We start from the raw sequence: 57461 nt of genomic DNA on the forward strand, positions 1-57461 counted from the left end.
CCGCCACAGCGCACTCGGAGGGCTCCCGCCCGTCAGCCGCCTGTCACCAACGTGATGGCCGGGTACAGCTAGAGCGCGACGGGCACCGCGTCGAGCACCCGGGCGCCGGAGCGGTCGCCGGCCTCGCCGACCCCGGCGGGACGGCCTGGACCGCGGCCGTCGGGCAGCACGAACCGGGCGGTCGTCCCCCCGCCCGGCGAGGCGTCCAGCCAGATCCGGCCGCCGTGCCGCTCGACGATGCGCCGGCACGTCGCCAGCCCGAGCCCGTGGCCGGCGCCGCTCGCGGGGTCGAGCCGCGTGAAGACGTCGAAGACGCCCTCGCGCTGCTCGGGCGGCACACCCGTCCCGTTGTCGGCCACCGCGACCTCCCAGCCGTCCGCCGCGCGCGCGGCGGACACGACGACCTCGCAGGTGCGGTCGGCGCGGCGGTACCGGACGGCGTTCCCGAGGAGGTTCTGCAGCAGCTGGCGGACCAGCGTGGGATCGCACGACGTCGTGGGCAGCGGCCCCGCCGTGATCCGCGCCCCGCTCTCCCCCACCGCGGTGGCGAGGTCGCCGACCGCCTGGTCGAGGAGCTCGCGCAGGTCGGTCGGCTCCGGCCGGCAGCTGGCGCTGCCCGCCCGGGCGTGGTCCAGCAGGGCCGTGATGAGCGCCTGCATGCGTCCGGCCCCCCGCAGGCACGTCTGCACCCAGCCCCGCCCCTGCTCGCCGAGCTGGTCGGCGTAGACGTCGCCGAGCAGCTCCACGTAGCCGGCGACGACGCCGAGCGGCGACGCGAGGTCGTGGCCCGCGACCGCCGCGAAGTGCTCGAGGTCGGCGTTCGAGCGCTCGAGCTCGGCCACCAGCACCACCAGCTCCTGCTCGCGGCGCACGAGCTCGCCGTGCGCGTCCTGCAGCGCCAGCCGCTGCGCCCGCTCGGCGGTGACGTCGGACATCGCGACGACGGCCCCGGAGCGCGCGCCGTCCGCCCGCACCAGCGCCCGGCCGGTCGAGACCACGTGGCGGGCGGGGAGCCCGGGGGGCGCGATCACCATCTCCGCACCCGACACCTCTCCGTGCTCGAGCGCCCGGTGGAGCGGGATGTCCTCGCGCCGGAGCGGGGTGGCGCCGTCGGGGCAGAAGAGGTCGTACCGCTCCGGGTGGTCGACCTGCTCCAGCGCCGGGTCGGCGTCCAGCCCGTGCCAGCCGAGGGCGGTGCGGTTGAAGAGGGTCACGCGGCCGTCGGGGTCCGCGGCGACGATGCCCACCTCGACGCTGTCGAGCACCGCCTGGATGAGCTCGGAGCGCTCCTCGGCCTCCCGGAGCGTCAGCTCGGCCAGGAGGCGCTGCTCCTCGGCGTGGGCGACCAGGTCCTCCTGGAGGCGGGCGCGCCGACGACCCTCGAGGAGCTGGACGACGAGCCGGGCGAGGTCCTCGAGCCGCGCGGCGACGTCGGACCGCACCCCGTCCTCCCCGGCGGCGAGGGGCTCTTCGCCGAAGGCGCAGACGGTCCCGACCACCGCGCCGTCGTCGGCGACGACCGGCACCGACACGTAGGCCCGCACGCGGCCGCGGGCGCCGGTGACCCACGGGCTCGACCGGAAGCGCGCGTCCTCGCGGGCGTCCGCCACCACCGCCGCCTCGCCGGACTCCACGACCGACGCGCACATCGACGACTCCCGCGGGGAGGACCCGAGCGGGCAGCCCACCGCGGCCACGCGGTGCTGGTGCGAGGGGTCCAGCAGGTGCACGGCCGCGGCCGGCAGCCCGGTCAGCGCGACGGCGAGCCGCGCGACGGCCGCCAGCTCCTCCTCCTGCGCGCCGCTCTCGAGCCCGTGGCGCCGCAGGACCGGCGGACGGCCGACGGCCGTCACGCGGCGCCTCCCCCGGCGGCCCGGGCGAGCCCCGGTCCGGGTCGGGCGGGCGCCGGCGCCGACCGGGCCCGCTGCCGCGGGAGGCGGACCGTGACGACGGTGCCGACGCCCTCCCGCGAGCGCAGGCGCAGGTCGCCGTCGTGGTGCTCCACGATGCTCCGGACGATGAGCAGGCCCAGCCCCGTGCCGGGGACGGCCGCGTCGACCGCGTTGGTCGCGCGGAAGAAGCGCCTGAAGAGGCGCTCCTGGTCGCGCTCGGGGATGCCCATCCCCGTGTCCTCGACCTCCACGACGACGTCGGCCGCGCGGGGGCGCACCGCGAGGCGGACGACGCCGCCGCGCGGGGTGAACTTCACGCCGTTGGTGAGCAGGTTGAGCAGCACCCGGTCCAGCTGCACCGGGTCGCCGGCCACGACGAGGCCCTCACCGGCGGCCGGCGGCGCGTCCACGACCAGCTCCACCCCCGCGGCGTCGGCGGCGGGCTGCACCGACGCCACGGCCGCGCCGACGACCTCGTGCAGCAGGACGTCCCGGTAGGTCGCCCGGAAGGCGCCGGACTCGATCCGGGAGAGGGTCAGCAGGTCCTCGATGAGCGAGCGCAGGCGCTGGGTGTTGCGCTCGACCACGGCGAGCATCCGGTCCGCCTCGAGCGGGATCTCCCCGCCGTCGCCGTCGCGCAGGAGCTCGAGGTAGCCGGAGATGCTCGTGAGCGGGGTGCGCAGCTCGTGGGACACCGCGGACAGGAAGTCGGTCTTCGTCCGGTCCAGCTCGCGCAGCTGCTCGACCAGCTCCTCCTGCTGCCGGTACAGCCGCGCCAGCACGAGCGCGCGCCCGAGGTCGGCGGCGACCGACCGGGTGAGGGCGACCTCCCCGTCGGTCCACCGGCGGGGACCGGAGTGCACGGCCACCGCCAGGGAGCCGAGAGCCGTCTCGCCGGCACCGACGGGGAGCACGAGCAGCGCCGTGGCGCCCGTCCCCGCGGCGAAGGCCCGCAGGTGGTCGGCGACGTCCTCCCCGCCGACGTCGCCCCGCCCGGCCGCGCCCTCGCGCAGGTCGGCCTCCAGGTCGTCGACGCGCACCGCGCCGCCGAGGTCGTGGAGCGACTGCAGCCAGCTGGCGACCCCCTGGCCCCGGAGCGCGGGGAGGACGGGCGCCTCGAGCCCGGGCGTCGCCCACCGAGCCGTCGACGGGCCGAGGCCGGCGTCGTCCAGCAGCCGCACCCACGCCCGGTCGGCGGCGACTCCCCGGCCGAGGAGCGTCACCGCCCGGGTGAGCGACTCCTCGGCGTCCAGCTGGTCGCGGATGCGGCGACCGATCCCGGCGCCGAGCTCGGCCAGGCGCGCGGCCTCGGCGCGCTCGGCGCGCAGCCGGTCGGACTCGTCGGCGAGGTGGTTGACCGACCGCGCGACGGCGCGCACCTCGCACGGGCCCCGCCGGTCGTCGGACCGCGCGGCGTGGTCCCCGGCGGCGAGGCCGCCCAGGACGGTGACGACGTCGTCCAGGGGGCCGACGAGGCTGCCGCGGAGCCGTCGGGCGGCGACGAGCGAGACCCCCAGCGCGACGGCCAGCGCGAGCGCGCTGCCCACGAGCGCGGCGGTCCGGACGGCGGACGCGCGGGCCCGGGCGGCCGCGTCCCGGTCGGCCAGCAGGTCGTCCAGGCGCCCGCCGACCGCCCGGAAGCTGTCGAAGATCTCCTTGTTCCGCTGCGTGAGCTCGTCGGAGACCTCGACCTCGCCGGGCGCCATCGCCGCGACCGGATCCCCGTAGACGGCGAACCACCGGTCGGCGATGGCGACCTGCTCCTCCACGAGGGCGCGCTCGTCCGGCCGCGCGAGCGCCAGGGCCCGCTCCACGTGCTGCGGGAACGCGGCGCGCCCCTCCTCGTAGGGCTCGAGGAACGACCGCTGCTGCGCGAGCCGGTACCCGCGGACGCCGGTCTCCGCGTTCGCCATCTCGAGGAGCATCGCGGTGCTGGACGCCTCCATCAGCTGCAGGCGCTCCTCCTGGTCGTGGGCGCGCCCCGTCGCGACCAGCCCGCCGACGCCGGCGCCGCCGACGAGCACGAGGACGGCGACGAGGACCAGGAAGGTCCGGGCCAGGCGTCGGGAGAGGGACGGCTCCTCCACGGCGGTCACGCCGCGCCGCCCGCGCGCCGGGCGCCGGCCGGCAGCACCGCCGCGGCGTCCCCGAACCCGGTGCGGGTCATGACGCCCCACACCTGCTCGGTGCCCCGCAGCGCCGCCAGGAGCCCCTGGAGCCGCCACAGCGCCGTGAGCTGGCGGTACCCGACGTTCTCCAGGACGCAGACGACGAGGGCGGTGGCGAGGTCGCGCCACCGGCCGTAGCGGTGGAAGGAGAACTCCTCCACGGCCAGGGCCGCCACGGAGACGAAGATCCCGTAGCCGTAGGCGACGAGCGTGAAGCGCAGCACCTCGTCGCCGCCCACGGCCCCCAGCGCCAGACCGAGGGCGACGACGACGAGGCCGCCCAGCTCGAGCACCGGCGCGGCCAGCTCGAAGACGACGAACCAGGGCAGCGCCACGAGGCCGATCCGCCCGTAGCGCGGGTTGCCGATCATGTCGCGGTGCCGGTGCAGCACCTCCCACAGGCCGCGGTGCCAGCGACGGCGCTGGCTCGCGAGCACGGACCGCGTGGACGGCACCTCGGTCCAGGAGACGGGCTCGGCGACCTGCACGACCCGGTAGTCCCGGCCGGCGTCGCGCATCGCCCGGTGGACCTTCACGCAGAGCTCGAAGTCCTCGCCGATGCAGTCGGGGTCGAGGCCGCCGACCGAGACCACGACGTCGCGCCGGAAGACGCCGAAGGCCCCCGAGATGAGGACGAGCGCCCCCGCCCGCGACCACCCGGCGCGCCCGAGCAGGAACGCGCGCAGGTACTCCACCACCTGGGTGCGGGCGAGCCAGCCGGGCGGCATCCGCGTCTCCACGACGCGGCCGGCGACGACGCGGCAGCCGTTCACGGCGCGGACGACCCCGCCCGAGGCGACGACCCGCTCGGGGTCGTCGGCGAAGGGCTTGGTCACGGTCAGCAGGGCGTCGGGGTCCAGGATCGAGTCGGCGTCGACGAAGCAGACGATCCCGTGGCGGGCGACGTTCACGCCGACGTTGAGGGCGTCCGAGCGCCCGGCGTTCTCCTTGCGCACGACGACGAGCGAGGTGCGGCCGTCGCGCGGCACGTGCACCGACAGGACCCGCCCCCGGGTCGGGAGGTCCTGCGGGACGACGCGGGGCACCTCGACGAGGTCGTGCGCCTCCTCGAGGCGCGCGAACGTGGCGTCCCGGGACCCGTCGTCGACGACGACGACCTCGTGCGCGGGGTAGCGCAGGCCGAGCATCGCGTCGACCGCGGTCACGATCCCCGCCTCCTCGTCGTGCGCGGGCACGAGCACGGACACGGCCGGCGTCAGGGGGGACGCGCAGGCCTCGTCGTGGCCGGCGAAGGGGACGCGGCGCAGGTGGCGGGTGAGCTCCACGGCGGCCAGGGCGATGAGCAGGAGGTAGCTGGTGTTGACGAGCAGGAAGTACGCCAGCACGGGCCACTGCGTGACCTCGAAGAAGACCTCGAGGGCCTCGCGCGGCAGCTCGGGCGCGACGGGGGTCATGCGCCGTCCCCGACCAGGCGCGCCGGCGCGACGGCGCGCGCCCGGGACGGCCTGCGCTGCGCGGGCACGACCTCCCGCAGCTGCGCCATCACGAGGGCCTCGCGCGCCCGGGCGCGGACGAGCGGGCCGCCGGGGGCGGCGTCCTCCGGGGCGTCGGCGGCGGCGGCGTCCGGGACGGCGTCGACGGCGTCGTCCGGGGCGGCCGCGGCCTCCGGGGCGCCCGGGTCGGCCGCCTCGTGCAGGGCCGTGCGCCCCGGTCCGCCGAGGCCCACGAGGGCCGGCCCGGCGAGCGCGGCCACCCGGCCGTCGTCGTCGGCGAGCAGGCCCGCGAGGACCGGGACGGCGCGCGGGTCGCCGAGCTCCCCGAGCGCCCGGACGGCGCAGGTCCGCACCGCGCCGGGCGCGGGCGGGGCGCTCGCGGCGACGAGGTCCGGCAGCGCGGAGGGCATGCCCAGGCGCCCCAGCGCGGTCGCGGCGCGGGCGCGGACCTCGGGCGACGCGTCGCCGCGCAGGCGCTCGCGCAGCGCGGCGACGGAGCCGACCGCGCCCACCCGGCCGAGGATCTCGCAGGCCGTGGCGCGCACCGCCGCCGAGTCGTCGACGAGGGCGGCGGTGAGGTGGCCCGCCGCGGCGGGCCCGAGGCGCAGGAGCGCGTGGGCGAGGACCTGCGGGGGCACGCCGCCCCGTCCCCGCGGCTCGCGCAGCGCGGAGAGCAGCGGCGCGGCCGCTTCGGCGGCGCCGATCCGGCCCAGGGCCCGGGCCGCCACGAGGCGCACCTCGCCGGCGCGGTCGGCCGTGAGCAGCTCGACGAGCGCGGGGACCGAGGTCGCGTCGCCCGCGGCGCCGACCAGCTCTGCGGCCCGCGCGCGCTCGACCGCGCCGCGGCGGTGCAGGTCGGCGCGCGCGCGGGCCAGGACGCCGCGGTCCTCCAGCAGGCCCACGACCTCGGCGCGCGAGTCGCCGCGGACCTTGGACAGCAGCGCGACGACGGCGGGCTCGACCGAGCGCCACACCGGCGGGGCCAGCGCGGTCAGCCGCGAGGCGGCGTCCGCCTGCTCGTCGGGCTCGCCCGCCACCAGCTCCAGGAGCAGGGGACGCAGCGGCTCCGTCGCCCGCCGGACCCGCTCGGCCCGTCGGCGGCGCGCCGCGCGCCGGGCGGCGATCCCGCCGACGAGCAGGAGGACCACCGCGGCGAGGACCAGGAGCGCCCAGGGCAGGGCGGACGGGAGGGACGCGGGGAGGGCGGTCGGGAGGGCGGTCGGCAGCGCCGCGAGGACGAGCGCGCGCGCCACCACCCCGGCGGCGGAGGTCACGAGGCGGTGCGCGCGAGCACGGCCTGGACGCGGCTCACCAGCTCGCGCGGGCTGAACGGCTTGACGACGTAGTCGTCCGCCCCCGTCGCGAAGCCCGTGGCGACGTCCTGCTCCTGGGCCTTCGCCGTCAGCATGATGACCGGCAGGGCCGCCGTCGCCTCGTCCCGGCGCAGCTGCGAGCAGACGTCGAGGCCGGACAGGCCCGGCATCATCAGGTCGAGGATGGCGAGGTCGGGCTCCTGCGCGCGGGCCGTCTCCAGCGCCGCGGCGCCGTCGCCGACCGCGAGCACGTCGTACCCCGCCTGGCCGAGCTTGAAGGCGACGAGCTCGCGGATGTCGCTGTCGTCGTCGGCGACGAGGACGGTGGTCACGGGCGGGCTCCTGGGGTCACGGGGCGGGCTCCGGGGGTCACGGGCGGGCGGCGGGGGGCGTGGACGAGCGCGGCAGCGGGACGGGCGCCCCGGTGGCGGAGACGGGGTCGGGGCGGCGGGAGCGCCGCGGGACGCCCGCGAGCAGGCGCTCGACGTCGCGGCGGGAGAACGGCTTGGGCAGGAGGTCGTCGAAGTCGACGTCCTGGAGGTCCTCGCCCTCGAGCACCGTGGTGACGACGACGACGCACCCGCTCGTCTCCGCGCGGCGGCGCAGCTGGCGGACGACCTCGCGCCCGTCCATCCCGGGCAGGCAGATGTCGACGAGCGCGAGCTGCGGGCCGAGGACGAGCGCCAGCGCGACGCCGTCCTCCCCGGTCGCGGCGCGGTGGCAGACCCACTCCAGGCGCCGCAGGTGCGAGGCGAGCAGCGCCGCCACGTCGTCGTCGTCCTCCACGACCAGCGCCACCGGGCGGGAGCCGGCGGCGTCGAGGTCGCCGGGGGCGACGGGGGCGGGGGTGGTCACGCGGTGTGCATCGGCACGGGGGCGCCGGGCTTGACCGTCTTCGTCGCTCCTCGGTTCGCGGCGCCCCCCGCGCGCCACCACGATCGCTGCATGACGGGAACCCACGCATGAAGGCCGTGACCTGGCACGGGAAGCGCGACGTCCGGGTGGAGGAGGTCCCGGACCCGACGATCCAGGAGCCGACGGACGCCGTCATCCGCGTGACGACGACGAACATCTGCGGCTCGGACCTGCACCTCTACGAGCCGCTGGGCGCCTTCATGGGCTCGGGGGACGTGCTGGGGCACGAGGCCATGGGCGTCGTCGAGGCGGTGGGCTCGCAGACCGGGGACCTGCGCGTCGGGGACCGGGTCTCCATCCCCTTCCAGATCTCCTGCGGGCGCTGCTGGATGTGCGACCGCGGGCTCTACACCCAGTGCGAGACGACGCAGGTGCGCGAGCAGGGCACCGGCGCGGCGCTGTTCGGCTTCTCCAAGCTCTACGGCGAGGTGCCCGGCGGCCAGGCGGAGTACCTGCGCGTGCCGCAGGCCCAGTTCACGCACATCAAGCTGCCCGAGGGGCCGGCGGACGACCGCTTCGCCTACCTCTCGGACATCCTGCCCACCGCGTGGCAGGGCGTGGAGTACGCCTCGGTGCCCGACGGCGGCACCCTCGTGGTGCTCGGCCTCGGCCCGGTCGGCGACTTCGCCGCCCGCATCGGCGCGCACAAGGGCTACCGGGTCATCGGCGTCGACGTCGTCCCCGAGCGCCTCGAGCGCCTGCGCGCCCGGGGCGTCGAGGTCGTGGACCTCGGCGAGCACGAGGACGACCTCGGGGACGTGCTGCGCGAGATGACCGACGGCCGCGGCCCCGACTCGGTGGTCGACGCCGTGGGCATGGAGGCGCACGCCTCCCCCGCCACGACCGGCGTCCAGAAGGTCGCCGGGCTGCTGCCGAGGGCCGTGGCGGCGCCGATCATGAAGACCGCCGGCGTGGACCGGCTGAAGGCGCTGCACACCGCGATCGACGTCGTCCGCCGCGGCGGCACCGTCTCGGTCTCCGGCGTCTACAGCGGCGCCGCCGACCCGATGCCGCTGGTCACGATGTTCGACAAGCAGATCCAGCTGCGCATGGGCCAGTGCAACGTCAAGCGGTGGGTCGACGACCTCATGCCGCTGCTGACCGACGAGGACCCGCTCGGCGTGGACACCTTCGCCACGCACCGGGTCCCGCTCGACCAGGCGCCGGAGATGTACCGCACCTTCGCCGAGAAGGCGGACGGCTGCGTCAAGGTCCAGCTCAAGCCCTGAGGCCGGTGGGGGTGAGGGGCGGGGCCGTGGCGGCCCCGCCCCTCACTGCTGCGCGCAGTCCCTCACCCCTGCGCGACGCCCCTCACCGCTGCGCGACGGGCGCGTCGGTGGACAGCCGGTAGCCCTGGCCGCGGACGGTGAGCACGACGGTCGGGCGCGAGGGGTCCGCCTCGACCTTGACCCGCAGGCGGTGGACGTGGACGTCGACGACCCGCACGTCCCCGTACCAGCTGCGCCCCCACACCCGCTCGAGGAGCTCCTCGCGCGCGAGGACCCGCCCGGGCTCGGCGGCCAGCTCGGCCAGCAGCCGCTGCTCGGTGCGCGTCAGCGGCACCGGCTCGCCCCGCACGAGGACGTCGCCGCTGCTGGCGCGCACCACCACGTCGCCGACGGCCAGGTCCTGCGGCGGGGGGACGGCGTTCGCGCGGCGCAGGACCGCGCGCACCCGCGCCGTCAGCTCCTTCGCCACGAAGGGCTTGGTCACGTAGTCGTCGGCCCCGGCCTCGAGCCCCGCCACCACGTCGTGGCTGTCGGCCATGGCGGACACGACCACGACCGGGACGAGGCTGGTGCGCCGGATCTCCCGGCACACGTCCAGCCCGGCCACGTCGGGGAGCCGGAGGTCGAGCAGCACGACGTCGACGTCGACGTCGCGGGCGGACAGGACCTCCAGCGCCTCGGCGCCGGTGGCCGCCCCCACGACCTCGAAGCCCTCGCCCTGGAGCACGAGCTGGACGACGCGCCGCAGCCGCGGGTCGTCCTCGACGACGAGCGCGAGACGGGGCACCTCGGCAGTCTGGCCGAGGCGCCCGGCCGGGGCGAGCGCTCGGGCGCCCGCGGCGCCGGTCAGCCCCCCTCGACGCCCACGTCGACCGCGCTGGCGACGAGGTAGTTCTCGCCCTCCCACTCGGCGTAGAGCTCGTCCTCGAGGTCGACGCCCAGCTCCTCCTCGACGCCGGCGAGCGCGAAGGACAGCTGCACGGTCCCCGTGACGTCGACCTCGGCGTCCGGCTCCACCGCTGCCGACGAGCCGGCGTCGACGACCAGGAGCGGGTCGACGCCGCTGTCGTCGCCGGCGACGGTGAAGGAGGTGTCGTCCAGGACCGTCTCCACCGCGGCGGAGACGGTGACCTGCTCGCCGACGAGGCTGTCCTGCTGGTCGGCGAAGCCGGCGTCGTACGGCCCGTCGTAGGCGTACTGCGCGCCCTCGTCGTCGGTCCCGGCCTGGGCGTCCACCTCGGCCTCCTGGACGTCCTCGACGCTGGCGCCGTCCTCGTCGCCGGCCGTGCCGCCGCAGGCGCCCAGGCCCAGAGCCAGCACGGCGGCGCCGCCGGCGGCCACGAGCCCGCGGGCCAGGGGGCGAGGACCTGCGGCCGGCAGGGCGGTGGTGCGGGTGCGGGTGCTCATCAGGTCCTCCGTCGGTCGTGGCGGGCCGGCTCCGGACCGGTCCTGCCGCCGCGTCTGGTCGGGCTCGTGCGGTCGGGCCCTCCTGGCCCGGGCCGGGGTGCGCGAGGACCCCGGTTGCGCGGCGCCCGGCCGTCACGCACCCAGGTGGTGCGGACGTCCGGGCGGCCCCCTCCGCTCAGGTCAGGAGGTGCCCTCCTCGACGCCGATGTCGACGGCGTTCGCGGAGATGTAGGTCTGGCCCTCCCACTCGAGGTAGAGCTCGTCGTCGAGGTCGAGGCCCAGCTCCTCCTCGACCTCGGTGAGCACGAAGGCCTCCATCACCGTGCCGGAGACGTCGACCTCCTGGTCGGCCTCGACCATGGAGGCCGTCTCGGAGTCGGCGCCGACGACCAGCAGCGGCTCGATCCCGCTGCCGTCCCCGGCGATGGTGAAGGAGGTGTCGTCGAGGATCGTGTTCACGGCGGCGGAGACGGTGACGTCCTGGCCGATGAGGTCGTCCTGCTGGTCGGTGAAGGCGCTGTCGTAGGCGCCCTCGAAGCCGAGGGGGCCCTGGTCGACGTCGACGTCGGTGTTCCCGTCCTCGTCGACCTCGGCCTCGACGTCGCTCTCGGCCTCGTTGACGTCCTCGACGCTGACGCCGTCCTCGTCGCCCGCCGTGGTGCCGCAGGCGCCGAGGCCCAGGGTCAGGACAGCGGCGCCGCCGGCGGCCACCAGGCCCCGGGTCAGGGCGCGGGGGCCGGTGGCGGACAGGGTGCGGGTGCGGGTGGTCATGGGGTCCTCCGTCGGTTCGTGGTGGCGGGCCGGCCTGCACGACCGGCTGCCGCCGCTGCTCCTCGACCGGGCTCCTCTGGTAGGCGAGCCCGGCCGGAGCCGTCCGGGGCTGCTCGCCCCTCCGGCACCCCTCGACCATGGGTGCTGCGGCGGCGCGCCTCCCGCTGGGACGGCCCTCCGGCGGGTTCTGTCACGCGGCCGTCACACGGGGGCGCCGCATGTGACGACATGACGGCGGCCGCGACCTGCGGGGCGGGGGAGACCGGGTCCGCGACGACGACGCGGCGTTCGGCGCGCGCCGAGCGCGGAGGGCTCCCTCGGCGCCCGGGGCGCCCGCGTCCCCTCCGGAGCCGGTGCGCGACCCCGCTGCGGAGGTCGACGCCGCGGTGCGCGACTACCGTCGCCGGGTGGACGCAGGCGGGGAGGACCGTCCGGGAGCGGAGCGACCCCGCGCAGGGGTCGCCTCCGAGCCGCGCCCGCTGGTGCGGCGGTGACCTCCTCCTCGCGCCGGCGGCGGAGCCCCGCCCGCGCCGCCGCCCTCGCCGCCGCCCTCGTCCTCGCGGTCCTCGGCGCGCCCGCCGCGATCGGGTTCCGCGCCCTGCTGGCGCAGGACGAGGCGACGCTGCGGGCCACGGCGCAGGACCGGGCGCGCCTGGTGCTGTCGGTGGTCCCCGAGGCGAGCGCCGGGGCGGGCGTCGAGGAGCTGGTGCGCACGGCCCGCACGCCCGGCGTCGTCGAGGTCGTCGTCGTGGTCGGCGGGGAGGAGGTCGCCTCCACGACGGCGGTGAGCAGCGCCTCCGCCCCGGACTCGGTGCTCCTCGCCCTGGACCGGGGGGAGGAGAGCCTGGGCACGACAGCGGTCGCGGGCCGCCGGGCCGTGGTGGCCGGCGCGGCGGAGGGGGACGCCGGCGTGCTCGTCTTCGCCTCCGCCGCGCCGCTGGAGGACCGCGCGGCCGGCCTCGGCGTCCGGGCCACGGCGGTGCTGCTGCTGGTCGCGCTGCTGGCGGCGGTCGCCGAGGCCGTGCGCGCCCGGGCCGCGCTGCGCGAGGAGCAGGTCGCCCGCGACCGGGAGCGCGAGCTCACCGCCGACATGGCCCACGAGCTGCGCGGGCCCGTCTCCACGCTCGTCACCGCGGCCTCGCTCGTCGAGCCCGGCCTCGACGACCTGCCGGCGACCGCGCGCGAGCCGATGGTGCTCGTGCTCAGCGAGGCCCAGCGCCTGCGGCAGCTCGTGGAGGACATGCTGCAGCTCTCCCGCCTCGAGGAGGGCGACGGCGACGTGGACCTGGACGACGTCGACCTCTCCCGCCTCGTCCGGTCGGTGCTCGCCGTCCGCGGCTGGGAGGGCGCGGTGGCGCACGACCCGGTCGACGACGTCGTCGTGACCGCCGACCGCCGGGTGCTCGCGCGGATCGTCGTCAACCTCGTCGAGAACGCCCTGCGCCACGGCGGGGGCGCCCCCGTCCGGGTCGACGCCCGGGTGGGCGCGGGCGCAGCCCGCGGGCGGGCCGTGCTCGCCGTCGAGGACGAGGGGCCCGGCGTGCCGCCGGAGCGCCGCGAGCGCGTGTTCGACCGGTTCTCCAGCACGGCGGGCGGCAGCAGCGGTCTCGGCCTGGCCCTGGTGCGGGCGGGGGCCGAGGCGATGGGCGGCGGCGCCCGCATGGAGGAGGGGCGGGACGGCGGCGCGCGCGTCGTCGTCGAGCTGCCCCTGGCGCCGCGGGGGCCCAGGGGACCCGCTCCGGACCCGGCTGCCCGGAGGGCGCCCGCAGGCCCCGCGGCCTAGCGTCGTCGCATGCGGATGAGGAACCTCGGCAGCAGCGGCCTGCGCGTGTCGTCGGTCGGTCTGGGCTGCAACAACTTCGGCGGGCGCCTCGACCAGGAGGCCACCACGGCGGTCGTGGACGCCTGCTTCGAGCACGGCATCACCTTCTTCGACACCGCCGACGTCTACGGCGGGCAGGGCGCCTCCGAGCGCGCGCTCGGCGCGGCGCTGCGCGGCCGGCGCGACGACGTCGTCCTCGCCACCAAGTTCGGCCTCGACATGGGCGGGCTCTACGGCGACGACTTCGGCGCCCGCGGCTCCCGCCGGTACCTGCGCCGCGCCGTCGAGGGCTCCCTGCAGCGCCTGCAGACCGACCACGTGGACCTCCTGCAGTACCACCGGCCCGACGGGGTGACCCCGCTCGAGGAGACGCTCACGGCGATGCACGAGCTCGTCGTCGAGGGCAAGGTGCGCTACCTCGGCACCTCCAACCTCCCGGCGTGGCAGCTGGCCGACGCCTCGTGGACGGCGCGCACCGAGCACCTGACGCCCTTCGTGTCCGAGCAGTCGGAGTACTCCCTGCTGCGCCGCGGCGCGGAGGCCGAGCTGCTGCCCGCCTGCGCCGCCCACGGCGTCGGGTTCCTGCCGTACTTCCCCCTCGCCAGCGGCCTGCTCACCGGCAAGTACCGCCGCGGCGAGCAGGCGCCCGACGGCACGCGCCTGGCGGGCGACATGGGCCCCAGCTGGCTCACCGACGAGGCGTTCGACGTCGCGGAGGCGGTCGCGGGCTTCGCGCAGGAGCGCGGGCGGACGGCGCTGGACGTGGCCTTCGCCGGGCTGCTCGCCCGGCCCGAGGTCTCCTCGGTCATCGCCGGCGCCACGAGGCCCGAGCAGGTCGCCGCCAACGCCGCGGCCGGCGGGTGGGAGATGTCCGCGCAGGAGCGCGGCGCGCTCGACGAGGCCCTGCCCGGCTGACGACGACACCCGGGGAGCACCGCCGCGGGCTCCGTGCGGCGTCCGGGGGACGGCCCCGGCACCGGGCGAGCACCGGGAACAGCGGGTGCGGGAGCGTCGTTGAGCCCCTCGACAGTTGAACGCTGGAACATCTTGGCCGGCCTGCGGGGCGGCGCGCAGGAGGCGGTCATGCAGTTCGGGGTCTTCACGGTCGGCGACGTCACGCCCGACCCGACGACGGGGCGCACCCCCACCGAGGGCGAGCGCATCGCCGCGATGGTGGCGATCGCGCGCAAGGCCGAGGAGGTCGGGCTCGACGTCTTCGCGACCGGCGAGCACCACAACGAGCCCTTCGTGCCCAGCTCGCCGACGACGCTGCTCGGCTACGTCGCCGCGCAGACCGAGCGCCTGCTGCTCTCGACGGCCGTCACGCTCATCACGACGAACGACCCGGTGAAGATCGCCGAGGACTACGCGATGCTGCAGCACCTCGCGGGCGGGCGGGTCGACCTCACGATGGGCCGGGGCAACACCGGCCCCGTGTACCCCTGGTTCGGCAAGGACATCCGCGACGGCATCCCGCTGGCCGTCGAGAACTACGCCCTGCTGCGCCGGCTGTGGACCGAGGACGTCGTCGACTGGGAGGGGCGCTTCCGCACGCCGCTGCAGTCCTTCACCTCGACGCCGCGCCCGCTCGACGGCGTGCCGCCGTTCGTCTGGCACGGCTCCATCCGCAGCCCGGAGATCGCCGAGCAGGCGGCGTACTACGGCGACGGCTTCTTCGCGAACCACATCTTCTGGCCGAAGGAGCACTTCATCCGGCTGGTCGACTTCTACCGGCGCCGCTACGAGCACTACGGCCACGGCCGCGCCGACCAGGCCGTCGTCGGGCTCGGCGGGCAGGTCTTCGTCCGCAAGAACAGCCAGGACGCCGTCCGCGAGTTCCGCCCGTACTTCGACAACGCCCCCGTCTACGGGCACGGCCCGTCGCTGGAGGAGTTCACCGAGCAGACCCCGCTCACCGTGGGCAGCCCGCAGGAGGTCATCGACAAGACGCTGACGTTCCGCGAGCACTTCGGCGACTACCAGCGCCAGCTGTTCCTCATCGACCACGCCGGCCTGCCGCTGGACGTCGTGCTCGAGCAGATGGAGATCCTCGGGTCGGAGGTCGTGCCCGTGCTGCGCCGCGAGATGGACCTGATGCGCCCCGCGCACGTCCCGGACGCCCCGACGCACGCCTCCCGCACGGCCGCCCGCGACGCGGCGACGGCCGGTCTGGGCGCGCCGGAGCCGGCGACGGCTGCGACGGTGGCCTGATGGACCGCCGCTCCCTCGTCGTCCTGTCCGCCGGCCTCGGCCAGCCGTCGTCCAGCCGGCTGCTGGCCGACCGCCTCGCGGCGAGCGCCGTCGACGCGCTGCGCGGGCGCGACGTGGAGGTCGACGTCACGGTCGTGGAGATCCGCGACGTCGCCCGCGACCTCGCCGACCACCTCGTCGCGAACGCCACCACCCCGGCGCTGCGCAGCGCGCTGGACGCCGTGGCGACCGCGGACGCGGTCGTCGCCGTGACGCCGGTCTTCGCCGCGTCCTACAGCGGCCTGTTCAAGACCTTCGTCGACGCGCTCGACCGGGACGCCCTGACCGAGGTCCCCGTCGTCGTCGGCGCGACGGCGGGCACGCAGCGGCACTCGCTCGTCCTCGAGCACGCCATGCGCCCGCTGTTCGCCCACCTGCGCGCGCTGGTCCTGCCCACCGCCGTCTTCGCCGCCCCCGAGGACTGGGGCGGCGAGCAGGGCGTCTCCGGGGACGCGCTGTCCACCCGGGTGGACCGGGCGGCCGGCCAGCTCGCCGACGTCGTCGCCGCGCGGCCGGCCCGCCGGCCCCGCGACCCCTTCGACGACGCGCCGTCCTTCGCGGACCTGCTCTCCGGTCGCTGACGCGCGTGGAGGCCGTCGTGGTCGGCGGGGGCCCGGCCGGGCTCGCCGCGGCGCTGGGCCTGCTCGCCGGCGGGCACCGGGTCACCGTCCTGGAGCGCGCCGCGGCCCTGCGCCGGACCGGCGGCGCCGTCACCCTCTCCAGCGGCGGCACCGCGGCCCTGGCCGCGCTCGGCGTGCGCGTGGACGACCTCGGGCGGCACCTGGAGGTGCTGGAGAGCCGCACCGAGGACGGGCGCCCGCTGATGCGCGTGCCCCTCGGCGACCTCGGGCGGCGGGTGGGCACCCCCACGACCAGCGTCCTGCGCCGCCGGCTGGTGGAGCGGCTCGCCGGCCTCCTCCCCGCGGACGTCCTGCGGCTCGGGGCGCGCGTCGACGGCGTCGAGCCGCACGGGCGCCGACCCCTCGTCCACCTCGACGGGGCCCCCGACGTGGCCGCCGACCTCCTCGTCGGGGCCGACGGCGAGCGCTCGCCGGTCCGGCGCTCCGTGCGTCCCGGCGCCGTGCCGGGACGGACCGGGTGGACGACCTGGCAGGGGTGCACGCGGGTCGACCACCCCCTCGTCGACGACGAGCGGGTCCTGTTCCTGACCGGGCCCGCCGGCTTCTGCGACCTGCAGCCCGCTGGCGAGGGCCTGCTCCAGTGGTCGTTCAGCACCCCGCCCGGCGTCCTGCCCGCCGCCCACGGCCCGCGCGGGGCCGCCGCGGTGCTCCGCGCGCGCTTCGGCGGCTGGGCCGACCCCGTGCCCGCCGTGCTGGCGGCGGTGGCGGACGACGACCTCAGCGGGTGGGACCACCGCACCGCACCGGTCCCCTCCGTCTGGGGCGCGGGCGCCGTCACCCTGGTCGGCGACGCCGCGCACGTCATGCCGCCGAGCCTCGGGCAGGGCGTGAACCAGGCCCTCGAGGACGCGCACGCGCTCGCCGCCGCCCTGCGCGGGGTCGGGCCGTCGGACGTCGTCCGGGCGCTGCGCGGCTACGAGGCCCGCCGCACCCGCCAGGTGCGCCCCGTCGCCGTGCTGGCGGGCAGCGAGGAGGCCATCACCCACCGCGCGCTCAGCCGCGGCGTCATGCGCTCGCTGCCCGACAGCTGGGCCCTCGGCCTGTGGGGCGGCATGGTCCGCCGCAGCAGCGCCGCGCTCGCCGGGTAGCGCCCTCCCCGGCGGGCCTCACGCCTCCACGGACAGGTTGCCGAGCGGCTTCGAGGAGCACAGGAGCACCTTGCCCATCTTGATCTCCCGGGGACGGATGCCGCCGTTGTGCTGCATGTCCACCTCGCCCTCCAGGAGCGTCGCCTTGCACGTGCCGCACACGCCCTCGCTGCACGAGGAGGGCGGCGTCAGCCCGGCGCGGAAGGCCGCCTGGAGGACGGTCTCGTCCGGGCCGCACTCGATGCTGCGCCCGCTGCGCGTGAACTGGACGACGTAGGACCCGGGGATCTCCGCGTCGACGTCCCCCGCGGCCTCGGCGCCCTGCTCCTCCACGACGGCCGCACCGCCGTCGGCCGCCACCTCCTCGGGGACGTTCCCGTAGGCGTCCGTCGGCTGGTACGGGACCACGGGGTCCACCAGCCCGTCGCCGAAGTCGGCGCGCGGGATGTCCTCGAAGGTGAAGGTCTCCTCGTGGTAGCGGGCGGGGTCGTGCCCCGCCGCCCGCAGGGCGCCCTTGACCATGTCCATGTACGGGGCCGGGCCGCAGACGAAGACCTCGCGCTCGCACAGGTCCGGCACCAGGCGCACGAGTCGCTCGGGGTCCAGGCGACCGCGCTCCCCCGCCCACTCCTCGCCCTCGGCGACGGTGCTGCACAGGGTCTCGACGCGCAGGTGCGAGCCGATCGCGTCCAGGGCCCGCAGCTCGTCGCCGAAGATGACGTCCGCCGGGGTCCGGACGCTGTTGACGAGGACGACGTCCGCCGGGGACCCCAGGTCGATGAGGTTCCGGCACATCGACATCATCGGCGTCAGCCCCGAGCCGGCGGCCAGGAACAGGTACTTGTCGGCGGGGTGCCGGACGGTGGAGAAGCTGCCCAGGGGCGCGTGCACGACCAGCTCCGTCCCGGGGCGGACGTTGTCGTGCAGCCACTCCGACACGACGCCGCCCGGCTGGCGCTTGACCGTGATGGTCAGCAGGTACGGCCGGGTGGGCGGCGAGGACACCGTGTAGGAGCGCATCACCTCGACCCCGTCCACCGGGAGCCGCAGGGTGACGAACTGCCCCGGCTCGAAGTGGAAGAGGTGCCTGCCGCTCTTCGTGGCGAAGGTGAGGCTCTTGACGTCGTGGCTGAGGTCGCGCACGTGCCAGCACACCAGGACCGACTCGTCCTCCGCGTCCCCCCAGCAGGAGAGCGTGGAGGGGTGCGAGACGTGGTGGACGACCGGCGTCGGCGCGGAGGTCGTGTCGGAGGTCACGGCGGTCTCTCGCACGGCGGGCTCAGCCGGCGGCGCGCGGGTCGGGGAGGGCGTCCGGGAGGGCGCCGGGCCCCGCGTGCTCGCGCAGCCGGGCGACGTACCAGCTGACGAACGCCTCGACGTCGTCCTCGACCATCGAGTACGGGCCGGGCTCGTAGCTCGGGTCGGCCACACCCCTCTGCGTGGCGGCCACCAGCGCGCGGTCCTGGTCGTTGGTGGCGTTCCACACCGCGCAGAGCGTCTGGAGGTCGTAGTCGACGCCCTCCTCGGCGTCGGGGTGCACCAGCCACGTCGTGCGCAGCACGCTCGTCGTCGTCGAGGTCGGCATGACGGAGAAGACGACGGCGTGGTCGCCGAGCAGGTGGAACCACGAGTTCGGCTGCAGGTGCAGGGACAGGTCGCCGAACGCCGGGTCCTGCACGTCGCCCATGAGCTTCGCGCTCACCGCCGCGCCGTGGGCGCCGAAGGACTTCCCCTCGCCGTCCAGCGGCATGTGCGTGAGCTGGAAGCCGACCACGCGGTCGTCCAGGTGGCGGTGGTCGACCATCGGCACCCCGTGGGCCCGGCGCACCCCCTCCAGGGCGGCCGCCGCGCGCTGGTAGCGCTCGAAGAGGGGCCTCAGCCGGGGGCTGATGTCCTCCTCGTCGTAGGCGAAGAGCGGGAAGTACGCCGTGGTCAGCTCGGGGTGCCCGTCGCAGTGGTAGCACTCCCGGTTGTTCTCCATGACGAGCTTCCAGTTGCCCGCCTCGACGAGGTCGGTCTGCGCCGCGACCTTCGCCTGGTCGAGCCGGTAGGGCCGCAGGTGCGGCTCCACGAGCTCCGCGACGGCGTCGAAGTCCTCCGGCGCCTCGTCCGCGAGGCAGATGAAGACCAGGCCCGCGAGGTCGCGCACGTGCACGGGGCGCAGCGAGAAGCACGTCTTGTCGAAGCTCGGGGGCTGGGCCTCCGCGTGCAGCAGGGAGCCCTCGAGGTCGTACGTCCACCGGTGGTAGGGGCAGACGATGTTGCCGACGAACCCGCGGTCCTCCAGCAGCCGCGAGCCGCGGTGGCGGCAGACGTTGTGGAAGGCCCGCACCTGCTCCTCGTCGTCGCGCACGACGACGACCGAGGAGGCCCCGACCTCGACGGTGAGGTAGTCGCCCGCCTCGGGGATCTCGGCCGCGGCGGCCACGAAGATCCACTGGCGCGAGAACACGACGTCGAGGTCGAGGGCGTGCACCTCGTCGTCGGTGTAGAAGGCGCTCTCGAGGCTGGTGCCCGGGCGCCGGCGCCGCAGGAGCTCTGCGACCGGCACCGGCTCGGGCGGCGTCGTGCGCAGGTCGTGGAGCTGGGCGGTCATGGGACCACCTCCATGTCGACGTGCCCGTACCCGGGCGCTGGTCTCGGCCCTGCCGAGGGCTGTCTCGCACAGCGATACTGTCTCCCTCAGCGATACGACGAGGATGGGAGGAGGTCACGAACGTGTCAAGGGGGAGCGCCGACATCAGCCCGCGGCGACCTCGCCGGCGCAGGGGGCCGGGGAGGGCGGACCTGCGGGCGCGGGCGCCCCGATAGCGTCGAGCCATGAGCGAGCGCGGGGAGGCGACCAGGGAGCAGACCGTCCAGTCCGTCGACAGGGCGGTCTCCATCCTCCAGTCGCTGGCTCGCCTGGGGCCCTCCGGCGTGACCGACATCGCCGCCGAGGTGGGCCTGCACAAGGCGACGGCGCACCGCCTCCTCGCGACGCTCGAGGTCCGCGGGCTGGTGAGCCAGGACGTCGACCGGGGCTCCTACCGGCTCGGCCGCACCGTCGTGCAGCTCGCCGCGGCCGCCACGAGGCCGGACGACGTCGTCAGCGCCTGCCGACCCCTGTGCGACCAGCTGGCGGCGGAGGTCGGCGACACCGTCAACCTCGTCGTCAGCGACGGCAGCCAGATCATCACCGTCTACCAGGCGGTCGGCGAGGCCATCGTGGTCAGCCGCGACTTCGTCGGCAAGCACGACCCCCTGCACGCCACCGCCGCGGGCAAGGTCTTCCTCGCCCACCAGCCGACCGCTCGGGTGGACGAGCTCGCGGGCGCCGGCCTCGAGCGCTTCACGCCCTCGACGATCGTGGACCCGCGCGAGCTGCGCGCCGAGCTCGAGCGGGTGCGCGAGCGCGGCTGGGCCATCACCACCGAGGAGCACGAGGTGGGTCTGGTCGTGATCGCCGCGCCGGTGCGCTCCGCCGACGGCTCCCTCGCCGCGGCCATGACGGTGAGCGGACCCACCTACCGCGTCACCGAGGCCACGCTGCCCGGCCTGGTGGAGCGGCTGCTCGACTCCGCGCAGCGCGCGGGCTGGCGCCTCGGCGCCCTGCGCCGCGGCTGACCGCCCGGGCGCCGGAGCGGGCGGGGGCGCGCACCGCGCCCCCGCCCGCTCCGCGCGCCTACGGGCCGGAGGGCGCCCCGAGCCGTTCGACGGGGGACGGCTCAGGGGTGTCCGCGGCTCCCGCGGTCGCGGGCTGCTCGGCGCGCGGCAGCGGGTCGGCCAGGACCGGCCCGGGGTCGCGGGGACCGACGGCGCCGACGACGCCCGCGGCGACCGCGGGGGCCGCCCCGGAGGGCCCCGCCGGGTCCGGCAGGTGCGGCAGCGGACCGGTGGTGGGGATCGTCGCCCGCTCGGCGAGCAGGTCGCGCAGGAGCGCCGCGCACAGCGCGACCATCACGAGGAGGAAGGGCGCGGCCGCGATGATCGTCAGGTTCTGGAGGGCGCCGAGCCCGCCGGCGTACAGGAGCACGATCGCCACCAGCCCGGTCATGGCGCCCCAGGAGGCCGTGAGCCAGCGCTGCGGGTGGTCCGCGCCGTAGCTCGACAGCGAGCCCAGCACGATGCTCGCGGCGTCGGCCCCGGAGACGAAGAAGATCGCCACGAGCGCCACGACCAGCACGGACGTCGCGCCCGCCCACGGGAACTGCGCCAGCAGGGCGAACATCTGCTCCTCGGGGCTGCCGATCGCCAGGAGGTCCACCGTGCCCGCGAGCTGCTCGTGGATGGCGGTGCCGCCGAAGACCGAGAACCACACGACGCTCACCATCGTCGGCACCAGCATCACTCCGACCACGAACTCGCGGATCGTGCGGCCGCGCGAGATCTTGGCGAGGAAGGCCCCGACGAAGGGCGTCCACGAGACCCACCAGGCCCAGTAGAAGATCGTCCAGCCGGAGAGCCACTCGGTGCCGCCGAAGACGCCGGTGCGCACCGACATGGCGGGCAGCGTGTTGAGGTACCCGCCGAAGGCGTTCGGGCCCAGGTTGAGGATGAACACGGTGGGTCCGACGACGAACAGGAAGAGCAGCAGCAGGCCGGCGAGCACCATGTTGGTGTTGGACAGGTACTTGATGCCCCGGTCGATGCCGCTGACGGCGCTGAGGACGAAGCAGATCGTCAGGACGACGATGATGCCGACCTGCCACCCCGTCCCGCTGCCCGCGCCGAAGACGGTGGTGAGGCCGCCGTTGATCTGGGCCGCGCCGAGACCGAGGCTGACGGCGGAGCCGAAGATCGTCGCGAAGATGGCGAGCACGTCGATGACCCGGGCGGTGCCGCGCGCCCTCGGCCCGCGCAGCAGGGGGGCGAAGGCCGCGGAGAAGCCGCCGGAGCGGCCCTTGCGGTAGCTGGAGTAGGCCAGCGCCAGGCCGACGACCGCGTAGATGGCCCAGGGGTGCAGGCCCCAGTGGAAGAGCGTGTAGCTCATGGCCTCGCTGGCGGCCTGCTCCGAGCCCGGGGGCACGTCCGCCTCGGGCGGGGTCATCAGGTGCGTGACCGGCTCGGTGACGCCGTAGAACATCAGGCCGATGCCCATCCCGGCCGAGAACATCATCGCGATCCAGGAGATGCGGCTGTGCTGGGGCCGCTCGTCGTCGCGGCCCAGGCGGATGCGGCCGAGACGGCTGAAGGCGATGCTCAGGGCGATCACGACGAAGCCGGTCGCGCTGATGACGAAGGCCCAGCCGAGGTTCGTGGTGATCCAGGCCAGCACCTGGCCGGACCGGAGGGTGAGGGCCTCGGGGGCGAGGACGCCCGCGAGGCAGAGGCCGACGACGACCGCCGCCGACACGGCGAGCACGGGGACGTCGATCGGGGCGCGGCCGCCGCCGGTGCGGTCCCGGGGCGGGCCCCCGGACCGGTCTGCGGGGGTGTGGCCGGAGGTGGTGCCGGAGCTTCCTTCGATCCCTGGTCGCGATGACATGCAGGGGTCCTCTCGGGAGGGGTGCTGGCGCACCCAGGAGGAGGAGCTGTGGGGTGGGTGGACGGTAGTGCTGCCGCGGCGGGCGCGGAAGGATTCTCGCCGAGGTCGTGCGCGCGCGGCGGGCCGGACCCGGACGCATGGGGACGGGCCGGACCGAGATCGGCCGGACCGGGACGGGCGCCGTCAGCGGAAGACGACGGTGCTGTGCCCGTTGAGCAGGACGCGCCGCTGGCAGTGCCAGGTGACGGCGCGGGAGAGGGCGAGCGCCTCGGCGTCGCGGCCCACGGTGGCCAGGGCCCCGGGGTCGTGGGTGTGGTCGATGCGGATGACCTCCTGCTCGATGATCGGGCCCTCGTCGAGGTCGGGGGTCACGTAGTGGGCCGTCGCGCCCACGAGCTTCACGCCGCGGTCGAACGCCTGGTGGTAGGGCTTGGCGCCCTTGAAGCCCGGCAGGAACGAGTGGTGGATGTTGATGGCCCGCGCGCGCAGCGCGCGGCACGTCTCGTCGGAGAGCACCTGCATGTAGCGGGCCAGGACGACGAGGTCCGCCTCGTGCTCCTCGACCAGGCGCAGCAGCTCCGCCTCCGCCTCGGGCTTCGTCGCCGGCGTCACCGGGACGTGGTGGAAGGGCAGGCCCGCCGCCTCGGCCATGGGGCGCAGGTCCTCGTGGTTGGACACGACGGCCACCAGCTCCCCGCCGAGGCTGCCGGAGCGCCACCGGAAGACGAGGTCGTTGAGGCAGTGGCCCATCCTCGAGACCATCACGAGCACGCGCGGGGCCCGCGGGCTCGCGATCTCGTAGTCCATCGAGAAGCCCGCGGCGCGCTCGGCGAAGGCGGCCGACAGCGCCTCGACGTCGACGTCGGCGTCCGGGCCGACGAAGGCGGTCCGGGAGAAGAAGCGGCCGCTCGTGGCGTCGTCGAACTGCTGGTGCTGGACGATGTCGTGGCCGTGGTCGAACAGGAACGAGGCGACCGCGTTGACGATGCCCGGGCACTGCGGGCAGCTCAGGGTCAGGACGGCGGGACTGGGCACGGGAGGGCTCCTCAGCACTCGACGATGTTCAGGGCGAGGCCGCCGCGGGCGGTCTCCTTGTACTTGTCCTTCATGTCCGCGCCCGTCTCGCGCATGGTCCGGATGGCCTTGTCGAGGGTCACGTGGTGGGCGCCGTCCCCCCGCACCGCCATCCGCGCGGCGGTGATGGCCTTCACGGCGCCGACGGCGTTGCGCTCGATGCAGGGGATCTGGACGAGGCCGCCGATCGGGTCGCAGGTCAGCCCGAGGTTGTGCTCGATGCCGATCTCGGCGGCGTTCTCCACCTGGTCGGGGGTGCCGCCGAGGACCTCGGCCAGGCCGGCCGCCGCCATCGAGCAGGCCGAGCCGACCTCCCCCTGGCAGCCGACCTCGGCGCCCGAGATGGACGCGTTGGTCTTGAACAGCATCCCGACGGCGCCGGCGGTGAGCAGGAAGCGCACCACGTCGTCGTCGTCGGCGCCCGGGACGAAGCGCTGCTGGTAGAGCAGGACGGCCGGGATGATCCCCGCCGCCCCGTTCGTGGGCGCCGTCACGACGCGCCCGCCGGCGGCGTTCTCCTCGTTGACGGCGAGGGCGAACAGCGTCACCCACTCCATCGCGCGCAGCGGGTCCCGCTCGTCCTGCTCGGCGAGGAGCCGCTCGTGGAGCGCCTGCGCGCGGCGCCGCACGCGCAGCCCCCCGGGCAGGACGCCGGGCGTCCCCAGGCCGTGCGCGACGCACTCCTGCATGACGCCCCAGATCTCCAGGAGCCCGCGCCGGACCTCCTCCTCGGTGCGCCACGAGAGCTCGTTGGCGAGCATGACGTCGCTGATGCGCAGCCCCGTGCGGCGGGTGAGCGCGAGCAGCTCGCCCCCCGTGGAGAACGGGTGGGCGACGGGCGTCGGGTCGACCACGAGCACCGGCGCGCCGGTCTCGTCCTCGTCGAGCACGAAGCCGCCGCCGACGGAGTAGTACTCGCGGCGCGCGAGCACCTCGCCGGCCCCGTCCACCGCCGTGAACACCATGCCGTTGGTGTGGAAGGGCAGGCGCTTGCGGCGGTGGAGCACCACGTCGTCGGGGCTGAAGGCGATCTCGTGCTCCCCCGCCAGGCGCAGCCGCCCCTCCTCGCGCACGCGCTCGACGAGGGGGGCCGCCGCCACCGGGTCCACCAGGTGGGGCTGCTCGCCCGCCAGCCCCAGGACGACGGCCCCGACGCTGCCGTGGCCGTGACCGGTGGCGCCCAGGGAGCCGAAGAGCTCGCACCGGACGCCCGCGACCGCGTCGAGGCGGCCCGCCGCCGCCAGCCGGTCGACGAAGGACCACGCCGCCCGCATGGGGCCGACGGTGTGCGAGCTGGAGGGCCCGACGCCGACCTTGAAGAGGTCGAAGACGCTGAGGCTCACGGCCGGCTCACCCGCGGATGCGGGTCATCTCCGGGTCGACGAGGGGCTCGGCGGTCACCGTCGCGGCGACGCGGCGGCCGAAGTACTCGATCTCCACGGCGGTCCCCACCTCGCTCGCCGAGGCCGGGAGCCAGGCGTAGGCGACGGGCTTGCGCACCGTGTACCCGTAGGCGGCGCTCGTCACGTAGCCCACGGCGCGGCCGTCGACGAGCACGGGCTCGTGCCCGAGGACGACGCTGCGGCCGTCGTCGACCGTCAGGCAGGTGAGGCGGCGCTCCGCCGTCGCCTCGCTGCGGCCCTCCAGCGCGGCTCCACCGGTGAAGCTCTCGAGCGGGGAGCGGACGGCGAAGCCGACGCCCGCCTCGTAGGGGTCGTGCTCGGTCGTCATGTCCGAGCCCCAGGCGCGGTAGCCCTTCTCCAGGCGCAGGCTGCCGAAGGCGGCGCGCCCGGCCGGCACGATGCCGTGCTCGGCCCCCGCGGCGGCGATGGCGTCCCAGAGCTTCTGCCCTGTCTCGGCGCTGGCGTACAGCTCCCAGCCGAGCTCGCCGACGTAGGACAGGCGCAGGGCCACGACGGGGACGCCTCCGACGACCGCGCGCTTGCCGCGGAAGTACTTCAGGCCCTCGTCCGTGAAGTCGTCGTCGCTGAGGGCCGCCATCACGTCGCGGGCCCGCGGGCCCCACAGCCCGATGCAGCAGCTGCCGCCGGTGGTGTCGCGCACCTGCACCGAGCCGTCGTCGGGCGCCTGCCGGGCCAGGTAGACGTCGTCCTGGTGGCCGTTGGCGCCCACCTGGAAGAGCTGCTCACCGAGCCGGGCGACGGTGATGTCGCTGCGGATCCCCCCGGCCTCGTCGAGCATCAGCGTGTAGGTGACGGCGCCGACGGACTTGTCCATCTTCGAGGTGGTGAGGCGCTCGAGGAGGGCCAGCGCGCCGGGCCCGGAGACCTCGAGGTGCTTCAGCGGCGTCATGTCGTACATGGCGACGGCCGTGCGGGTCTTCCACGCCTCCACCGCCGCGATCGGCGAGGAGAACATCCCCGCCCACGCCTCGCGGTCCGGCGGCAGCCACTCCGTCGGCAGGTCCTTCACGAGCGGTGCGTTGCGCTCGTACCAGTGCGGGCGCTCCCAGGCCCCGGCCTCGAGGAAGAAGGCGCCGGCCTCCTTCTGCCGGGCGTGGAAGGGGCTCACGCGCACGTCGCGCGGGGACAGCCGCGGCTGCAGCGGGTGCAGGACGTCGTAGATCTCCACGAAGTTCTGCTGCGAGGTCTCGCTGACGTACTCCTCCGTCAGCTGGACCTCCTCGAAGCGGTGGACGTCGAGCCCGTGCAGGTCCACCTCGCTGCGCCCGTCGACCAGCTGCTGCGCGAGCGCCCTCGCCACGCCCGCCGAGTGCGTCACCCACACCGCCTCGGCGACCCAGAAGCCCGCCACCTCCGCGGACTCCCCGACGAGGGAGCCGCCGTCGGGGGTGAAGGAGAAGATGCCGTTGAAGCCCTCCTCGACCTTGACGTCCGCGAGCGAGGGCAGGAGCAGCTGGCTGTCCGCGTAGGCGGGGGCGAAGTCCTCCTCCGTGAAGGGGAGCATCGACGGCATCGCGGCGTCGCTGACGTCCTCGCTGCCGCTGAGGTCGGACAGGCGCACGGGCATCGGGCGGTGGGCGTAGGAGCCGATGCCCAGGCGGTCGCCGTGCTCGCGGTAGTAGAGGTCGGCGTCCTGGTGGCGCAGGATCGGCATCGACGCCTCGGCCGCCTCGCTGCTGCGCCCGACCAGCTCGGGCACCTGCCCGGTCTTCGCGTACTGGTGGGCCAGCGGCAGCAGCGGCACCCTCATGCCGACCATCGCCCCGACCTCGACGCCCCAGAAGCCGGCGCAGGAGACGACGACGTCGGCGGGCACGACGCCGTCCGCGGTGCGCACGCCCGTGACGCGGCCGCCGCTGGTCTCGACGTCGAGGACGCGCGTGCCGCCGCGGAACTGCGCCCCGCGCGACTGCGCGCGGCGCATCAGCGCGACGACGGCGCGCGGGGCCTTCGCGAGGCCGTCGGAGGGCACGTGCAGGCCGCCCAGGACGCGCTCGCGGTCCAGCAGGGGGTGCCGCTCGACGCACTCCTGCGGCGAGAGCAGGCGCCCGTCGTCGTAGCCCCAGGCCTTGCGCCAGCCGATCTTGCGCTCGAGGTCGGCCAGGCGCTGCGGCGTCGTGGCCACCTCCAGGCCGCCCACCTGGTTGAAGCACCACTGGCCGTCCACGTCGAGGCCCTTGAGCTTCTCGACCGTGTACGCGGCCAGCTTCGTCATGGTCCGCGACGGGCTCGTCTGGAAGACGAGGCCGGGCGCGTGCGACGTCGAGCCGCCGGTCAGCGGCAGCGGGCCCTGGTCCAGGACGACGACCTGGTCCCAGCCGCGCATCGTCAGCTCGTCGGCCAGGTTGGCGCCGACGATGCCGCCGCCGATGATCACCACTCGCGGCGTGGTCACGGGCGTGGTCATGGGGTCGCTCCTCCGGTGGTGGGTCGCACGGGGTCTGGCGCCGGGTCTCGGGGGGCCTCGGCGCCCCGGTGCTCGACGAACGCGTCGAGCAGCCAGTCGGCGAGGTAGCGGGCGAAGGACGAGCGGACGAGCACCTCGTAGTCGTCGCCGGCGTCGGAGCGGGAGAGCAGGACGACGCCCGCCTGGCCCAGGAGCGTCTGCGCCGACGTCCCCGCGCCGAAGACGGCCGGGTGGGTGTCGACGGCGCAGCCCGCCGCCAGGACGTCGCGGGCGTGGGCGCCGCGCAGGCGCAGCGACATCCGCTGCGCCGAGACGTCGACGGCCGAGCCGCCGACCGGGACGAGCGCCGCCCGCAGGCGCTCCTCGAGCGCCTCCGGCCGCGGCTCGTCCGCCAGGACCAGCCACTCGTCGGGACCGAGCCAGACCACGGCGCCCGGCTCCCCGCCGCCGCCCGGCGCCGCGGGCGCCCAGGTGTTCGGCCGCGTCGGCAGCGCGGTCCCGAGGACGTCCTCGGCGGCGCGGGCCGCCGGCCCGGGCACGGCGGCGCGGACCACCGCCATCGCCAGGTGCGGGCGCACGCCGACCGATCCGCCGGTGAGGGCCCGCAGGTCCTCCTCGCGGGAGGCGAGGGGGTGGCTGCGCCTCAGGGTCGGGGCGGACGGGGCGACGGACGGGGTGGGGGTGTCAGCCATCGCGGCGAGCTCCCTCGGGGTCGACGAGCACGGGTCCGGTCACCTCGGCCGCCACGAGGCGGCCGCCCACCGGGAGCTGGACGACCTCCCCGACGCGCTCGCGGCCGCCCTGCAGCATCGCGAGGGCGAAGGGGCGCCCGAGGAAGGCGCTGCGGTAGCTGGAGGTCACGTGCCCGAGCATGGGCACGGGCGGTGCCGGCAGGTCCTCGCCCAGCGGCACGTCGACGACCTGCGAGCCCTCCGGCAGGACCGTCTCGCCGTCGGTCGGCAGCAGCCCCACCAGGTGCTTGCGGTCCGGGCGCTGGTTGTCGGCCCGGGCGAAGGAGCGCTTGCCGACGAAGTCGGCCTTCTTCTTCGACACGACCCAGTCCATGCCGAGGTCCTGCGGCGTCACCGTGCCGTCGGTGTCCTGGCCGATGATCGGGTAGCCCTTCTCGGCGCGCAGGACGTGCATGGTCTCGGTGCCGTAGGGGGTGATGCCGTGCTCCTGCCCCGCCGCGACCAGCCGGTGCCAGACCTCCTCGGCGTGCCAGGAGCTCACGTGCACCTCCCACGCCAGCTCCCCGGAGAAGCTGATCCGCGCCAGCCGGACGGGGACGCCCTCCAGCTGGGTGTCCTGCCACGTCATGAACTCGAACGCCTCCGCGCTGACGTCCACGCCGGGGAAGACGGCGCCGACGACGTCGCGCGAGCGGGGCCCGACGACGGGGAAGGCGGCCCACTGCTCGGTGACCGAGGCCAGGTGCACCCGCAGGTCGGGCCACTCGGTCTGGAGCCACTCCTCCATCCAGTCGAGCACCTTGGCCGCCCCGCCGGTGGTCGTCATGACCATCCAGCGGTCCTCGGCCAGGCGCAGGACCACGCCGTCGTCGAGCACCATGCCGTCGACGCCGCACATGACGCCGTAGCGCACCCGCCCGACCTTCAACGAGCTCATGAGGTTCGTGTAGAGGCGGTCCAGCAGCACCCCGGCGTCCGGGCCCTGCACGTCGATCTTGCCGAGCGTGGATCCGTCGAGGATCCCGACGCCGGAGCGGACGGCCGCGCACTCGCGCAGGACCGCGGCCTCCATGTCCTCGCCCGGCGCCGGGTAGTGGCGCGGTCGCTTCCACTGCCCGACGTCCTCCCAGACCGCCCCGTGCGCCAGGTGCCAGTCGTGCAGCGCGGTGGTGCGCTCGGGGTCGAACATGGCGCCCCGGTCGCGCCCGGCCAGGGTGGCGAAGGCCACCGGCGTGTACGGCGGGCGGAACGTCGTGGTGCCCACGTCCTGCGGCCCGGCGCCGATGAGCTCGCCGAGGATCCCCGACATCACGACGCCGGAGGTCTTGCCCTGGTCGTGCGCGGTGCCGATGGTCGTGTACCGCTTGACGTGCTCCGGCGAGCGCAGGCCCGCGCCGACGGCCCGCTGGACGTCGGCGACCGTGGCGTCGCGCTGGACGTCGACGAACTGCCGCGAGGCGTCGCCGTCGACGGCCGGGACCACCCACAGGAGGTCGGGGTCGCTGGCCGGCGGCGGCGGGTCGACGGTCGGGTCCGCCTGCGGGGTCCGCGGGACCTCGGGCAGGCCCAGGGCGGCCACGGCCGCGCGCCCCGTCTCCCGCCCCGTGAAGAGGCAGCCCTCGAGGTCGAGGGTCCCGGCCGCCGAGCCCACGACGTCGAGGTCGGGCAGCTGCTCGGCGGGCAGGAAGGCGCCCAGGACGGCGTCGAAGCGGAGCCTGCCCCGGGCCTGGCTGTACAGGTGCACGGCCGGGTTCCAGCCGCCGCTGACGAGCAGCAGGTCGCACGGGAGCGCCTCGGGCGCCCCGCCGCCCCGGGGCGCCACGAGCGCCGCCGTGACGCGCTCGACGCCCTCGGTCCCGGTGACCACCGAGCCGGTGCGCACGGGCAGCCCCCGCGCCCCGCAGGCCGCCGACCAGGCGACCGGTGCGCGCTCGCGCGTCTCGACGACGGTGACGTCGACGCCGGCGTCGGCCAGCTCGACGGCCACCTGGTAGGCGCTGTCGTTCGTCGTGAAGACGACGGCGCGCTCGCCCGCGAGCACGCCGTAGCGGTGCAGGTAGGTGCGCGCGCTGCCGGCGAGCATCGTGCCGGGGCGGTCGTTGTCGGTGAAGACGACGGGGCGCTCGTGGGCGCCGGTCGCCACGACGGTGCGCCGGGCGCGCACCCGCCACACGCGCTGGCGCGAGAGGTGCTGGGGCGCAGCGCCGCCCAGGTGGTCGGTGCGCCGCTCGACGGCGAGGGCGAAGCCGTCGTCGTAGACGCCGAAGACGGTCGTGCGCTGCAGGTGCATCACGTCCGGGAGGGCCGCGAGCTCCGCGACGGCGGCCTCGACCCACGCGGTCCCCGGACGGCCGTCGATCGTGTCGGTGCCGCCGAGCAGGGCGCCGCCCGCCTCGGCCTGCTCGTCCACGAGGGCCACGCGGGCGCCGGCGCGGGCGGCGACGAGCGCGGCGCTCAGGCCGGCGGGACCGGCGCCGACGACCAGCAGGTCGACGTGCAGGTGGCGGGCGTCGTAGCGCGCCGAGTCGGGCAGGTCGGCGAGGCGGCCCTGACCGGGCAGGCCGTCGGCCACGAGGCCGTCGTAGAGCTCGATCGTGCTCGCGAGCAGCATCGGCTCGGGGAAGGGCTCCTCGACCTGCACGAGGCTCGTCGGGTCCTCGGCCCACGCCGCGCCGATGCCGCGGGGGCGGCCGAGCTTGACGCTCGTGGCGACCTGGTGGACGCCGTGGGACAGCAGCGCGGAGGCCAGGGTGTCGCCCGGGTGGCCCGTCAGGGACCGGCCGCCGAAGGTGAAGGTCAGGGTGCGGCTGCGGTCGACCCGGCCGCCGTCGGCGGTCCGGAAGGGCGCCTGCGGGTCGCCCGCGCGCTCGGGGCGGTCGAGGGTCGCGCTCACGTCGTCACCGTCCCGTCGTCGTGGTGCTCGTCGTGGTGCTCGTCGTGGCGCTCGCGGAGGACGAGCCCGCCCCGGTCAGGGGCACCGACGCCGGCATGGGCTCGGCCGTGCGGTAGACGGCGGAGAAGCGGTAGGACACGGTGTCGCGCATCGCGTTGAACCAGCGGCGGCACCCGGCGCCGTGGTTCCAGCGCTCGGCGAGAGTGCCGCGGGTGTTGTCGCGGAAGAAGACGTAGTGGGCCCACTGCTCGTCGTCGAGCTCGGCGGGGGACTCGGGGTAGGGCACGTGGGCCTGGCCGCCGTAGGAGAACTCGACCTCCTCGCGGGGGCCGCACCACGGGCACTCGATCAGCTGCACAGGAGGTCCTCGCCGTCGGGTCTGGGGGTGGTCGGGCCGGGTGGTGCTGGGCCGGGTGGTGCTGGGCCGGGTGGTGCTGGGCCGGGTGGTGCTGGGCCGGGTGGTGCTGGGCGGGGTGGTGCTGGGCGGGGGCTGGGCGCCCGGGTCAGTGCGCGACGGCGGCGGCGCCGTGCTCGTCGACGAGCGCCCCCGTGGTGAAGCGGTCGAGGCTGAAGGGCGCCGCGTAGGGGTGCGGCTCCCCGTTCGCGATGGTGTCGGCGAAGACCCACCCGAGGCCGGGCGTCGCCTTGAAGCCGCCCGTCCCCCACCCGCAGTTGAGGTAGACGTTCTCGTAGGGCGTCCGGCTGATGATCGGCGAGGCGTCCGGCGTCGTGTCGACGACGCCGGCCCAGGTGCGCAGCAGGTGGGCCCGGGCGAAGACGGGGAAGAGCTCGACCGCCGCCGCCATCTGCCGCTCGATGACGTGGAAGGCGCCGCGCTGGCCGTACCCGTTGTAGGAGTCCACCCCGGCGCCCATGACGAGCTCGCCCTTGTGGGCCTGGGAGACGTAGACGTGCACCTGGTTCGACATGACGATCGTCGGGTGCACCGGCTCGAGCAGCTCGGACACGAGCGCCTGCAGCGGGTGGGACTGGATGGGGACGCGCACGTCGAGCATGTCCGTGAGCACCGACGTGCTGCCCGCGGCCGCGAGGGCGACGGTGCCGCAGGCGATGTCGCCGCGCGTGGTGCGCACCCCGGTCACCCGGTCGCCGTCGCGGACGAAGCCCGTGACCTCGCAGCCCTGGATGATGTCGACCCCGGCGTCGCTGATGCGCCGGGCGAAGCCCCAGCCGACGTAGTCGTGCTTGGCGATGCCGGCGCGCGGCTGGTAGGTCGCCCCCATCACCGGGTACCGGATGTCGCTCGAGGTGTTGACGATCGGGCAGATCTTCGCGACCTCCTCGGCGTCGACCCACTCGGCGTCGATGCCGTTGAGCTTGTTCGCCTCGACGCGGCGGACGGAGTCGCGCACGTCCTGGAGCGTGTGCGCGAGGTTGAGCACGCCGCGCTGGCTGAACAGGATCGGGTAGCCGAGGTCCTCCTCGAGCCCCTCCCAGAGCTTGAGGGAGTGCTCGTAGATCGCCGCGGAGGCGTCCCAGAGGTAGTTCGAGCGGATCAGCGTGGTGTTGCGCGCCATGTTGCCGCCGGCGAGCCACCCCTTCTCCAGCACCGCGACGTTCGTGATGCCGTGGTTCTTCACGAGGTAGTGCGCGGTGGCGAGCCCGTGGCCGCCGCCGCCGACGATGACGACGTCGTAGGCCTTCTTCGGCTCGGGGTTGCGCCAGAGGGAGTCGGGGTGCTCGGGCAGGTCCGCGCCCGGCGTCCTGGGCGTCGTCGAGCGGGGCGTCGTCGTGGGGCTCATCGGGCCACCTCCGCGGGGGCGTCGAGTCCGGGGTAGAGCGGGTGGTCGTCGGCGAGGCGCCGCACGCGGGCGCCGAGCCCGACGAGCTCGTCGTCCCCGGTCGAGGGGCGCAGCGCCGCGGCGACCACGTCGGCGACCTCGGTGAACGCCTCGGCGCCGAAGCCGCGGGCGGCCAGCGCGGGCGTGCCGATCCGGACGCCGGAGCTCACCATCGGCGGCCGCGGGTCGAAGGGGACCGCGTTGCGGTTCACCGTGATGCCGACGGAGTGCAGCCTGTCCTCGGCCTGCTTGCCGTCCAGGCTCGACCCGCGCAGGTCCACGAGGACGAGGTGGACGTCGGTGCCCCCGCTGACGACGCCCAGGCCCGCCTCGCGGGAGTCGGCGGCGAGCAGGCGCTCGGCGAGGACGCGCGCGCCCTGCAGGGTGCGCTCCTGGCGGTCGCGGAAGGCCGGCTCGGCCGCCATCTTGAACGCGACGGCCTTGGCCGCGATGACGTGCTCGAGCGGCCCGCCCTGCTGGCCCGGGAACACCGACGAGGCGAGCTTCTTGCGCAGGGAGTCCTCGGCGAGGATCACGCCGCCGCGCGGACCCCCGAGCGTCTTGTGCGTCGTCGACGTCACCACGTGCGCGTGGGGCACGGGCGAGGGGTGCAGACCCGCGGCCACGAGCCCGGCGAAGTGCGCCATGTCGACCATCAGGTAGGCACCGACCTCGTCGGCGATGGCCCGGAACGCGGCGAAGTCGAGGTGGCGCGGGTAGGCCGACCACCCGGCGACGATCATGCGCGGGCGGCGCTCGAGCGCCAGGCGCCGCACCTCGTCCATGTCGACCCGGTGGTCGTCCTCGCGCACGTGGTAGGCCACGGCGTCGTAGAGCTTGCCGGAGAAGTTGAGCCGCATGCCGTGGGTCAGGTGCCCGCCGTGGGCGAGGTCGAGCCCGAGGATCGTGTCGCCAGGGGAGAGCAGCGCCGACATGACGGCGGCGTTCGCCTGGGCGCCCGAGTGGGGCTGGACGTTGGCGTAGTCGGCGCCGAAGAGCGCGAGGAGCCGGTCGATCGCCAGCTGCTCGACGACGTCGACGTGCTCGCAGCCGCCGTAGTAGCGCCGGCCCGGGTAGCCCTCGGCGTACTTGTTCGTCAAGACCGAGCCCTGCGCCTCCATGACGGAGCGCGGCGCGAAGTTCTCGCTGGCGATCATCTCGAGGGTCTGCTGCTGGCGCCCGAGCTCCGCGCCGATGGCGGCGGCCACCTCCGGGTCCGCCTCCGCCAGCGGGCGGTCCAGGACGGCGTCGCCCCGGCGGACGACCTGCTGCTCGAGCCCGACGGCCATGCCCACTCCTTCGACGCACTGATGTATCAGTAGTCGTGGACTGTAGGCTCAGTCTTCGCCCGGGGTCAACGGCCTCGGCGGCATCCGCCCACGAGGAGGCGACCGTGCTCACGACTCCCCCCGCGCCGAGGTCCCCGGAGCCCGCGGTGTCCGCGCTCGCCACCGGGGGCGCCGCCGACCCCGCCGCTAGGCTGCTCGTCCCGCGGGCGGCGCCCGCTGCGCCGCCGCTCCGAGGGAGGACCCGCCGCCGCATGAGCACCCCGGACGCCGAGGTCGTCGACACCGGCGCGGGCGGCGCCGACGCCTCCGCCGCGGGCGGCCGCGGCTCGCTGGCCGACCACGCCTACGAGCACCTGCGCGACGCCCTCCTCGTGCTGGACATCCGCCCCGGCGAGCCCCTCAAGGACGACGCGATCGCGCGCGACCTCGACATCGGCCGCACCCCCGTGCGCGAGGCGCTCAAGCGCCTCGAGACCGACCGCCTCGTCGTCACCTACCCGCGCCGGGGCACCTTCGCGACGGGCATCGACATCACCGACCTCGGGCAGATCTCCGAGGTGCGCCGCGAGCTCGAGCCGCTCGCCGCCGCCGGCGCCGCGCGCCGGGCCTCCGCGGCCCAGCGCCGCGAGCTCACCGCGCTGGCCGCGCTCATCGCCGACCTCGACCCGGCGTCGGTGGACGCGACGACGCTGATGCGCCACGACGTCGCCGTGCACCGGGGCGTCTACCGCGCCTGCGGGAACCCCCACCTCGAGGACGTGCTGGTGCGGCTGGACAACCTCGCCACGCGCATCTGGTGCCTCGTCCTGGACCGCCTCCCCGCCCTGGGCGGGCACGTCGGCGAGCACGCCGACCTGCTGCGGGCCGTGGTCGACGGCCGCGCCGACGACGCCGCGGCGCTCGCCGCCGAGCACGTCGCCGGCTTCGAGCGGACGGTCCGCGGCGTCCTCTGAGGCGACGAGGCGGGCCGCGCCCCGCGACGCGGACCTGCCGCGGCGGACGTGCACGACCCGGGCGACGACGCGACGCGCCACGGCCACCGTCCCGTCACCACCGGCTCCTAGCGTCCGGCGCGCCGGGATCGTCCCGTCCGACCGCCCAGGGGGCCCACGTGCCGACACCTCGCTCCTCCGAGCCCGACGCCGCGGCGACCCCGCGCCCGAGCCGCCGGTCGCTCCTCGGCGCCGCGGGCGCCGCCGGTGCGCTGGGGGCGGTCGTCGCCGGCGCCGGTCCGGCGAGCGCCGCCCGGGCCCGGGCCGCTCGCACGCCGCTGCGGTTCCGGCAGGACGGCACCTTCCGCGTCGTCCAGATCAACGACACCCAGGACGACCAGCGCATCGACCGCCGCACCGTCGAGCTGATCGGCGCCGTCCTCGACGAGGTCCGGCCCGACGTCGTCGTCGTCGTCGGCGACATCATCACCGACGGCCCGACCACGAGGCTCGAGGCGCTGCAGGCGCTCAACAACGTCGTCGCGCCCATCGAGGAGCGCGGGGTCGCGTGGGCGGCGACCTTCGGCAACCACGACGAGGACTCCACACCCCTCACCGGGGTGGACGAGGCGGCCGTGCTCGGCTTCTTCCGCCGGTACCCGCACAACGTCAACCCGCCGGGGGCGGACGTCACCGGCACGGGCAACGGCGTCCTCGAGGTGGGCAGCGGGGCCGCCGGGAGCCGTCGGGCGGCCGCCGCGCTGTGGCTCCTCGACAGCGGTCGCTACCGCCCCGACCAGATCGCCGGCCAGAGCACCGAGTCCCTGGAGGCCTACGACTGGGTGCGCCAGGACCAGGTGGCCTGGTACGCCGACACCTCGCGGGAGCTCGAGCGGCGCAACGGCCGACCTGTCCCCGGCCTGGCGTTCGCCCACATCCCCCTCTGGGAGCACCGCCACATGTGGTGGGGCTCGGTCGAGGAGCGCACCGAGGCGTCGCACGAGGCGGCCGTCCGGCGCCACGGCATCACGGGCGAGCGCCACGAGCGCGAGTACCCGGGCGCCTTCAACAGCGGCCTGTACGCGGCGATGCTCGGCCGCGGCGACGTGCGCGGCTACTACTGCGGCCACGACCACATCAACACCTACGACGGCGACTACTACGGCGTCCGGCTGGGCTACGGCCCGGGCACGGGGTTCGGGACCTACGGCCTCGGCGGGGAGCGCGACCACCACCTGCGGGGCGCCAGGGTCTTCGAGCTGAGCGAGGACGTCGAGGGCGCGCTCGTGAGCACCCGTCCGGTCTTCGCCCGGGACCTCGGCGTCGACGTCTCGCCGGGCGACCAGCCGCGCGACCCGCTGCCCCTGCCCGGCTGGGTGCGCTGACGCCGAGCCGCGCCGCACGCGGCCGGCACCTCTACGGTCCGCCCCATGACCAGCGCACCCCCGCCGCAGACCCCGCCGGCCGTCGTCCGCCCCTACCGCGAGAGCGACCTGGCGGCCGTGTACGACATCTGCCTCCGCACGGCGGACGGCGGCGGCGACGCGACGGGGATCTACGCCAGCGGCGACGTCGTGGCCGACGTGTACGCCGGCCCGTACGTCCACCTCGAGCCCGACCTGGCCTTCGTCCTCGACGACGGCACGCGGGCGGTCGGCTACGTCGTGGGCACCGCCGACACGGAGCGGTTCGTCCGCGCCTGCCGCGACGTGTGGATCCCCCGCCTGGCGCACCGCTACCCCGCGCCGCCGTCCCCGCCGCTGACGACGCCGGACGAGGAGATGGTCGCCCTGCACCACCGCCCCGAGCGGATGCTCGTGCCCGAGCTGGTGGACCACCCCGCGCACCTGCACGTCGACCTGCTGCCCAGCCACCAGGGCGCGGGGCACGGACGAGCGCTCGTCGAGACCTTCCTCGCCGCCGCCGCGCGCGCCGGGGCACCGGCCGTCCACCTCGGCGTGGCCACCGCGAACACCCGCGCGCGCGGCTTCTACGACCGCCTCGGCTTCGTCCAGGTCCCCGTGCCCGGAGCCGGCGGCACCGCCTACCTCGGGCGCAGCACGACCTGACGCCGCCGGCCCGGCGCCCGCCGTTCCCGACGGGCGACGAGCGGGCCCGCCGCACGCGAGCCGCCGGCGCGCGGGCCGCTACTCCCCCGGGACGCCCAGGTGCTCGCGCAGGAAGGCGACCATGGCCACGTCGTCGGCGATGCCGCCGCCCTCGTGGCCGTTGAACGGCCAGAGCGCCATCTCCTTGGGCCCGCCGTAGGCGTGGAAGGCCCCGAAGACCGTCGACGGCGGCACGATCGAGTCCATCAGCGCGGCGGAGAACCGCGCCGGCGCACGGCCCCGCCGGGCGAGGTTGACGCCGTCGAAGTGCGCGAGGACCTCCATCACGGCGTCGACCTGCTCGCGGTGGGTGGCCAGGTAGCGGGCCACCTCGGAGAACGGGTCGTCGTCGGTGATGGTGATGGCGCGCGGGAAGTCGCAGAGGAACGGCACCTTGGCCGCCAGCGCCGCGACGTCGGGGACGAGCGCCGCGGCGGCGATCGCGGTGCCCCCGCCCTGGCTCGTGCCGACGACGGCGACGCGCTCGGGGTCGACGACGTCCAGCGTCCGCGCGGCGTCCACGGCGCGGGCCGCGTCGGTGAACAGCCGCCGGTAGTAGTAGGTCTCGCGCGAGGTGATGCCGCGCGTCATGACGCCGGGCACCTGCGGGCCGGCCGGGCCGCTGTCCGGGGTGTCGCCCCGGGTCCACCCCGAGCCCTGCCCGCGGGTGTCCATGTGCAGGTGCGCGAAGCCGGCGCTCGCCCACAGCAGCGACTCCTCCGGCGCGCCCCGACCGCCGCCGTAGCCGACGTACTCGACGACGACCGGCAGCCGCCCCTCCCCGCGCAGCGCCGCCGCCGGCAGCCGCAGCCACGCGCGGACCGGCTCCCCGCCGAAGCCGGGGAACGTGACGTCGTGGACCTCGACGGCGGTCAGGCACGTCGCGACCGGCGTCGTGACGACCTCGCCCCCCGCGGCCCGCGCCTCGGCGAGCGTCCGCGCCCAGAAGTCGTCCAGGCCCTCGGGGTCGCGCTGGCTGCTGCGGTGGTCCCAGAGCTCGGCCTCGGTCATGTCGGTCAGCACGCGCGCATCCTGGCGCGCCCGCGCGGACCGCTGCTCGCGGCGCGCCGGTCGACGGCCCGTCGGGCTCAGCCGCGCAGGCGGCTCGTCACCAGCAGCGCGTCGTGGTCGGTGCGGGTCATCGGCACGACCTCGGTCGAGAGCGGCGCCAGCGACGACAGCGTCCCCATGACGTGCTGGATGCCGGGCAGCTGCTCGGCGGCGGCGTCCGTGCGCGTCCAGGCGCCCACGGGGGCGCAGTCCGTCCGCCGGTTCACGTCACCCGCCACGAGCACCGCCCGGCGCAGGCCCTGGGCGGCCATGACCTCGGCGAGCTCGCGGCACTGGGCGTCCTGGTTCGCGGTCGCCCCGGGCGACCCGGCCACCGCCAGGTGGGTCGTGCAGGTGGTGACGTCCCGCGTGGTCGTCACGCACAGCCAGCGGCGCTCCTCCGACCCGAGCTGGGAGGCGAACGGCGCCTCGTCGCGCCGGACCTGCGCGTCGCGCGTCAGGACGGCGTTGCCGAAGACGCCCCGCCCCTCGGGCGTGCGGCACGGCAGCGGCGCCCCGCCGTAGACGACCGTCGTGAAGGCCACCTCGTAGCCGGTCTGCTCGCCGAGCCGCTCGGCGTCCCCGCTGCAGGCCTCGTTGAGGGACACCGCGTCGGGCGCGTGCTCGCGGACCCGCAGCACGGCCTCGTCGAGGACGGCGGGGTAGGCGGTGTCCCCGAAGCAGCCGGCGAAGCCGGACAGGCACAGGTTCATCTGCAGCAGCGACACCTCGCGCCGCGGCTCGGCGGAGGCGCCGGGCGCCACCGCGACCGCGGCGACGACGAGGGACGCGAGGGCGGCGAGCAGCGACCAGGGGCGGTGGTGCCGGGGAGTCGTCATGGTGGCGCAGCGTGGCTCCCCGCCCGCCACGCGCGGGTGAGCGGGGGCGGTCGGGCGGACGGCGGTCCGGTGACGAGCGACCGGCTCGCGGTGGCCCCGGCGCCGGGCGGCCCCGCCCGGGACGGCCTCGGACGCGGGAGGGCCTCGGACGCGGGAGGGCCTCAGGCCCGGGCGGGCAGGGCGTGCGCCCGGCGCCGCCCGACCTGCACGGGCACCGGGCTCGGCGGCGCGGAGGACCCGTGCGCGGGCACCTGGTCGGGCCTGAGCGGGCGGGCCAGCAGGAACCCCTGGGCCAGGTCGCAGCCGAGGGCGCGCAGGTCGTCCAGCTGCGCGGCCTCCTCGACGCCCTCGGCGAGCACCACCAGGCCCGCGGCGTGCCCGGCGTGCACCATCAGCGCGAGCAGGTCGCGCGCGGCCGGGGACCCGCCGGAGACGAAGGAGCGGTCCACCTTGAGGGTGTCGGCGGGCAGGTGCTGCAGCTGGGCCATGGACGTGTAGCCGGTGCCGAAGTCGTCGATGCTGACCGCGACCCCCAGCGCCCGGATCGCGGCGAGGTGCTCGCACGCCGTCGAGGCGTCCACGAGCACCGTCTCGGTGATCTCCACGACCAGCTGCGCCGGGGCGAGGCCGGAGCGGCGCAGCGCCTGCGCGACGGAGTCGACGACGGCGCGCCGCGCGAGGTGGCGGCCCGAGACGTTGACGGCGACCGTCCGCCCGGCGAAGCCCACCGGGTCGGCCGCGGTCCACGCCGCCATCTGGCGGGTCGCCTCGGCGAGCACCCAGCGGTCGAGGTCGCACACGAGGTCGGACCGCTCGGCCACGGGCACGAAGTCGTCCGGCGGCACGGGGCCGTGGCCGGGCCGGTCCCACCGCACCAGCGCCTCGTAGCCGGTGACGGCGCCCGACGCGACGTCGTGCACGGGCTGGTAGTGCAGGAGGAGCTCGCCGGCGGCCAGCCCCTCGCGCAGGGCGGCCTCCAGCTGCGCCTGCTCGTCGAGCTCGCGCCGGAGCGGGGCGTCGGCGACCACGGCGCGGCCGCGGCCGCCCCGCTTGGCCCGGCCCAGCGCCACCACGGCGTCGCCCAGCACCGCCGGGGCGCCGCCGCAGTCGCGGCTCGCGAGGGTGGCGCCGACGCTCGCGCCGACCCGCACCTCCTGCCCCTGGGCGAGCAGCGGCACCGCCAGCGCCACGACGACCAGGTCGGCCGTCTCCCGCAGCTCCTCCTCCGTGCGGCGGCCGAGGACGACGACGAACTCGTCCGCGCCGAGCCGGCCGACGAGGTCGTCGGCGCGGACCAGCGCCCGCAGGCGCTCGGCGGCGCCGCGCAGCACGGCGTCGCCCGCGCAGGGGCCGAAGCGGTCGTTGACCTGGGTGAAGCGGTCGAGGTCCACGAGCAGGAGCCCCGCAGCCCGGCCGTCGTCGCGCCGCGCGCGGGCCTCGGCGTGCAGGGCCATCTCCAGCACGGCCAGGGCGCGCGCCCGGTTCGGCAGACCGGTGAGCGGGTCGTGGGCCGCCTCGTGCGCCACGCGGGCCTGCAGCACCTCGCGCTCGTGCGCGGCGCGGGCGACGGCGCGCACGGCCGCCTCCGTCCGCGCGACGACGAGCAGCACCATCACGACGGTGGCGACGACGACGGGCCATCCCGAGACGCCGTCCCCGAGCAGCAGCTGGACGGTGAGGACGCCGGGGGCCACCAGGACCGCCGTCACGAGCGCCGCGGTCCGACGGCGGGTGAGCGCTCCCGCCGCGGGCAGCACCTCGACCGGGGCCGCACCGGCCTCGCGCATGGTCGGGTGCAGCGCGGCGGCGCCGAGCAGCAGGGAGGACGCCAGGTGGACGGCGCTGGCACCCGCGGCGTCGAGCCCCGGGACCACCACGAGGTGCGCGTGCGCCGCGTCCGCCGCCAGCACGGCCACGAGCGAGGCGCCCAGGAGGTGCGCCGACGTGCTCCGGCCGCCCGGCAGGGCCAGGTGGGGGACGAGCAGCCCCAGCAGGAGCACGTCGCACAGCAGGTGGGCCACGCCGACGACGTGCGCGGGCCCTCCGGCGGACGACGCCGCCAGGACGGGCTCCACGACGACGACCCAGGCCAGCAGGACGAGCCCGCTGACGACCACGGCCGCGTCCAGCAGCGTCCCGCTCCGCGCCCCCCGCGCGCGCTCGCGCAGGTGGAGGACGAGGCCGCCCGCCACGAGCAGGTGGGCCGCCAGGTGGGTCGCGTCCGCGGGCGACGGGGAGGGGTCCCGGCCCAGCGCCTCGGAGACGCCTTGGACGACGTCGCCGACGCCCCGCGCCACCAGGCCGGAGCCGAGCAGCCACCACCCGAGCGGGCGCACCGGCCGGTGGCGCCGGATCCCCACGACGACGCCGGCGGCGCCCAGGAGGGTCCCCGCGAGGAGCGCGAGCTGCGGGAGGAGCCCGGGCGGCAGGAGGACGACGGCCGCGCACAGCAGCGCGGCCGGGGCGGCGTGCGCGAGCACGGCCCGCTCGCGCGTCAGCACCTCCACCCCCTCCGGCACACCAGTGCATCGGCAGGCCCCCCGACCGCTTGAGCGGGGGCGAGCCCGCGTGGCCCGGACGCCGGACGCTCCTCGGGCGGCGCGGCCGCGGGCGCAGGTCCGCCCCGGGACCGACGGTCCCGGGGCGGAGGGGGCGTCCTCGGCGGACGGCGTCAGCCGGCCGGCGCGGGGTGCGGGGCGCTCAGCCCCGCTCGGGGCGGCGGGCCTGCGAGGCCGGCGCCGCCGAGGTGCCGGTCGTGCGAGCGGCGGTGCGCCGGTGGCCGCGAGCGCTCGAGGCGCGGTGCGCCGCGGCGGCGCCGTGCAGGTCGAGCGTGCGCGCCGCGGCCGCGGCGCTGGAGGGGTCGAGCATGGACGACAGAGCGGAGAGCACGGCGGGTCCTGACGATCGGTGCGGCGCACGGGCAGATCGCCCGCTCACCAGGGGCAAGGCCCTGCCGGTACGGGATGTTCCGGCCCCCGCGCCCACCGCCCGCCGCCCCCACCCGCACGGACGAGCAGGTCCCCCCGCGGCGTCCGAGGGCGGCTGCGGCGCAGCTCCCCTCGGACGCGCGGCTCAGCCCCAGACGCTGCGGGCGACGTCCACGACGCGCGCCAGCTTGGCCCACTGCTCGTCCTCGGTGAGCGCGTTGCCCTCGTGCGTGGAGGAGAAGCCGCACTGCGGGGAGAGCGCCAGCTGCTCCAGCGGGGCGTACCGGGCCGCCTCGTCGATCCGGCGGCGCAGGGCGTCGGGGTCCTCCAGCTCCGGGGTCTTGGAGGTCACCAGGCCCAGCACGACGGTCTTGCCCGGCGGCAGGTGGCGCAGCACCTCGAGGGAGCCCGAGCGCTCGTCGTCGAACTCGAGGAAGTACGCGTCGACGTCCAGGTCGTTGAAGAGCTGCTCCGCGACGACGTCGTACCCCCCGCTCAGCGCCCACGCCGAGCGGAAGTTGCCGCGGCACAGGTGCGTGGAGACCACGAGGTCGCGGGGGCGGCCCTCGAGGGCGGCGTTGAACTGGCGGACGAACCCGCCGACGGCCTCCTGCAGCTGCGCGCCGGACAGCCCCATGCGCTCCTGGTGCTGCGGGTCCCCCAGGAAGGTCAGGCTGACGTCGTCGAGCTGGAGGTAGCGCAGGCCGGCGGCGTGCACGCGGGCCACCTGCTCGCGGTAGGCCGCGGCGACGTCCGCCCGCAGCTCCTCCTCGTCGTCGTAGGCGCCGTCGAAGGCGATCGGCGTGAAGGCGTTGTGGACCATGTTCGGCGAGGGGATCGTCAGCTTCGGCGTCGCCCCGGTCCCCTCCTGCGCGACGGCCGCCTGGAGGGAGGCCAGCGCGTCGGCGAAGACGGTCTCGCCCAGGCGCACCGGCCCGGTGACGCGGCGCCCCGTGATCGGCGCGAGGACCTGCTCGCCGTCGGCGCCCGTGAAGGGGACCTGGCCGACCCCGTCGGGCTCCACCCCCTCGAGGGCGAAGATGAAGTCCTCGTGCCAGAAGTCGCGGCGCACCTCGCCGTCGGTGGCCACCTGCAGGCCGACGTCCGCCTGGCGGCGGACGAGGTCGCGCACGGCACGGTCCTCGGCGTCGGCGAGCTGCTGCGCGGAGATCTCGCCCTCCGCCCGCCGGGCGCGGGCGCGCGCCACCGCGGCCGGGCGCAGCAGGCTGCCGACGTGCTCGGCGCGGAAGGGCGGGCCGGCAGCCAGGTCGCCGGTCCCGGAGCTGGTCCCGGAGCTGGTGCTGGTGCTGGTGCTGGTGGTCATGGGACTCCCTGCGCAGGAGGACGACGCGCGGCGCCGTCCTCGGACGGGGCACGGTGAGACGGGCGTCTCCCGCGCTTGACGCCGTCGGCGCGCACCTGCGGGCAGGTGCTCCGGACGGCGTCCGGGTCATCACCCGGGGCACCCCACCGCGAGAGAGGGTTGCCGGCCAGCCACCCGGGGGTTAGCGCTGGCACTCGTGACCTGGCCGGGAGGGTAGACGGCGCGCACCGGCCCTCGCCCCCGCTCCCGCACGTCGAGACGGCGGCGCGCGGGCGGCGGCGCCGCTGCGGCACGCTGGGGCCGTGCCCTCCCCCCACGACGACGACCGCGACGCCCCCGACACCCCGGAGGGCCGCGGCGCACCTCACGGCCACGCCCTCGACGGCCAGCACGCGGAGGGCCACGACACCGGGGGCCACGGGCCAGACGGCCACGACACCGAGGGGCGGGGCCCGGGCCACGCGCCCGCGGACGCCCCGCGCGGGGTCCGCCTCGCGTACGCGGCGCAGACGGGAGTGCGGGACGCCGTCGCGGCGCTCGCGCGCCGGGCGGGCTGGACCCCCGCGCTGCTCAGCTACCCGGGCCTCGGGGGTCCTCGCGCCGTGCGGGTGCTGGGCCGGGTGCTCCTGGCGCCGCGGGAGACCGAGCCCTCGCGCCGGGTCGGCGTCCCCGGCTGGCAGCGCTTCCTGACGCTGGAGCTGCCCGACCAGGAGGTCCAGGTGCGCGTCGGCGGGGTGAGCACGACCGTGCGCAGCGACAGCTCGGGGCTGCTGGACGCCGTCGTCGACGTCGAGCTCGCCCCCGGCCCGGCGGAGGTGGAGCTGCGCGTGCCCGGCCGCCCGCCGCTGCAGGGGGTCGTCCACGTCGTGCGGCCCGGCGCCGTCCGCGGGGTCGTCTGCGACGTCGACGACACGGTGTGGGTGACGGGCCTGTCCACGCCGCTGCTGGCGGCGTGGCGGACCGTCGCGCGCTCCAGCGCCGACCGGCACCCCGTGCCGGGCATCGGCGCGCTGCTGCGCGCGGTCGTGCAGGACGTGCCGCACGCGCCCGTCGTCTACCTCTCCAACGGCGCGTGGAACCTCAACGGGCCGGTCGTGCGCTTCCTGCGCCGCCACCGCTTCCCCGCCGGTCCCGTCCTCATGACCGACTGGGGCGTGCTGCCGGAGAGCTGGTTCCGCGACGGCCGCCGCCACAAGCGGGAGACGCTGGAGCGCCTCGTGCACGAGCTCCCCGATGTGCGCTGGGTCCTCGTCGGCGACGACGGCGAGCACGACCCCGACATCTACCGCGACCTCGCGCGTCGCTTCCCGTCCTCGGTCGAGGCGGTGGCCATCCGCCAGGTCGGCCCGGGGGCGACCGCGTCCGTCGACCACGAGGGCGAGGTGCCCGTCGTCAGCGCCCCCGACGGACGGGAGCTGCTGGAGCGGCTGGCGCCGCTGCTCGAGGACCGCGCCGGCGAGCGCGCGTAGCCCGTCCCGACCGGGTGCACCGAGCCCCGGGCGGGGTGCCGCTGCGCCCGGGCGGCCCGCGCCCGGGGCATCATCGCGGCGTGAGCCCTCTCCACGACCGCCTCACCCCCGTGCTGGGTCGCGCCCTGGCGCTCGCCGTCGCCGTCGCCGTCGTGGCGCCCGCGGCGGCCGTCGCGTCGACCCCGGCGCCCTCGACGACGGGGACCTCCTCGACGGGGACCTCCTCGACGGGCTCCCTCACCGCGCCCCCGACGGCCGGCCGGCTCGAGGTGGCGCCGCTGGAGGCCCTCGTCGAGGAGGCCGCCGAGGACGACGTGCGCCTGTCCGTCGGCGTGCAGTCGCTCGGCGACGCCACGCTGACGGACGGGCCGGTGGTCGTGGGGTCCACCGAGCCGTTCACGTCCGCCTCCCTCATCAAGGTGGCGCTCGTCACGGCCGCCCTGCGCGCCGTCGACCGCGGCGACCTGTCCCTCGACGAGGTCGAGACCGTGACGAACGCCGACGACGTGCCCGGCACGGGCGTCCTCGCCGGGTACCCCTCCCCCTACGGAGCCACGGTGGCCGAGCTCTGCGAGCTGGCCCTCACGGTCAGCGACAACACGGCCAGCAACGTGCTCGCGGAGATGATCGGCCTCGAGGAGGTCCAGCGGCTCGTCGACGACCTCGGGCTCGAGCCCACGCACATGGGCCGGCTCTTCTTCTCCTCGGGACCGAAGAGCGAGAGCAACGACCTCGACACCGCCAGCACGGTCGAGCTGTTCCGCGCCGTCCACGAGGGCGAGGTGCTGACGCCCGCCTCGCGGGACCTGCTCCTGGGCTGGCTGCGCGAGCAGGAGCTCGACACCAAGATCGTCCCCGCCCTGCCGGGCGTGCCGGTCGCCAGCAAGACGGGCGACACCTCCGAGGTCAGCCACGCCGGCGGCTACCTCCTCGAGGAGGGGCGCGAGACCGTCATCGTCCTGCTCAGCGAGACCGAGGACGGGCGCTCGCCGACGGCGGCAGCCGACCCCTACCTCTCCGAGGCCGCGCAGATCGTGCACGCCCAGGTCGCCGCGGCACCGCCCGCACCGACGCCGACGCCGACCGCGGCCGCCGCCCAGGACGCGGAGGTCGCCCAGGCCGTCCGCGCCGCCCTCGACGAGCCCGCGGACCCCGAGCGCTCCGGCGGCGCGGCGCTGCCCGCCCTCGGCGTCGTCGCGCTCGGCCTCCTCGGCGCCCTCGCCCTCGCCGTCGTGGCGCTGCGGGCGCGGGTGCTCCTGCGGCGGCGTCGCCGCGGCTCCCGGCGCTAGCCGCCGGCGGCGCCGGAGCACCCGGCACCTCCTGACCGGAGCGAGCCCGCCACCTCCTCGAGGTGGCGGGCTCGCTCGTCACCGGTCCCGTCCGCCTCAGCCGGCGGCGTGCTGCTCGGGGTCGGGCTCCACCTGCTCGAGCTCGTCGGGGATCTCGTAGTTGTTGAGGACCACCAGCCGGCCGGCGCAGATCTCCGAGGCGGAGCTGCGCATCCAGGGCGCCGGTTGGTCGGGCAGGTCCGCCGCGACGAGCGCTCGCTGCAGGGCCTCCATCGCCTCCCCGTGCCGGGCGCCGCGGTGGGTCGCCGTGGTGGCGTTCACCACCAGCTGCAGCCGGTGCTGGAGCGAGGCGAGCGACTCCGGTGCCGACTCGGTCATCGCCGCCACCCCGACATGGCCGTGCGGACGAGACCTCGGGAGACCTGCGCCGGCCGCTGCATCTCGCCCTGCTGCGCGGTCAGGGCGACGAGCGCGCCGGTGAGGACGGGGACGGACCACTGCCACACCCGCAGCTGCTGCTGCAGGACGGCGACGTCGCCGGGCGTGGAGGGGAGCGGGCGCACGCCGTCGCGCGTCGGGACGGCGCCCACGGCCGCGGCCCGCGCGCCGAGGGCGGCCGTGCGGCCGGCGGCGACCAGGGCGGCGGCGGTGACCGCGACCTTGGCCGTGCTGCTGGCCCCCACGCCCGCCTGGGCCGCCACCCGGCCGCGCTCGCGGTGCAGGAGCACCGCGCCGCCGAGGAGGTGGGCGCCGATGGCCACCCCCTGCAGGGGGGCCCAGCGAGCCCAGCCGGCGGTCGCGACGGGGAAGCGCTCGGTCGGGTCGCTGATGCGGCCGACGGCGCCGTTGAGGCCGACGGTCCCCATCAGCGCGCCGCCGAACCAGGCGGCCAGCCCGGCGTCGTGCAGGGTCCGCACGACGGTGCTGCGCCCACCTCCTGTGCTGCGGCGGTCTCTGGTGCTGGTGCGGGCCATGGCGTCTCCTCGGTGCGCGGGCCGGGGGGCCCGCGCGTGCGTCGAGCGGCTGCCGCCGGGGGGCGGGCAGGGGGTGAGCGGGTGCGGCGCCCCGCCCGGGCGCTCCGGCGCTGCCGGGAGCCCTGAGGTCGTCGAGCGGGGTCGTGGCGCCGGGAGGCGCGTCGTCGGAGGGCGCTGGCGCACCAGCCGGGATCAGGGGCGGTGCACCGGCGGGGGCCGCTCGGCGGATCGGTGCCGGGCCGCCGTCGCGGCCGACCCGGCTGGAGCGGGGACGCTCCGGGACCAGCAGCGGGCGCCCCGGCCGGCCCTCCGGGCGGGAGTGCCGCGCGGACGGACCAGCGCGAGATCCGCTGGGGCGCCACGATCCTCCACCGTCGACCGACCCGCACCTCCGCGGACCGGCGCGCGCGCCCGTCGGCTCCCACCGCCCGGGCGGGCTCAGACCGCGCGGGCCTCCTCCAGGTGCGACCCCCGCGCGCGGGCGAGGACGGCGACCGAGCCCACGACGGCGACCACGCCCACCACCAGCGCCCATCCCCAGCCCGGTCGCACGGCGTCGCCGAGCAGCACGAGGCCCGCCGAGCCCGGGACGACGACCTCGGTGACCGACAGGACCGCCGTCACGGGACCGGGCGCGCCGTCGCGCAGGGCCGCGGCGACGAGCACCACGCCCACGACGCCGAAGAGGACCACCGCCCACAGGAGCGGTCGCGCCAGGAGGGCGAGGTCGGCGCCGACGTCGGGGGTCAGGTGCAGCGCCCGCACCCCCAGCGCGGCGCCGCCGTAGGAGATCCCGGCGACGGCCGCCACGAGGAAGGGGCGGCCGCAGCGGGTCAGCGGCACGACGAGGACGGCCAGGAGGACCGCGGTGGCCAGGAGCACGGGCGCGGCCCCGGTCGGCAGGTCCGGAGGGCGGTCGCCCGACGAGGACCCCGCGACGAGCACCAGCCCCACCACCACCCCGAGCACGCCGGCCAGCTGGGCCCCCGGCAGGTCGCGCACGCGGAAGCGGTAGGAGGCCAGGGTCGTGAGCGCGACGGAGGACGTGAGCACGGACTGGACGGTGATGACGGGCAGGCTGCGCAGCGCCACCACGGCGAGGAGCCAGCCGAGCGCGTCGAGCGCCAGCCCGGCGAGGTAGGTCGGCTCGCGCCACACCGGCCCGCGGGTCCTCGCCCGGCGGCTGCCGTGGGACTCCAGCAGGGTGGCCGCGGTGTTGGCCAGCATCGCGGCCAGGGCCGCCAGGAGGGCGACGGCCATCAGGCCGCCCCCCGACCGCCGGCCCCGGCGCGCGGCGGGGGGACCATCCGGACCACCTCGGGGTGCTCGCCGGACGCCGAGGTCCACGCCGCCGCGTGACGACGGACCTCCCGCCAGCCCAGGCGCTCGTAGGCGGTCACCGCCCGCGCGCTCGCCGCCACGACCTGGAGGTCGACGTCGAGCCCGAGCTCGTCCGCCCGGGCCACCGCCGCGGCGAGCAGGAGCGCGGCGACGCCGCAGCGGCGCCGGGCGGGGTCGACGAACAGCCGCACGACCTCCACGGGGGCGTCGCTCGCCAGCCCTCGCCCGGGCGCCCGGTCGACGAGGGCGACGTGGCCCAGGACGTCCCCGTCCTCGCCGGCGACGACCCAGGCGCCGCGCTGCCCGGTCGGGGTGAGCCAGGCCCCGGGGTCCTCCGGCCAGCGCGAGGGGTAGCCGTCCGCGGTGTGCACCCGCGCCAGGAGCCGGGCAGCTCCGGGGAGGTCCTCGTCCCGACGCCCGCGCAGCTCCACGAGGGGCCAGCCTGCCGCACGAGGTCCCGCCGACCCGCCGCGGTGCGTCCCGCCCGCCCCGTCCGGGCCCCTCCCGGGTGACGCCCCGCCTCACCCGCCGCCCCCGGCGGCGGGTGAGGATGACGGCATGGACACGCCCGCCGCACCCCTGACCGCCCGCGCCGACGTCGAGGTCGACCGGCCCGAGCGCTGGGCGAAGCAGCTCGTCTCGCACCTGTCCCGCAAGGCGCCGCTGGAGAGCACCGCCGAGGGCGAGGAGCTGGCCATCGGCAGCGGCCGCGGCGTCGTGCGCGCCGAGGCCGCGCGCCTGGTCCTGCTGGCGCACGCCCCCGACGCCGCGTCGCTGGAGCGGGTGCAGGAGGTCCTCGGCGGTCACCTCGAGCGCTTCGCCGCGAAGGAGGGCGTCACCGTCCGCTGGGAGTCCTGACCCGGTCGGGGCGGGCGCCTCCCCCGCCCGGGTGGCGCCGCCCCGCCGGGCGCTCCAGCAGGGGCGGGGCGGGAAGGGTGCGGCGCAGCGCGCCGTTGCCCGGGCATGCGAGCGATGAGCTACGACGCCTACGGCGACCTCGAGGTCCTGCACCTCTCCGACCTGCCCGACCCGAAGCTGGCCCCGTCAGCGGTCCTCGTCGAGGTCCGCTCGGCCTCGGTCAACCCCGTCGACTGGAAGCTCATGGGGGGCGGGCTGGACGGCCTCATGGACGTCGTCTTCCCCGTGGTCCCGGGCTGGGACGCCGCGGGCGTCGTCGTCGCCACCGGGCCGGACGTCCCCGAGCTCGCCGTCGGCGACGAGGTCCTCACCTACGCCCGCAAGGACCTCGTCCAGGGCGGCACGTACGCCGAGAAGCTCGCCGTGCCGGCCGTGAGCGTGGCCCGCAAGCCCGCGGCGATGTCGTGGGACGAGGCCGGCGGCCTGCCCCTGGCCGGCCTGACCGCGCTGCGGATGGTCGAGCTGCTCGAGGTCGGCTCCGACGACGTCGTGCTCGTGCACGGCGCCTCCGGCGGCGTGGGCCACCTCGCCGTGCAGATCGCCGCCGCGCTGGGCGCCCGCGTCGTCGGGACGGCCAGCGAGCGCAACCACGACTTCCTGCGCGACCTCGGCGCCGAGCCGGTCGTCTACGGCGAGGGCCTCGAGGACCGCGTGCGGGCCCTGGCCCCCGAGGGCGCCACGGTGGTGCTCGACACCGTCGGCGGCGTCCTCGAGCAGACCCTGGCCGTGCTCGCCGAGGACGGCCGCCACGCCTCCATCACCGACCCGACCGTCGAGGAGCACGGCGGCCGGTGGGTCTGGGTGCGTCCCGACGCCGCGGCGCTGGGGCGGCTGACGGCCGTCGTCGAGCGCGGGCAGCTGCGCGTCGAGGTGCAGCAGTCCTTCCCGCTGGAGCAGACCGCCGACGCGGTGCGCCTGTCCCAGGGCGGCCACGTGCGCGGCAAGGTCGCCCTGCGCGTCACCGAGGGCTGAGGGCGTCACCGAGGGCTGAGGGCGTCACCGAGGGCTGAGGGCGTCACCGAGGGCTGAGGGCGTCACCGTCGGCCGAGGGCGTCTCCGTCGGCCGAGCGCGCCGACGGTCGAGCGTCGCCGCGGCCGGACAGGCCCCCGCCCGTCCGGCCGCGGCGGGCGCTAGAGGTAGCTGCCGGTCAGCGGCTCGGCCTGCCAGCGGCCGTCGGCGACGACGCGCAGGAGCCGCTCGGTGGTGAGCTCGCGGCCGTGGTCCAGCACGGCCCGGCGCACGACCTCGCGCAGGTCGGCGCCGGTCACCCCGGCCGGCAGGGAGCACGCGACGGCGGCGGTGTCGACGGTCGCGGCCGCCGGCGTCGCGCCCGGCGCCAGCCGCCCCAGGTAGCGGTCGAGGATGCGCGCGCACGCCGCGCGGTCCGGCGGCTCGAGCGTGATGACGCTGTCGAAGCGGGCCGAGCGGGTCACCGCCGCGTCGAGCGCGGCGGGGTCGTTCGTCGAGGCCAGGGTGAGGACGTCGGTGTAGACCTCGGTGCCGTCGAGGACCGCGAGGAAGTCGGCCAGCGCCGTGCCGCGGGCGCCGGCCCGGCGGTCGCCGAGGTAGAGGTCCACGTCCTCGAGGACGACGACGCACGGGCCCAGGTCGGCGGTCTCCCGGTACACCTGCCGCAGGACGCTGCTGGCCGCGGCGGCGTCGACCACGATGACGGTGAAGTCCCCCGCCATCTCGCGCGCCACCACCCGGCTCAGGGCGCTCTTGCCCACTCCGGGCGGGCCCGCGAGCAGCACCCCGCGGTTGGTGCCCAGCCCCATCTCGCGCAGGACGTCGGCGCGCGTCGTCAGCGCCGAGGTCGCGGCGTCGACCTCCGCCCACACGGCCGCCGGCAGGACGAGGTCCTCGCGCCCGCCGGGCCCGAGCGAGGTGGGCTCCAGCTCCAGCGGCAGGCGTGAGCCGGCGTGCAGCACCCGGCCGCGGAAGAAGCCCTTGTCGCGCCGGGCCGTGGCCAGCACCTCATCCACCAGCGCGCGCGCCGCGGCGTGGTCCGCGGGCCGGGCGAGCACCCGCAGGGACGCCGGGTCCGGGTCGAACTCGTTGCGCGAGAGCTGCACCACGACGTCGACCGCCGCCGCCGTACCGGCGGGGAGCGCGACGGCGGCCGAGGACGGCACGGACACGTGGTCGCCGTCGAGGTCGATGCGCGTCCACGTCGGCGCCTCGCCGTCCTCGACCGGCCCGAGCACGGCGGTGGGGTGGGCGGCGAGGAGGTCGGCGACCACGGCCCCCACGGAGACCGACTGCGTGTGCGTGAGCTCGACCCGCTCGAGCACCAGCGAGGTGTGCGCCTGCCCGAGGTGGGCCTCGACGAACCCGCCCGCCGTGCCGCTGCCCGCCTGGGCGCCGGTCAGCAGCTCGCCGAGCACCTGCAGGGCGCGGCGCACCAGGGGCGGCTCGCCGTCGAGCGGCGAGCCGCCGGCGAGCCGGTCGTCGGGCGGGAGGAGGTCGTCGCTGCTCACGCGTCCAGTCTGCGGGCGCCGGCGCGGGGCGGACGGCGCCGTCCGCGGCGCCGCCGACGGGCCGCCGGAGCCGGACCGCTGCCGACGGGGAGGACGAACCCGACCCGGCGGGGCGTCGTCGCAGGTCAGAGCCCTGGCGGTCGTCGCGACCGAGACTTCGTCCTCCCCGTCTGCGCGCCGCGCCGGGCGCGCGCGGGCGGGGACGCGGTGCGCCGGCGCCGTGCGGCCGGGCCGTGCAGCAGGATGCGCGGCGTGGACGGGCAGCGGGAGGACGGGGTGCTGCTGCGCGCGGTGCGCCTGGCGGGCGCGCCCGACCCCCGGCGTCCGCGCGACGTGCTGGTGGCGCGCGGGCGCGTCGCCGCCGTGGCCGACGCCGGGACACTGGGCCCCGAGGCCGGTCCCGGCGCCGCCGTGCCGGTCGTCGACGCCGGCGGCGCGGCCCTGCTGCCCGGCCTGGTGGACGCGCACGTGCACCTGTCGGACTGGGCGGCTGCGGCGCGCCGGCCCGACGTCTCCGCCGCCGCGAGCCCGCAGGAGGCGGCGGCGGTGCTCGCGGCCGCCGACGCCGGGCGGGGGCGGCGCGACGACGTCCTCGTGGGCCGGGGCTTCCGCGACGGCCTGTGGGCGCGGGCGCCGCGCGCGGAGCACCTGGACGCCGCCCTGCCCGGGCGGGCCGTCGTCGTGGCGAGCCAGGACCTGCACAGCGCGTGGTGCAGCAGCGAGGCCGTCCGGCGCTTCCGGGTGGTCGAGCGCTTCGGCGCCGCGGCCGCCGCGGGCCTCGTCGTCGAGGGCGCGGCCATGGCGCTGCTGGGGGACGCCGGCGCCGTGCCCCCCGAGGTCGGCGACGCCTGGACGCTCGGCGCGACGCAGGACGCAGCCGCCCGGGGCACCACCGCGGTGGTCGACCTGCAGCGCGCGCCCGTCGAGGACTGGGCGCGGCGGGCCGCCGTCGCCCGCCCGGTGGCTGACGGCGCCGAGCCCGGTGTCGGGCCCGCGCTGCGCGTGGCCGTGGGCGTCTGGCGCGAGCACCTCGACGGCGTGCTCGCGGCGGGGCTGCGCAGCGGCGACCCGCTGCCCGGCGTCGCCGACCCGGTCGCGGCCGAGCGCGTGCGGCTCGGGCCGCTCAAGGTGTTCGTCGACGGGTCGCTGGGGACGCGGACCGCCTACTGCTCCAGCGCCTACCCGGAAGCCCGCGCGGGGGCGCCGTCGCACGGGATGCTCCTGCTGCCCGCGGCCGAGCTCGAGGGCCTGCTGCGCCGGGCGACCTCCGCGGGGCTGACGACGGCGGTGCACGCCATCGGCGACGCGGGAGTGCGCACGGCCCTCGACGCCTACGAGGCGGCGGGGTGCCGCGGCCGCGTGGAGCACGCCCAGCAGGTGCTGCCCGAGGACCTCGGGCGCTTCGCCGCGCTGGGCGTGACGGCGAGCGTGCAGCCGCGGCACGCCGTCGACGACCGCGACCTCGCCGACCTGCACTGGGCCGGCGCGACGTCCCGGGCCTTCCCGTACGCCGCGCTGGCGGCGGCGGGGGCCGACGTCGTCCTCGGCTCGGACGCGCCGGTCGCCCCGCTCGACCCGTGGGACGCCGTCGCGAGCGCCGTGCACCGCACCCTCGACGAGCGCGACGCCTGGCACCCCGACCAGCACCTGACGCTGCCGCAGGCCCTGGCGGCCTCCTGCGGCGGGCGCTCGCACGTGCGCGTCGGCGACGTCGCCGACCTCGTCCTGCTGGCCGAGGAACCGGCCGACGTCCTCGCTCGGCGAGGGCCCGCGGCGCTGCGGGACCCCGAGGTGCTCGGCACGCTCGTCGGCGGGCTGTGGACGCACCGCAGCCCAGCGCTGCGCCGCTGACGGCGCGGCGACCTCCGCGGGGTCCGGCGGGCCTCAGCGCACCGGGTCCCAGCCCGCGAGCAGGGCGACGGCGGTCCACAGCGCCGTCGACGCCGCCGCCACCAGCAGCGCGCGCGGCCGGCCGGTGCCCCGCGCGCGCGACCACGCGAGCGCGCCGAGCGCCGTGGCCGCGCCCGCGGCGAGCAGCCACGCCACCCGGACGGCCTGGTAGAGCCCTCCCTCCGAGCGGCCCGACCCGTCGTCCTCGAGGGTCAGGCCGGTCAGCAGGCAGGCCGCCGCGGCGAACCCCGCGGCCAGGACGACCAGGACCCCACCGACCGTCGACCGGCCCTCCGGCACGCGCACCATGGGACCAGCGTGGCCGGTCCGCGGTCGGAGGCCACCAGCGGGTGCCGCCTCGTGCGGGAGCGCGTCCCAGGACCCACGCCGTCGTCCCGGTGCGCGGGGCCGTGCAGACGGCGCCGGCCTCGGCGGCACCGGCCCGCTGCCGCCCGGGCCCGCGGCGCACTGGCCCTCCCGGGGGACCGCGCGCGCGACGCCTCGGTGGCCGGGCCCGCCTGCCGATGCACGTCCTCGTGAGCACCCCGATCACCGCCGCCGAGCTGCGCGGCACCGAGCTGCCCGTGCGCCGGTTCGGCGAGGGCTACGACGTCGCCGAGGTGGACGCCTTCCTGCAGCGCGCCGCGGGAGCCCTCGACGGGACCGGCCCCGGGCTGACCTCCGACGACGTCCACGCGGTCACCTTCACCCAGGTGCCGTGGCGAGCCGGCTACGACGTCGGCGCCGTCGACGACCTGCTCGACCGCCTGGCCGACGCGCTGCGGCGCACCCCCCGCGTCGGCCGGCACGCCGCCGCCCCGGTCCTGACGGCGGCGGACCTGCGCGCCGTCCACCTGCCGGGCGCGGCCCTGCTGGCCCCCGGCTACGTGCGCGAGGACGTCGACGCGCTGCTGCGCCGGGCCGCCTCCGCGCTGGCGCACCGCGGCGCCGGCGGACCGGGCCTGTCGGTGGACGACGTCCGCGCCGCGCGCTTCGGCTCCACCCGCCGCGGCGGCTACGACGTCGCCGCCGTCGACGAGCTGGTCGAGCGCGTCGCGCACGCGCTGGCCGACCTCGGCGGCTGACGCCGGCGCCCCTACGCTCGGGCTCCACCGCCCCCGGGGAGGGACCCATGACCAGCTCGCCGACGGAACCGCCCGACGACCTCCTCGCCCGGCACCAGAGGGTGGCGCCCGCGTGGACGGGGCTGTACTACGACGAGCCGCTGGAGCTCGTGAGCGGCTCGGGCAACCGCGTCACCGACAGCCGCGGGCGCACCTACCTGGACTTCTTCGGCGGCATCCTCACGAACATGGTCGGCTACGACCTGCCCGCGCTGCGCGAGGCCGTCACCGAGCAGATCGGCCGCGGGGTCGTGCACACCTCGACGCTGTACCTGCTGCGCAGCCAGGTCGAGCTGGCCGAGAAGATCGCGCGGCTCTCGCGCATCCCCGACGCGAAGGTGTTCTTCACCAGCTCGGGCACCGAGGCCAACGAGGTGGCCCTGCTGCTCGCCATGACGCACCGCCGCTCCAACCAGGTGCTGGCGCTGCGCAACAGCTACCACGGGCGCAGCTTCGCCACCGTGGGCGTCACGGGGAACCGCTCGTGGTCGGCGTCCAGCTTCTCCCCGCTGCAGACCACCTACCTGCAGGGCGGCTACCGGTTCCGCAGCAGCTTCCGGCACCTCGACGACGACGCCTACGTCGACGCGTGCGTGGCCGACCTGCGCGAGCTCCTCGACGTGGCGACGGCGGGCGACGTCGCGTGCCTGATCGCCGAGCCCGTGCAGGGCGTCGGCGGCTTCGCCGTCCCGCCGCCGCGGCTGCTCGCGGCGTACAAGGAGGTGCTCGACGAGACCGGCGTCCTGTTCATCAGCGACGAGGTGCAGACCGCCTGGGGCCGCACCGGTCGCTCCTTCTTCGGCATCGAGGCCTCCGGCGTCGTGCCCGACGTGATGACGTTCGCCAAGGGCCTGGCCGGGGGGTACGCCATCGGCGGCGTCGTCGCGCGGGGCGACGTCATGGACTGCCTGGGGGCGCAGGGCATCTCGACGTTCGGCGGCAACCCGGTCGCGACGGCCGCCGCCAACGCGGTCCTCGACCACGTGCTCGACCACGACCTGCAGGGCAACGCCGCGCGGCTCGGCGCGGTGCTGCACGAGGGGCTGCAGCGCGCGGCCGACCGGCTGCCGCTCGTCGCCGAGGTCCGCGGCGTCGGCCTCATGGCGGGCCTGGAGCTGGTGGGCCCCGACGGCTACGCCCCGCACCCCGCCGCGGCCGCCGCCGTGCTCGAGGAGACGAGGGCCCGCGGCCTGCTCGTCGGCAAGGGCGGCCTGCACGGCAACGTCATCCGCGTCGCCCCGCCGCTGACCCTCACCGCCGACGAGGCCGAGGAGGGCCTCGGCCTGCTCGTCGACGCCCTCGAGGCCGTCGACGCCGCCCAGCGCTGACCGCACCTCGTCGACACCCTGCCGCCCGAGGGCCCCTTCCCCCGCACTCTGTCGACACCCCGCCGCCCCGAGCCGCCCTTCCCCGCACTTCGTCGGCACCTTGCCGCCCCGAGGCGCCCTCCCCGGCACTTCGTCGGCACCTTGCCGCCGGGACGCCTCTTCTCGGGCACTTCGTCGGCACCTTGCCGCCCCGGTGCCCGCGTCGTGCGGCACGGTGGGGCGCGTGGACGACGTCGACGAGCCCCGGCCGCTGCCTCCCCTTACCGCCGCGACGGCGGAGGACCCGGTGCCGGTGGTCCTCGACTGCGACCCGGGCGTTGACGACGCGGTCGCGCTGCTGCTCGCGCTCGCCGCCCCCGAGCTCGACGTCCGCGCGGTGACGACGGTGGCGGGCAACGCCTCGCTCGACCTGATCACGGCCAACGCCGCGCGGGTGCTCGACCTCGCCGGCGCTCGAGGGGACCTCCCGCTCGCCCGGGGCGCGGCCGGACCGCTCGGGCGGGCGCGGCGCGAGCGCGACGCCGACGTCCACGGCCCGGGGGCGCTCGGAGGGCTCGACCTGCCGCCCTCCCGGCGCGCGGTGGCCGAGGCGTCGGCGGTCGACGTCGTCGCCCGCGCCGCCGCGGAGCGGCCCGGCGAGCTGGTGCTGGTGGCGCTGGGCCCGCTGACGACGGTCGCGGCGCTGCTGGCGCTGCACCCGGAGTCGGCGGACCACCTGCGCGAGGTCGTGCTCATGGGCGGCGCGGCGTTCTGCGAGGGCAACAGCAGCCCGACGACCGAGTTCAACCTGCGCTGCGACCCCGACGCCGCCCGCCGGGTCACCGAGTCCGGCGTCCCGCTGCGCGTCGTCCCGCTCGACGCGACCCAGCGCGCGCTCGTCGGCCCGGAGACCACCGCGCCGCTGCTCGCCTCCCGCGACGCACGAGGACGCGCGGTCGGCCAGCTGCTGCAGCACATCTCGACGCAGCGGCGCGACGACGACGGGCTGGCGGCCGCCGCCGTCCACGACGCCCTCGCCGTGGCCGCCGTCCTCGACCCGACGCTGTGCACGTGGGTCGAGGGCGGCGTCCGGGTGGAGACGAGCGGTGAGCTCACCCGCGGCGAGCTCGTCGTCGACACCACGGCGGGCACCGACGGCGCCCGGACGGACTGGGCGCGGACGGCGCGCGTCGCCGTGGACGCCGACGCCGGCGGCCTCGGCCGCCTCCTGGTCGACCGCCTCGCCTGACCGACGTCCTCACCCGGGCACCGGTCGCGCGCGGGGGCAAGGGACAGCTCACCCCTCCCCCCGCACTCTGTCGGCATGACGTCGCACGACCCGGGCCGGCGACGTCACGGTGACGACAGAGTGCGGGAGAAGAAGGCCGTCCACGTCACGGTGACGACAGAGTGCGGGAAAGGGACGTCACCCACGGCAGGGTGACGACAGAGTGCGGGGAGGGGACGCGGCGACGCGTCGGCGCCGACGT

49 protein-coding genes and 1 riboswitch are annotated in these 57461 nt (G+C 76.7%); of the genes, 18 read left to right on the top strand and 31 right to left on the bottom strand.

Annotation, left to right across the window (positions count from 1 at the left end):
• Positions 1–68 precede the first annotated feature (68 nt).
• The 6 genes from Q0848_RS13920 to Q0848_RS13945 are packed head-to-tail and all read right to left on the bottom strand — an operon-like array spanning position 69 to position 7682.
• Complete coding sequence (locus Q0848_RS13920; RefSeq protein WP_299038555.1) at positions 69–1853, bottom strand: ATP-binding protein; 1785 nt, start codon at positions 1851–1853, stop codon at positions 69–71.
• Positions 1850–3988, bottom strand: a complete 2139-nt coding sequence (locus Q0848_RS13925; protein ID WP_299038557.1) for an ATP-binding protein — start codon at positions 3986–3988, stop codon at positions 1850–1852. Before Q0848_RS13925 ends, Q0848_RS13920 begins: the two co-directional genes overlap by 4 nt.
• A complete protein-coding gene (locus Q0848_RS13930) occupies positions 3985–5475 on the bottom strand; it encodes a glycosyltransferase (protein ID WP_299038560.1) in 1491 nt (496 codons plus the stop codon). The genes Q0848_RS13925 and Q0848_RS13930 overlap by 4 nt, the downstream gene beginning before the upstream one ends.
• The gene (locus Q0848_RS13935; RefSeq protein WP_299038562.1) at positions 5472–6788 is read right to left on the bottom strand and encodes a HEAT repeat domain-containing protein; all 1317 of its coding nucleotides are present in this window, start codon (positions 6786–6788) and stop codon (positions 5472–5474) included. The genes Q0848_RS13930 and Q0848_RS13935 overlap by 4 nt, the downstream gene beginning before the upstream one ends.
• Complete coding sequence (locus Q0848_RS13940) at positions 6785–7159, bottom strand: response regulator transcription factor (RefSeq protein ID WP_299038564.1); 375 nt, start codon at positions 7157–7159, stop codon at positions 6785–6787. The genes Q0848_RS13935 and Q0848_RS13940 overlap by 4 nt, the downstream gene beginning before the upstream one ends.
• Positions 7160–7196: 37 nt before the next feature.
• Positions 7197–7682: a response regulator gene (locus Q0848_RS13945; RefSeq protein ID WP_299038566.1), complete on the bottom strand. Its 486-nt coding sequence runs from the start codon at positions 7680–7682 to the stop codon at positions 7197–7199.
• Between the two features lie 107 nt (positions 7683–7789).
• On the opposite strand from Q0848_RS13945, the gene Q0848_RS13950 reads away from it, so the two are divergent.
• Positions 7790–8971 carry a zinc-dependent alcohol dehydrogenase gene (locus Q0848_RS13950; protein ID WP_299038568.1) on the top strand — a complete coding sequence of 394 codons (1182 nt, stop codon included), beginning with the start codon at positions 7790–7792 and terminating at the stop codon, positions 8969–8971.
• Between the two features lie 82 nt (positions 8972–9053).
• Here the strand turns inward: Q0848_RS13950 and Q0848_RS13955 are convergent, their stop codons facing one another.
• The 3 genes from Q0848_RS13955 to Q0848_RS13965 all read right to left on the bottom strand — a co-directional run bounded on the left by Q0848_RS13955 (position 9054) and on the right by Q0848_RS13965 (position 11149).
• A complete protein-coding gene (locus Q0848_RS13955) occupies positions 9054–9758 on the bottom strand; it encodes a response regulator transcription factor (protein WP_299038570.1) in 705 nt (234 codons plus the stop codon).
• Positions 9759–9817: 59 nt separating this feature from the next.
• The gene (locus Q0848_RS13960) at positions 9818–10378 is read right to left on the bottom strand and encodes a hypothetical protein (protein ID WP_299038571.1); all 561 of its coding nucleotides are present in this window, start codon (positions 10376–10378) and stop codon (positions 9818–9820) included.
• 180 nt (positions 10379–10558) lie between these two features.
• Entirely contained in the window at positions 10559–11149 is a 591-nt protein-coding gene (locus Q0848_RS13965; RefSeq protein ID WP_299038573.1) for a hypothetical protein, read from the bottom strand.
• 490 nt (positions 11150–11639) lie between these two features.
• On the opposite strand from Q0848_RS13965, the gene Q0848_RS13970 reads away from it, so the two are divergent.
• The 5 genes from Q0848_RS13970 to Q0848_RS13990 all read left to right on the top strand — a co-directional run bounded on the left by Q0848_RS13970 (position 11640) and on the right by Q0848_RS13990 (position 16950).
• On the top strand, positions 11640–12932 hold the full coding sequence (locus Q0848_RS13970; RefSeq protein WP_299038575.1) for a sensor histidine kinase KdpD: 1293 nt from the start codon (positions 11640–11642) through the stop codon (positions 12930–12932).
• Positions 12933–12941: 9 nt separating this feature from the next.
• Entirely contained in the window at positions 12942–13886 is a 945-nt protein-coding gene (locus Q0848_RS13975) for an aldo/keto reductase (protein WP_299038579.1), read from the top strand.
• Positions 13887–14054: 168 nt separating this feature from the next.
• On the top strand, positions 14055–15182 hold the full coding sequence (locus Q0848_RS13980) for an LLM class flavin-dependent oxidoreductase (RefSeq protein WP_366146616.1): 1128 nt from the start codon (positions 14055–14057) through the stop codon (positions 15180–15182).
• A complete protein-coding gene (locus tag Q0848_RS13985) occupies positions 15182–15802 on the top strand; it encodes a CE1759 family FMN reductase (protein ID WP_299038583.1) in 621 nt (206 codons plus the stop codon). The genes Q0848_RS13980 and Q0848_RS13985 overlap by 1 nt, the downstream gene beginning before the upstream one ends.
• Positions 15803–15819: 17 nt before the next feature.
• Positions 15820–16950, top strand: coding sequence for an NAD(P)/FAD-dependent oxidoreductase (locus Q0848_RS13990; RefSeq protein WP_299038586.1), 1131 nt, complete (start codon positions 15820–15822; stop codon positions 16948–16950).
• A gap of 18 nt (positions 16951–16968) precedes the next feature.
• Here Q0848_RS13990 and Q0848_RS13995 read toward each other — a convergent pair whose 3' ends face one another.
• On the bottom strand, positions 16969–18207 hold the full coding sequence (locus Q0848_RS13995) for a hybrid-cluster NAD(P)-dependent oxidoreductase (protein WP_299038588.1): 1239 nt from the start codon (positions 18205–18207) through the stop codon (positions 16969–16971).
• 22 nt (positions 18208–18229) lie between these two features.
• Positions 18230–19546 carry an aromatic ring-hydroxylating dioxygenase subunit alpha gene (locus tag Q0848_RS14000; protein WP_299038590.1) on the bottom strand — a complete coding sequence of 439 codons (1317 nt, stop codon included), beginning with the start codon at positions 19544–19546 and terminating at the stop codon, positions 18230–18232.
• 224 nt (positions 19547–19770) lie between these two features.
• Here Q0848_RS14000 and Q0848_RS14005 point away from each other — a divergent pair, with 224 nt between their 5' ends.
• Positions 19771–20556: an IclR family transcriptional regulator gene (locus tag Q0848_RS14005; RefSeq protein WP_299038592.1), complete on the top strand. Its 786-nt coding sequence runs from the start codon at positions 19771–19773 to the stop codon at positions 20554–20556.
• Between the two features lie 58 nt (positions 20557–20614).
• On the opposite strand, the gene Q0848_RS14010 is transcribed toward Q0848_RS14005, so the two are convergent.
• From Q0848_RS14010 to glyA, 9 genes are all read right to left on the bottom strand, one after another.
• A complete protein-coding gene (locus Q0848_RS14010) occupies positions 20615–22417 on the bottom strand; it encodes a BCCT family transporter (RefSeq protein ID WP_299038594.1) in 1803 nt (600 codons plus the stop codon).
• A 183-nt stretch (positions 22418–22600) separates the two neighbouring features.
• Positions 22601–23452, bottom strand: a complete 852-nt coding sequence (gene purU / locus Q0848_RS14015) for a formyltetrahydrofolate deformylase (protein ID WP_299038596.1) — start codon at positions 23450–23452, stop codon at positions 22601–22603.
• A gap of 11 nt (positions 23453–23463) precedes the next feature.
• The gene (locus tag Q0848_RS14020) at positions 23464–24834 is read right to left on the bottom strand and encodes an L-serine ammonia-lyase (protein ID WP_299038598.1); all 1371 of its coding nucleotides are present in this window, start codon (positions 24832–24834) and stop codon (positions 23464–23466) included.
• Between the two features lie 7 nt (positions 24835–24841).
• Positions 24842–27310, bottom strand: coding sequence for an FAD-dependent oxidoreductase (locus Q0848_RS14025; protein ID WP_366146617.1), 2469 nt, complete (start codon positions 27308–27310; stop codon positions 24842–24844).
• An 8-nt stretch (positions 27311–27318) separates the two neighbouring features.
• Positions 27319–28014, bottom strand: a complete 696-nt coding sequence (locus Q0848_RS14030; RefSeq protein ID WP_299038601.1) for a sarcosine oxidase subunit gamma — start codon at positions 28012–28014, stop codon at positions 27319–27321.
• Positions 28007–30907 carry a 2Fe-2S iron-sulfur cluster-binding protein gene (locus Q0848_RS14035; protein ID WP_299038602.1) on the bottom strand — a complete coding sequence of 967 codons (2901 nt, stop codon included), beginning with the start codon at positions 30905–30907 and terminating at the stop codon, positions 28007–28009. Before Q0848_RS14035 ends, Q0848_RS14030 begins: the two co-directional genes overlap by 8 nt.
• A 4-nt stretch (positions 30908–30911) precedes the next feature.
• Positions 30912–31265 carry a sarcosine oxidase subunit delta gene (locus tag Q0848_RS14040; RefSeq protein ID WP_299038603.1) on the bottom strand — a complete coding sequence of 118 codons (354 nt, stop codon included), beginning with the start codon at positions 31263–31265 and terminating at the stop codon, positions 30912–30914.
• Between the two features lie 145 nt (positions 31266–31410).
• On the bottom strand, positions 31411–32670 hold the full coding sequence (locus Q0848_RS14045; RefSeq protein ID WP_299038604.1) for a sarcosine oxidase subunit beta family protein: 1260 nt from the start codon (positions 32668–32670) through the stop codon (positions 31411–31413).
• Positions 32667–33998: a serine hydroxymethyltransferase gene (gene glyA / locus Q0848_RS14050; protein ID WP_299038605.1), complete on the bottom strand. Its 1332-nt coding sequence runs from the start codon at positions 33996–33998 to the stop codon at positions 32667–32669. Before glyA ends, Q0848_RS14045 begins: the two co-directional genes overlap by 4 nt.
• 251 nt (positions 33999–34249) lie before the next feature.
• On the opposite strand from glyA, the gene Q0848_RS14055 reads away from it, so the two are divergent.
• The 3 genes from Q0848_RS14055 to Q0848_RS14065 all read left to right on the top strand — a co-directional run bounded on the left by Q0848_RS14055 (position 34250) and on the right by Q0848_RS14065 (position 36999).
• Positions 34250–34951, top strand: a complete 702-nt coding sequence (locus tag Q0848_RS14055; protein ID WP_299038606.1) for a GntR family transcriptional regulator — start codon at positions 34250–34252, stop codon at positions 34949–34951.
• A gap of 158 nt (positions 34952–35109) precedes the next feature.
• Positions 35110–36315, top strand: a complete 1206-nt coding sequence (locus tag Q0848_RS14060; protein WP_299038608.1) for a metallophosphoesterase family protein — start codon at positions 35110–35112, stop codon at positions 36313–36315.
• Between the two features lie 45 nt (positions 36316–36360).
• A complete protein-coding gene (locus Q0848_RS14065) occupies positions 36361–36999 on the top strand; it encodes a GNAT family N-acetyltransferase (RefSeq protein WP_299038610.1) in 639 nt (212 codons plus the stop codon).
• Positions 37000–37077: 78 nt separating this feature from the next.
• Here the strand turns inward: Q0848_RS14065 and Q0848_RS14070 are convergent, their stop codons facing one another.
• From Q0848_RS14070 to Q0848_RS14090, 5 genes are all read right to left on the bottom strand, one after another.
• Positions 37078–38061 carry an acetylxylan esterase gene (locus tag Q0848_RS14070; RefSeq protein WP_299038612.1) on the bottom strand — a complete coding sequence of 328 codons (984 nt, stop codon included), beginning with the start codon at positions 38059–38061 and terminating at the stop codon, positions 37078–37080.
• Positions 38062–38126: 65 nt separating this feature from the next.
• On the bottom strand, positions 38127–38927 hold the full coding sequence (locus Q0848_RS14075) for an endonuclease/exonuclease/phosphatase family protein (RefSeq protein WP_299038614.1): 801 nt from the start codon (positions 38925–38927) through the stop codon (positions 38127–38129).
• A 161-nt stretch (positions 38928–39088) separates the two neighbouring features.
• A complete protein-coding gene (locus Q0848_RS14080) occupies positions 39089–41428 on the bottom strand; it encodes a bifunctional diguanylate cyclase/phosphodiesterase (protein WP_299038615.1) in 2340 nt (779 codons plus the stop codon).
• Between the two features lie 199 nt (positions 41429–41627).
• A complete protein-coding gene (locus Q0848_RS14085; RefSeq protein ID WP_299038616.1) occupies positions 41628–41816 on the bottom strand; it encodes a hypothetical protein in 189 nt (62 codons plus the stop codon).
• A gap of 183 nt (positions 41817–41999) precedes the next feature.
• Positions 42000–43178: a 5-methyltetrahydropteroyltriglutamate--homocysteine S-methyltransferase gene (locus tag Q0848_RS14090; RefSeq protein WP_299038617.1), complete on the bottom strand. Its 1179-nt coding sequence runs from the start codon at positions 43176–43178 to the stop codon at positions 42000–42002.
• A 66-nt stretch (positions 43179–43244) separates the two neighbouring features.
• Positions 43245–43380, bottom strand: a riboswitch (SAM riboswitch).
• A gap of 100 nt (positions 43381–43480) precedes the next feature.
• Here Q0848_RS14090 and Q0848_RS14095 point away from each other — a divergent pair.
• Entirely contained in the window at positions 43481–44647 is a 1167-nt protein-coding gene (locus Q0848_RS14095; protein ID WP_299038619.1) for an App1 family protein, read from the top strand.
• 80 nt (positions 44648–44727) lie between these two features.
• The gene (locus Q0848_RS14100; protein ID WP_299038621.1) at positions 44728–45936 is read left to right on the top strand and encodes a serine hydrolase; all 1209 of its coding nucleotides are present in this window, start codon (positions 44728–44730) and stop codon (positions 45934–45936) included.
• A 96-nt stretch (positions 45937–46032) separates the two neighbouring features.
• On the opposite strand, the gene Q0848_RS14105 is transcribed toward Q0848_RS14100, so the two are convergent.
• The 4 genes from Q0848_RS14105 to Q0848_RS14120 all read right to left on the bottom strand — a co-directional run bounded on the left by Q0848_RS14105 (position 46033) and on the right by Q0848_RS14120 (position 48682).
• On the bottom strand, positions 46033–46314 hold the full coding sequence (locus tag Q0848_RS14105; RefSeq protein WP_299038623.1) for a hypothetical protein: 282 nt from the start codon (positions 46312–46314) through the stop codon (positions 46033–46035).
• Positions 46311–46910: a hypothetical protein gene (locus Q0848_RS14110; RefSeq protein WP_299038625.1), complete on the bottom strand. Its 600-nt coding sequence runs from the start codon at positions 46908–46910 to the stop codon at positions 46311–46313. Before Q0848_RS14110 ends, Q0848_RS14105 begins: the two co-directional genes overlap by 4 nt.
• 438 nt (positions 46911–47348) lie before the next feature.
• Complete coding sequence (locus tag Q0848_RS14115; RefSeq protein ID WP_299038627.1) at positions 47349–48170, bottom strand: hypothetical protein; 822 nt, start codon at positions 48168–48170, stop codon at positions 47349–47351.
• Positions 48170–48682: a GNAT family N-acetyltransferase gene (locus Q0848_RS14120; RefSeq protein ID WP_299038628.1), complete on the bottom strand. Its 513-nt coding sequence runs from the start codon at positions 48680–48682 to the stop codon at positions 48170–48172. Before Q0848_RS14120 ends, Q0848_RS14115 begins: the two co-directional genes overlap by 1 nt.
• A 127-nt stretch (positions 48683–48809) precedes the next feature.
• Between Q0848_RS14120 and Q0848_RS14125 the strand changes: the two genes are divergently transcribed.
• Both Q0848_RS14125 and Q0848_RS14130 read left to right on the top strand, forming a co-directional pair.
• Entirely contained in the window at positions 48810–49109 is a 300-nt protein-coding gene (locus tag Q0848_RS14125; RefSeq protein WP_299038630.1) for a DUF2218 domain-containing protein, read from the top strand.
• A 114-nt stretch (positions 49110–49223) separates the two neighbouring features.
• Entirely contained in the window at positions 49224–50141 is a 918-nt protein-coding gene (locus Q0848_RS14130; RefSeq protein WP_299038632.1) for an NADP-dependent oxidoreductase, read from the top strand.
• A 159-nt stretch (positions 50142–50300) separates the two neighbouring features.
• On the opposite strand, the gene Q0848_RS14135 is transcribed toward Q0848_RS14130, so the two are convergent.
• Entirely contained in the window at positions 50301–51650 is a 1350-nt protein-coding gene (locus tag Q0848_RS14135; protein ID WP_299038634.1) for an ATP-binding protein, read from the bottom strand.
• Between the two features lie 252 nt (positions 51651–51902).
• On the opposite strand from Q0848_RS14135, the gene Q0848_RS14140 reads away from it, so the two are divergent.
• Positions 51903–53501: an amidohydrolase gene (locus Q0848_RS14140; RefSeq protein ID WP_299038636.1), complete on the top strand. Its 1599-nt coding sequence runs from the start codon at positions 51903–51905 to the stop codon at positions 53499–53501.
• 33 nt (positions 53502–53534) lie between these two features.
• Here Q0848_RS14140 and Q0848_RS14145 read toward each other — a convergent pair whose 3' ends face one another.
• Positions 53535–53849 carry a hypothetical protein gene (locus tag Q0848_RS14145; RefSeq protein WP_299038638.1) on the bottom strand — a complete coding sequence of 105 codons (315 nt, stop codon included), beginning with the start codon at positions 53847–53849 and terminating at the stop codon, positions 53535–53537.
• Between the two features lie 227 nt (positions 53850–54076).
• On the opposite strand from Q0848_RS14145, the gene Q0848_RS14150 reads away from it, so the two are divergent.
• The 3 genes from Q0848_RS14150 (at position 54077) to Q0848_RS14160 (ending at position 57220) form a co-directional block, all read left to right on the top strand.
• Positions 54077–54625 (top strand): DivIVA domain-containing protein, encoded by a 549-nt coding sequence (locus Q0848_RS14150; protein WP_299038640.1) that lies wholly within the window; start codon positions 54077–54079, stop codon positions 54623–54625.
• Positions 54626–54672: 47 nt separating this feature from the next.
• Positions 54673–55992, top strand: coding sequence for an aspartate aminotransferase family protein (locus Q0848_RS14155; protein ID WP_299038642.1), 1320 nt, complete (start codon positions 54673–54675; stop codon positions 55990–55992).
• A gap of 223 nt (positions 55993–56215) precedes the next feature.
• Positions 56216–57220 (top strand): nucleoside hydrolase, encoded by a 1005-nt coding sequence (locus tag Q0848_RS14160; RefSeq protein WP_299038644.1) that lies wholly within the window; start codon positions 56216–56218, stop codon positions 57218–57220.
• Positions 57221–57461: the final 241 nt, after the last annotated feature.

Source organism: uncultured Pseudokineococcus sp. (assembly GCF_947495735.1).
Lineage (GTDB): Bacteria > Actinomycetota > Actinomycetes > Actinomycetales > Quadrisphaeraceae > Pseudokineococcus.

Bases quoted from the DNA above. Each gene is read 5' to 3' on its own strand.
- Q0848_RS13930 (WP_299038560.1), bottom strand. From the start codon at position 5,475: ATGACCCCCGTCGCGCCCGAGCTGCCGCGCGAGGCCCTCGAGGTCTTC.
- Q0848_RS14000 (WP_299038590.1), bottom strand. From the start codon at position 19,546: ATGACCGCCCAGCTCCACGACCTGCGCACGACGCCGCCCGAGCCGGTG.
- Q0848_RS14125 (WP_299038630.1), top strand. From the start codon at position 48,810: ATGGACACGCCCGCCGCACCCCTGACCGCCCGCGCCGACGTCGAGGTC.
- Q0848_RS13950 (WP_299038568.1), top strand. From the start codon at position 7,790: ATGAAGGCCGTGACCTGGCACGGGAAGCGCGACGTCCGGGTGGAGGAG.
- Q0848_RS14030 (WP_299038601.1), bottom strand. From the start codon at position 28,014: ATGGCTGACACCCCCACCCCGTCCGTCGCCCCGTCCGCCCCGACCCTG.
- Q0848_RS14145 (WP_299038638.1), bottom strand. From the start codon at position 53,849: ATGGTGCGCGTGCCGGAGGGCCGGTCGACGGTCGGTGGGGTCCTGGTC.
- Q0848_RS14130 (WP_299038632.1), top strand. From the start codon at position 49,224: ATGAGCTACGACGCCTACGGCGACCTCGAGGTCCTGCACCTCTCCGAC.
- Q0848_RS14045 (WP_299038604.1), bottom strand. From the start codon at position 32,670: ATGAGCCCCACGACGACGCCCCGCTCGACGACGCCCAGGACGCCGGGC.
- Q0848_RS14115 (WP_299038627.1), bottom strand. From the start codon at position 48,170: ATGGCCGTCGCCCTCCTGGCGGCCCTGGCCGCGATGCTGGCCAACACC.
- Q0848_RS14105 (WP_299038623.1), bottom strand. From the start codon at position 46,314: ATGACCGAGTCGGCACCGGAGTCGCTCGCCTCGCTCCAGCACCGGCTG.
- Q0848_RS14110 (WP_299038625.1), bottom strand. From the start codon at position 46,910: ATGGCCCGCACCAGCACCAGAGACCGCCGCAGCACAGGAGGTGGGCGC.
- glyA (WP_299038605.1), bottom strand. From the start codon at position 33,998: ATGGCCGTCGGGCTCGAGCAGCAGGTCGTCCGCCGGGGCGACGCCGTC.
- Q0848_RS14065 (WP_299038610.1), top strand. From the start codon at position 36,361: ATGACCAGCGCACCCCCGCCGCAGACCCCGCCGGCCGTCGTCCGCCCC.
- Q0848_RS13975 (WP_299038579.1), top strand. From the start codon at position 12,942: ATGCGGATGAGGAACCTCGGCAGCAGCGGCCTGCGCGTGTCGTCGGTC.
- Q0848_RS13960 (WP_299038571.1), bottom strand. From the start codon at position 10,378: ATGAGCACCCGCACCCGCACCACCGCCCTGCCGGCCGCAGGTCCTCGC.
- Q0848_RS14055 (WP_299038606.1), top strand. From the start codon at position 34,250: ATGAGCACCCCGGACGCCGAGGTCGTCGACACCGGCGCGGGCGGCGCC.
- Q0848_RS14005 (WP_299038592.1), top strand. From the start codon at position 19,771: ATGAGCGAGCGCGGGGAGGCGACCAGGGAGCAGACCGTCCAGTCCGTC.
- Q0848_RS14010 (WP_299038594.1), bottom strand. From the start codon at position 22,417: ATGTCATCGCGACCAGGGATCGAAGGAAGCTCCGGCACCACCTCCGGC.
- Q0848_RS13965 (WP_299038573.1), bottom strand. From the start codon at position 11,149: ATGACCACCCGCACCCGCACCCTGTCCGCCACCGGCCCCCGCGCCCTG.
- Q0848_RS14155 (WP_299038642.1), top strand. From the start codon at position 54,673: ATGACCAGCTCGCCGACGGAACCGCCCGACGACCTCCTCGCCCGGCAC.
- Q0848_RS14075 (WP_299038614.1), bottom strand. From the start codon at position 38,927: ATGACGACTCCCCGGCACCACCGCCCCTGGTCGCTGCTCGCCGCCCTC.
- Q0848_RS13980 (WP_366146616.1), top strand. From the start codon at position 14,055: ATGCAGTTCGGGGTCTTCACGGTCGGCGACGTCACGCCCGACCCGACG.
- Q0848_RS13985 (WP_299038583.1), top strand. From the start codon at position 15,182: ATGGACCGCCGCTCCCTCGTCGTCCTGTCCGCCGGCCTCGGCCAGCCG.
- Q0848_RS14090 (WP_299038617.1), bottom strand. From the start codon at position 43,178: ATGACCACCAGCACCAGCACCAGCACCAGCTCCGGGACCAGCTCCGGG.